This window comes from Nonomuraea sp. NPDC048901, assembly GCF_040649695.1.
In the GTDB taxonomy this organism is placed as follows: domain Bacteria; phylum Actinomycetota; class Actinomycetes; order Streptosporangiales; family Streptosporangiaceae; genus Nonomuraea.
Map to the genome: position 1 here is coordinate 907,422 of NZ_JBEZFW010000002.1, position 54,562 is coordinate 961,983.

Here is a 54,562-nt window from a genome sequence, read left to right on the forward strand (position 1 = left end):
GGTTCGAGGTGCTCAGGCCGTCGGGAACGTACTTCGTGCAGACCGACATCCGGCCCCTGGGCTTCGAGGACGGGCTGGAACTGACGCGGCGGCTGCCGGAGCTGGTGGGGGTGGTGGCCATCCCGACGCAGGTCTTCTACGACCACCCGGACCGGGGCAGGCACTTCGTCCGGTTCGCGTTCTGCAAGAAGGACGAGGTCATCGACGAGGCGGTCACCCGGCTCAAGCGCCTGTCGGCCTGACGACCTCCCGGAAGTGTAGTTATTCGGCTACGGCGAGGAATGAGCGCAGGTGAGCTAGGGTAGGAGCCGCCCCCAAACAGGGATCGCCTCTGGGCCCCGACCCCCCGAAGGAGACGGAATCGTGCTCACCGTCGGTGACCGCTTTCCCGAATACGCGCTCAAGGCGTGCGTCGGCCTCGACCCCGAGCGGGCGTTCGCGGAGATCGACCACAAGACCTACGAGGGCAAGTGGCGCGTCGTGTTCTTCTGGCCGAAGGACTTCACCTTCGTCTGCCCGACCGAGATCGCCGAGTTCGGCCGGCTCAACGGCGAGTTCGCCGACCGCGACACGCGGGTGCTCGGCGTCTCCGTCGACTCCGAGTACGTCCACCACGCCTGGCGCAAGCACCACGACGACCTGCGCGACCTGCCGTTCCCGATGCTGAGCGACGTCAAGCGCGAGCTGAGCGGCGCGTGCGGGGTGCTCGGCGAGGACGGCACGGCCCAGCGGGCCACGTTCATCGTCGACCCGCACAACGAGATCCAGTTCACGATGGTGACCGCCGGATCCGTGGGCCGCAACGTCAAGGAGGTCCTGCGGGTCCTCGACGCCCTGCAGTCCGACGAGCTGTGCCCCTGCAACTGGACCAAGGGCGAGGCCGGTCTCGACGCGCGGATGCTGCTGGCCCAGTGAGCGAGCTGACCTACGGACACGGTGGCGCATGAGCATCGAGGAGCTGAAGGCGGCGCTGCCCGGCTACGCCAAGGACATCAGGCTCAACCTGGGCTCGGTCACGACCACCTCGCCGCTGACCGACCAGCAGCTGTGGGGCACGGTGCTGGCGAGCGCGCTGGCCACCAGGTCCGGGCGGGTCATCGCCGCGGTCTGCGAGGAGGCCGCCGGCAAGCTGTCGGCGGAGGCGTTCACCGCCGCCAAGGCCGCCGCCTCGATCATGGCGATGAACAACGTCTACTACCGGGCCACCCACCTCATCGGCGACGAGACGTACGCGACGCTGCCCGCCCGGCTCAGGATGACCGTGATGGGCGATCCGGGCGTGGACCGGGGCGACTTCGAGCTGTGGTGCCTGGCGGTCTCCGCGATCAACGGCTGCGGCCGGTGCCTGGAGTCGCACGAGCGGGTGCTGCGCGGCTCCGGCCTGCCACGCGAGCACATCCAGGAGGCGCTGCGCGTGGCCGCCGTGATCAACGCCACCGCCGCCACCCTCGAAGCCGAAGCGGCCCTGATCACGATCTGACGGCCGCCGCTCTGACGGTCGCCGGTCGGTTGGCCGCCGGTCGGTTGGTGGCCGGTCGGGCGGTGGCCGGGTCGCGCGGTCAGGGTCGTGCGGTCGCGCGGTCGCGCGGTGGCCGGTCGGGCGGTCGCCGTCCGCGCTTCCGTGGCGGAGGTGGGCTCTCCGGGTGTCCACCTCCGCCACGGTTCAGCCCTTGGCGCTGTTGGTGTCGTTCGCGTCCTCGACCTGCGGCGCGTCCAGTGGGGTCAGCGTCGCCGTCGCCTCCTCGTGGTCCATCCCGGTGGCCTGGAGCAGGTCCACGGCGATGGAGCGCAGTTGCGCGATGATGACGTGCGCCGAGAAGCCCAGCCGTTCGGGACGCTCCCGCGCCGCGACGGCGAGCAGCGCCTGCCGGGCCAGCATGGGCTCGCGGCCGGCCGCCAGTTCGAGCTGGAGCAGCAGCGCCGCCTCCGACACCTCGCGCATCGCCTCGGCCAGCGAGGTCGGCGGCGGGCTCGTCTCGCCCAGTGCCGCCAGCGTCCGGCGGGCCAGCACCCTGGCGTTGCGCAGGGCCAGGTCCACCGGCACGGCCACGGTCTCGTACCTGGCCAGGCGGCCACGGCGGTGCCAGTGCAGCGGCGAGATCAGCGTGATCTCCTTGCTGGTCTCCACCGCCTGCTCGAACTCCGCGACCGCCGCCTGGGTGTTGCGCGCCTCCTCCAGCGCCTCGGCGGCCAGGTCCACGTCGCGTTTCTCGATCGCCTCCGCGGCCCGTTCGAGCACCGTGGACAGCGCGTCGAGCACGCCCGACAGGTGCTTGGCGGCGATCGTGAAGGGGCTGGCCGGAAGCAGCGCCGCCGTGGCGATGCCGATGACGCCGCCGGTGAGCGCGTCGGCCATCCGATCCCAGCCCCCGGCGCCGTCCGCGGGCACCAGGGCGGCGACGAGTACCGCGGACGACCCGGCCTGCGCCACGAAGAGCGCCCCGCTGTTCAGCAGCACCGCGGCGGTCATCGCCAGCGCGACCACCAGCATGATCTGCCAGGCGCCCGAGCCGATCCAGGACACCAGCAGGTCGCCGACGCCGACGCCGAGGCTGACCCCGACCACGAGCTCGGCCACCCGGCGCAACCGCTGCCCGAGGCCCACGCCGACGCAGATCAGCACGGAGATCGGCGCGAAGAACGGGCGAGGGTGGTCGAGCAACTGGATGGCGACGGTCCAGGCGAGCGCCGCGCCGACCGCGCACTGCGCGATGGAGGGCGCCATCAGGCCGAACCCGCTCAGCCGTTCCCGTACATGATCGCTGAGCCTCGTTCGCACCCCTCTACCTTGGCGGATCTTTGTGACATTAAGGTCACATTGCCCGTATTCGGGCGTGTCGGCAGGTTCGCCGACCGGCCGTTCTTCCGCTCCCCCGAAGGCCGGACACCCGTTCTTCCGCTCCCCCGAAGGGGGATCCCTCCAGAAGGACCTCAGCCGGTACGGGCCGTCTGCTTCTTCGCCCCCGGAGGGTGATCCCACCTGAAGGACCCCAGCCGCCACGGACCGTTTTCGTCTTCGCCCCCCGGAGGGGGTATCTCTCCCAAAGGACCCAGCCGCCACGGACCGTCACAGAGACCGAGACGGTCGTGGGACGAATCCCCAGGGGGTCACCGCGCTAGGGGACGTCCTCTTCGCCCGTGTCCAGGGGCGGGAGGGCGGCCATCGCCTGTTCGCGGTCGCCGCCGCTAGCTTGGAGCAGGTCCACCACGATCGACCGGTACTGCGCGACCATCACCCCGGCCGAGAACCCCCATCGCTCATCCGCCACCTGCCGCGACGCCACCGCCAGGATCGCCTCGCGGGCCCGATCCGGCTCGTGCCCCAGGGCCAGCTCCTCCCGGAGCAGCTGGGTCGCGTCGGCCAGGTCGCGCAGCGCGCCCGGCATCCAGGCGGGCGGCGGGCTCTGCCCCTCGAGGGCCACGACGGCCCGCCTGGCCAGGACCCTGGCGTTCCTGACCGCGTGATCGAGCGGTACGGCGGCCCTCTCGTACCCCTCCAGCCGGTGGCGGCTCTGCCAGTGCAGCGGTGAGATGGTGGCGATCTCCCAGCTGGTCCCCAGCGCTTGCCGGAAGGTGTCCACGCTCGTCTGCGTCCCCCGCGCGGCCTCCAGCGCCTCGGCCGCCAGGCCGGGGTCAGACTTCTCGATCGCCTCCGCGATCCGCCGCAGCGCGTCGCCCAGCGCCTCGAACATCCCCGACGCCTGCCTGGCCACCAGGGCGAACGGGCTGGCCGGCAGGAGGGCCATCGCGATGATCCCCATGACACCGCCGACCAGCGCGTCGAGCATCCTGTTGACCCCGCCGACGCCCGTCGGGGGCAGCAGGGTGGCGACGAGTACCGCCGAGGACCCGGCCTGCAGGACGATCAGGGAACCGCTGTCCAGGAGCACGCCCATGGCCATCGCCAGCGCCACCACGAGCGCGATCTGCCAGGCGCCCGAGCCGATCCAGGACACCAGCACGTCGCCGACTCCCACGCCGAGGCTGACCCCGACGACCATCTCGACCATCCGGCGCCGCCGCTGCCCGAGGCCCACGCCGATGCAGATGATCACCGCGATCGGCGCGAAGAACGGGCTGGGGTGCCCAAGTACGTCCTTGGCCACCAACCAGGCCAGCGCCGCGGCCACGGCACACTGCCCGACCGTCGGCGCCATCAGGACCAGCCTGCTCAGCCGGCGTTTCACCTGCACGAACCCTCGCCTACCCAGCTTGCGGCGCTCCATCGGCCAGGAACTCGTCCACGGCCCGCAGGAACGCCGCCCGCGCGGAGACGTGGATGAGATGCCCGACCTCGATCGTGACCAGCTCGGCCCCCGGAATCCGCTCGGCCACCGCCTCGACGTCGAGATGGCTGGCCCCCGACAGGACCAGCGTCGGCGCGGTGATCGAGGCGAGCCCTTCGGCCCACGCCGGATCGGGCGCGAGGAACTGCCGCTCGGTCTCGTGCACCATCCGCCAGTCGAAGCCGGGCGACTCGCCCTCCTCCACGATCGGCGGGCGGTTCTTCATCGCGTACGGCGGCGCCGGATCCTCCAGGACCAGCCGCTCGACGCGATCGGGCCACGTCATGGCCACGAGATAGGCCACCGCTCCGCCCAGCGAGTGCCCCACCAGCGTCGCCCGCTCGAAACCCAGCTCGTCCAGCAGCGCGACGACGTCGCGCGCCATGTCGGCCAGCGCGTACGCGCCCGGGTAGTCGCTGGCGCCGTGCCCCCGCAGGTCGATGGCGAAGACGTGATAGCGGGCGGCGAAGTGCTGGGTGATGCCGTTCCAGTCGTTGTGGTCGGCGGTCCGCCCGTGGATGAGCACCAGCGGGGGAGCGGCCGGGTCGCCCTCCTCGCGATAGACGAGCTTGATCCCGTTTACGTGCGCTTCGCGAATCACACCGGTGACCCTATCCCCGAGGCCGGCCGCCACGTTGGGCAGACATTGCCGGTGAGAGCCCGATCGGCTGGTGGATAGCGTGTTCTGCGTGCCGCCGGGGTAGGTCTGGGAGTCGCGCGTGTTCGCCACCGAACCGCCGAACCGCCGAACTGCTGAACCGCCGAATCGTCGAATAGGGGTTGTGATGCCGGATCCGATAGAAGTGCGCAAGGTGCCGATCGAGAGCGTGACGGACGCCTCCGGCCTGGCCCGGCTGATCGACGACGGGGTGATCGAGGCGCACCGGGTGCTCGCGGTGATCGGCAAGACCGAGGGCAACGGGGGTGTGAACGACTACACCCGGATCCTGGCCGACCGGGCTTTCCGTGAGGTGCTGGCGGCCAAGGGGCATCCGGCGCCGGAGACCGTACCCCTGGTGTGGTCCGGAGGGACGGACGGCGTGCTCAGCCCGCACGCCACCGTGTTCGCCACCACCGACCCGGCCGGCGCGCCGCGATCGGATGAGCCGCGCGTGTCGGTCGGCGTGGCGATGAGCGACGTGATCCTCCCGGAGGACATCGGCCGCCCGGCGATGGTGGAGAAGGTCGCGGCCGGGGTGCGCGAGGCGATGAAGATCGCGGGCATCGACGACCCGCGCGACGTCCACTACGTGCAGACCAAGACGCCCCTGCTCACCCTGGCCACCATCACCGACGCCAAGAGCCGTGGCCAGGACACCGCCATCGAGGAGACCGGCCCCTCCATGGACTTGTCGAACTCCACCACGGCCCTCGGCATCGCCGTCGCCCTCGGCGAGATCGAACCGCCGCGGGCCGACCAGATCCACAAGGACCTGTCCCTGTACTCCTCGGTGGCCTCGTGCTCGTCCGGGGTCGAGCTGGACCGGGCGCAGATCGTGCTGGTGGGCAACGTACGGGGAATCGGCGGGCGCTACCGGATCGGCCACGGCGTGATGCGGGACGCCCTGGACGCCGACGGCATCTGGGACGCGATCCGCGACTCCGGCCTTCCGCTCCCCGAGCGGCCGCACCACACCGACCTCGGCGAGCGCCTGGTGAACGTCTTCATGAAGTGCGAGGCCGACCCCTCGGGCCGGGTCCGGGGGCGGCGCAACATCATGCTCGACGACTCCGACGTGCACTGGCACCGCCAGATCAAGGCCACGGTGGGGGGAGTGGCGGCGGCGGTCACCGGCGATCCGGCGGTGTTCGTCTCGGTCGCCGCGGTTCACCAGGGCCCGTCGGGCGGCGGCCCGGTCGCCGCCATCGCCGACCTGGGACAAGGGTAGTCTCGGGCGTTGTGCCCAGCATTCCGCAGCCACTCGACCCCGGCGACGACGGCACGGCCGCGCCCGCCGTGGCCGCCGCCCTGGCCTCCTACGAGCGAGGCGCGGCGGATGCCACCGAGGTGCTCAACGCCCTGACCGGCGCCCGGCTCCTTGTCCCCGTGGTCGCCCTGCTGACCGAGTCCGAGATGGGGGAGCATGGGCTGCGCCAGGAGAAGGAGAGCGAGATGGCGCTCCCCAAGCTCGTCGGCAAGGACGGCAGGGAGGCGGTGCCGGCGTTCACGGGCGCCGAGTCCCTGGCCAGATGGCGCCCCGACGCCCGGCCGATCCAGGCCACCCTGCTCCAGGTCTGCCGGGCCGCCGCCGGTGAGCGGGTCGCGGCGGTCGTGGTGGACGTGGCGGGGCCGGTGCCGTTCGTGATCGAGGGCGGCGTGCTGGAAGCGCTCGCCGCCGTCGAGTCCGGCACGCTCGACGAGGTCTCCGGCGTGACCGTGGCCCACGTCGAGCCGGTACGCAAGCGCCGCTGGTTCTCCAGGAAGTAGGGTTCGGCGAGTGGTGGCACTCGTCACGCTCCTCGGCCTGATCGTCGGCCGCTACATCAGGACGCTCGCCGGCTGCTTCGTACCGAACCCCCCGGACACCCGCGAGGAGGCCCACGCCGCCCTGGACGCCGTGCTGCGCACGGTGCCCGTGCCGCGCTGGCCGCCCACCGTCGAGGTGGCCACCGCCGCCGTCGCCGCCCTGGTCGCCTGGCGCGCGGGCCTGCCGTACGTCTACTTCGCCCTGGCCGGTACGGCCCTGGCGCTCATCGACTGGCGGACCACGAGGCTGCCCGACGTGATCACGCTGCCGTCGTACCCGATCCTGGCGCTGACCCTGCTGCCCACGGGGGAACTGCCCAGGGCGCTGCTGGGCGCGCTGGCGCTGGCCGCCGCGTACGCCGTGCTCTGGTTCGCCCGCCCGGAGGCGATGGGTCTGGGCGACGTCAAGCTCGCCGGGCTGATCGGCATGGCGGCCGCGGCGATGAGCTGGCAGGCGTGGGTCGTCGCGGCCGTCGCGGGCCAGCTGTCAGGCGCTCTCTACGCCATCGTCCTGCTCGTCACCAGACGCGCCACTCGCGACACACAGTTCCCTTTCGGCCCGTTCATGCTGCTCGGCGCCTTCACGGCGCTCTGTCTCGGCCAGTGAACACCGGACATCCCACTAGGCGGCACGTGGAAGACTTGTACGCATGTTGCGCTGGTTGACCGCCGGAGAGTCCCACGGCCCCGAGCTCGTAGCCGTCATGGAAGGCCTGCCGGCCGGGGTCGAGGTGACCACGGCCGCCATAGACGAGGCCCTGCGCCGCCGCCGGCTCGGCTATGGCCGCGGCGCCCGGATGAAGTTCGAGCAGGACCAGGTGACGATCGCCGGCGGCGTCCGGCACGGCCGCACGATGGGCAGCCCGATCGCCGTCCGCATCGGCAACACCGAGTGGCCCAAGTGGGAGAAGGTCATGTCGGCCGACCCGGTCGACCCGGCCGAGCTCGACGGCCTGGCCAGGAACGCCCCCAGGTCGCGCCCCAGGCCGGGCCACGCCGACCTGGCCGGGATGCAGAAATACGGCTTCGACGACGCCCGCCAGGTCCTCGACCGGGCCAGTGCCCGCGAGACCGCGGCCCGTGTCGCGCTCGGCGAGGTGGCCAGGCGCTTCCTGAAGCAGGCGCTCGGCGTCGACATCGTCAGCCACGTCACCTCCATCGGCGGCGCCCAGACGCCCACCGAAAACCTGCCGGGCCCCAACGACCTGGCGCGCATCGACGCCGACCCCGTCAGGTGCGCCGACCCCGAGGGCAGTGCCGCGATGGTCGCCGTCATCGACCAGGCACACAAGGAGGGCGACACGCTCGGCGGCGTCGTCGAGGTGCTCGCCTACGGCCTGCCGCCCGGCCTGGGCAGCTACACCCACTGGGACCGCCGCCTCGACTCCCGGCTGGCCGGAGCGCTCATGGGCATCCAGGCCATCAAGGGTGTGGCGGTCGGCGACGGCTTCGAGACCGCGCGCCGGCCCGGCTCGCGCGCCCACGACGAGATCGAATACACCGCGGCCGACGGCGTCAAGCGCATCACCAACCGCGCGGGCGGCGTCGAGGGCGGCATGACCAACGGCGAGATCCTGCGGGTCAGCGCCGCGATGAAGCCCATCTCCACCGTCCCGCGGGCGCTGGCCACGATCGACGTCAAGACCGGCGAGGCGGCCAAGGCGCACCACGAGCGTTCCGACGTCTGCGCGGTCCCGGCCGCGGGCATCGTCGCCGAGGCCATGGTCGCGCTGGTGCTGGCCGACGCGGCGCTCGAGAAGTTCGGAGGCGACTCCGTCGAGGAGGTCGCCCGCAACCTGTCCGGCTACCTGTCATCGATGGTGATCAAATGATCAAGGCCGTGCTGATCGGCCCCCCGGGGTCCGGCAAGACCACCCTCGGCCGCCTGCTCGCCGGCCTGCTCGGCGTGTCGTTCCGCGACACCGACGCCGACGTCGAGGCCACCGCGGGCAAGCCCGTCGCCGACATCTTCATCGAGGAGGGCGAGGCCCGCTTCCGCGAGCTCGAGCTGCTGGCCGTACGTAAGGCGCTGGCCGAGCACGACGGCGTGCTGGCCCTGGGCGGCGGCGCGGTGCTCAACGAGGAGGCGCAGCGGCTCCTGGCCGGCCAGCCGGTCGTCTACCTCCAGGTCGGCCTGTCCGACGCGGTCCAGCGGGTGGGCCTGGCCTCCGCCCGGCCGCTGCTCGTGCTCAGCCCGCGCAGCCAGCTGAAGAAGCTCATGGAGGAGCGCCGCCCGATCTACGAGCGGCTCGCCGTCCTGACGGTCGTGACCGACAAGCGCGAGCCCGCCGAGCTGGCCGAAGAGATCATGAAGGGGCTCCCGTCGTGAGCGCGACCAGGATCGCCGTCCGCGGCGACAGCCCCTACGAGGTGGTGATCGGCACCGGCGTGCTGCCGGAGCTGGCCGGGCTGTTCAAGCCGGGCGTACGCACGGTCGCGGTCATCCACCCGGCGGGCCTGCCCGAGATCTCCCGCCCGGTCTGCGAGGCGCTGTCCGGCGCCGGATACGACGTGGTGGAGCTGCCCGTGCCCGACGGCGAGGCGGCCAAGTCGATCGAGGTGGCCGCCGAGCTCTGGTCCGCCCTGGGCCGCTACGGCGTGACCCGCTCCGATGCCGTCGTGGGCGTCGGCGGGGGAGCCACCACCGACCTGGCCGGGTTCATCGCCGCGACCTGGCTGCGCGGCGTCCAGGTGGTGCTGGTGCCGACGACCTTGCTGGCCATGGTCGACGCGGCGGTCGGCGGCAAGAACGGCATCGACACCCCCGAGGGCAAGAACCTCGTCGGCACCTTCCTGCCTCCGGCGGGCGTGCTGTGCGAGCTGAGCACGCTGTCGAGCATGCCGCGCGCCGACTACGCGGCCGGGCTCGCCGAGATCATCAAGGGCGGCTTCATCGCCGACCCCACCATCCTCATGCTGATCGAGGACGACCCCGACGCCGCCGCCACGCCCGAGGGGCCGCACACCCGCGAGCTCATCGAGCGGAAGATCCAGATCAAGGCCGACGTCGTCGGCGCCGACCTGCGCGAGGCCGGGCTGCGCGAGATCCTCAACTACGGTCACACGCTCGGCCACGCGATCGAGCGGGCCGAGCACTACACCATGCGCCACGGTGAGGCCATCGCCATCGGCATGGTGTTCGCCGCCGAGCTGTCCAGGCTCGACGGGCGCATCGGGATCGACCTGGTCGAGCGCACCCGGACGATCCTCACCTCGGTCGGCCTGCCCACGACCTACCGGGCCGACGCGTGGCCGCGACTGCGCGACCACATGCGGCTGGACAAGAAGAACCGGGGCGCCAAGCAGCGCTTCGTCGTGCTCGACGGGCTGGCGAAGCCGGGACGGTTGGAAGGGCCCTCCGAGGAGCTCCTGGAGGCCGCCTACCGGGCGGTCGGCCGGTGACGCTGCGGCAGCCAGCAGTGTCCCGGGCCGCAGAGCCGACGTCTTTTCCCCGATCGTCGTTCCTTAACCGTCTTCCGCTCGATTACTTTGCACGCGTGTGGGGGTGGCGGCGGGCGTGGCGGCGGGGTTCGCACTACAGTCAGATGTCCTGACGCACCACGGCACGGCGGAGATGAACAGCAGGTCATGAGGCAATATCGCTCTTTCGTGGCTCTTGGTGACAGCTTTACCGAAGGTCTCAACGACCCCGGCACCAACGGCCACTACCGTGGCTGGGCCGACCGGGTGGCCGAGCGGCTGGCGGCCGACGATCCGTCCTTCCGCTACGCGAACCTGGCCGTGCGCGGCCGGCTGCTCGAGCAGATCGCCACCGAACAGGTGCCGATCGCCGTCGAGATGGCGCCCGACCTCGTCAGCCTGTGCGCGGGCGGCAACGACCTGCTGCGGCCGGGCAGCGACCCCGACGTGATGGCCAAGCGGCTCGCCCGCGCCGTGCGCGACCTGCGGGCCACCGGCGCCGACGTGCTGCTGTTCACCGGCGTCGACCCGCGCGACACGCCGGTGATGCGGCGGCTGCGCGGTCGCTTCGCGATCTTCTATCTGCACGTACGCTCCATCGCCGACCTGTACGGGTGCCGGCTCGTCGACCAGTGGTCCATGCAGGGGCTGCGGGATTGGCGGGCGTGGAGCGAGGACCGGCTGCACATGAACCAGGACGGGCACCGCCTGGTGGCCGCCCGGGTCCTCGACGTGCTGGGCGTGCCGTTCGACGACTGGCACAAGGTGTGGCCCGAGCGCACCATAGACCCGCGCGCCCGGCGCCGCGAGGACGCGCAGTGGATCCGCGAGCACCTGGTGCCGTGGGTGACCCGCCGCCTGCGCGGCGCCTCCTCGGGCGACGGCCTTGACCCGAAACGCCCCGACCTCGCCCCCTGGGTCCACTGACCAGCCCAGCCCGCTGACCGGCACGGCCCGCTGACCGGCACGGCTCCCTGCCCAGCACGGCTCTCAAAACCCCTGCCGGGCAGGCGGGGGCGGGTCAGTCTTCCGTGGCCAGGCGCTTGAGGGCGGCTCGGGGGATCGCCGGGTCCGTGGTGCGCCAGAACGGTGGCAGGGAGCCCAGCAGGAAGCCGCTGTAGCGGGCGGTGGCCAGACGCGGGTCGAGGACGGCGATGACGCCCTTGTCGTGCTGGGCGCGCAGCAGCCGCCCGGTGCCCTGGGCGAGCAGCAGGGCGGCGTGCGTGGCGGCGACCGTCATGAAGCCGTTGCCGCCCTTGGCCGCCACGTGCCGTTGCCGGGCCGAGGTGAGCGGGTCGTCGGGGCGCGGGAACGGGACCCGGTCGATGATGACCAGCCGCAGCGACGGGCCGGGGACGTCGACGCCCTGCCACAGCGACAGCGTGCCGAACAGGCAGGTCGCCTCGTCCTCGGCGAACTGCTTGACCAGCAGCATCGTGGAGTCGTCGCCCTGGCACAGCAGCGGCACGTCGAGCCGGTCGCGCAGCGCCTCGGTGGCGGCCTTGGCGGCCCGCATCGAGGAGAACAGGCCGAGCGTGCGCCCGCCCGCCGCCTCGATCAGCTCGGCGATCTCGTCGAGGTAGGCCTGTGGCAGCCCGTCACGGCCCGGCTGTGGCAGGTGCTTGGCCACGTACAGGATGCCCGCCCGTGGATGGTCGAACGGCGAGCCGACGTCGATGCCCTGCCAGCCCTTGTCGCCCAGCCCCCACTGGCGGGCGAGGCCGTCGAAGGTGCCGCCGAGCGCCAGCGTGGCCGAGGTGAGGACCACGGTGCGGTCGCCGAAGAGCCGGTCGCGCAGCATGCCGCCCACGTTGAGCGGGGCCACCCGCAGCACGGGCGGGCGCCGGTCGGTGGCGCCCTCCAGCCACACCACCTCGGCCCGGTCCTCCTCCGAGGCGTGGCCGTAGGCCTCGAGCATGCGCACCGCCGTGTCGTGCACCTCGTCGAGCGCGGTGAAGGCGGCCTTGCGCTGGCCGGCTCTGTCCGGATCGTCCTTGTCGCCGCCGCGCGGGCCGAGCGCCGAGACGCACCGCGCCGAGGCGTCGCGCACCAGCGCCAGCGTGAGCCCGAGCACCTCGGGCAGTTCGTCGACGCGTCCGGGGGGAGCGGCGGCCAGCAGCGCCTTGAGGTCTTCGGCCGCCTCCATGAGCTGGTCGGCGATCGGCTGCTCGATGAGCCGGCCGACCCGGCGCACGGCGAGCGCGACCGAGCTCTCCGACAGCTCGGAGGTCACCACCGAGGTGACCCGGTCGACGAGTTCGTGGGCCTCGTCGACGACCACCATGGCGTGCTCGGGCAGCACCGGGATGTCGCCCATCGCGTCGATCGCCAGCAGCGCGTGGTTGGTGACGACCACGTCGACCTCGCCGGCCCGGCTCCTGGCCAGCTCGGCGAAGCACTCGGCGCCGCTGGGGCAGCGAGTGGCGCCCAGGCACTCCTGGGCGCTGACCGAGAACTGCCGCCACGCCTGCTCGTTGACCCCGGGCACCAGCTCGTCGCGATCGCCGGTCTCGGTCTCCTCGGCCCACTCCTGGATGCGCTGGACCATCCGGCCCGTCGCGCCGACCTCGCGGGGGTCGAAGAGCTGGTCCTGCTCGTCGTCCTCGGGCCAGCCCGCCGTCGCCTTGTAGCGGCACAGGTAGTTGCGCCGGCCCTTGAGGATCGCGAACGTCGGCTCGTGCGGCAGCTCCTTGCCGAGCGCCTCGGCCAGCCGTGGCAGGTCGCGGTCCACGAGCTGCCGCTGGAGCGCGATCGTGGCCGTCGAGATGACCACCGGCTTGTCGGCCTCCATGGCGTGCCTGATCGAGGGCACCAGGTAGGCGAGCGACTTTCCGGTGCCGGTGCCGGCCTGGACCGCCAGATGTTCCTCTTCTTCGATGGCCCGTTGTACGGCCTGCACCATCGTGATCTGGCCCCGCCGTTCGCTCCCTCCGAGAGCGCTGACCGCGATGCTGAGCAGTTCTTCGGCTGAGGGAAGATGGGAGTCCGGCACGGCAGTAAACGGTACCTGCAATCGGGGGTCGACGCGCCGAACGCCGTGTGATCGTGCAGACGCATCCCGGCGTTCTGGGACGTCCACAGCGGCTCGCGTGGCACACTGAACGATCGGAACTCCAACTGGCCCAAAAGACCTACCTGGAAGTGGCCAGTGGGGTATGAGGTCAGATGGGGAGAGCCGGTTCAGTAGGGTTTACCGGGGTTGAGTGGACGGATAAAGGCTGGTTAAAGCAGTATGTCTGCCATGTCGGAAGTTGTCCCGTTGCCGTCGTTCGGCGAAGTGTTCTTCGATGCTCGAGGTCAGGAGCGGTGTCTCCGGGTCACGTGGCATGAGGGCACCCTGGTGCTCAGCCTGTGGCGAGGTGAGATGTGCACCGCCAGCTTCCGCATGCCGATGGACGATGTCGGCCGGTTGCTCGACACCCTCGATGACGGGTTCGCCGAGGCCACGGGCGAGCAGCCCGCCGTGCCCGCGCACGACCCGGGCACCGAGGTGATCCCCGGCACCGGCCAATACCAACGGCCGCACCAGAGCTCTCCACCGCCGCCGCACGAGGACCGGCCCACCGCCGCTCTGTCCCCCAACGACGTCCTGGTGGCCAGGGGCGCCCCGCCGCCTCAGGACAAGCTGGTCGCCTCCTACGGCGAGACGACCGCGCCGGCGCCGCGCGAGCCTCTCGGCCAGCAGTACGGCCAGCAGGGCTCCTACGGCGCGCAGCAGTACGGCCAGCCGAATCCCCGCGAGCCGTTCACCGGCCCCCAGTACACCGAACCCGAGCCGCCCGAGCCCTTCACCGGCCCGCAGTACGCGGTCCCCGCCGCCCCGGACCCCTATAGCGGCGCCCCCCAGTACACCGGCGACCCCTTCACCGGCCCCCAGCAGCCCCAGCAGTACGCGCAGCCGGCGCCGGTCCAGGACCCCGGCGAGCCCGTCTACCAGATGCCCGGCAACCGCCGCCGGCAGGCGCCCAACACCGATCCGCTCGGCTTCCCCTCCCAAACGGCCGCGCCGAGCCGGCCGCAGCCCGAGCCCTTCGCCCAGCAGCCGCACGACCCCTATGGCCAGCGCGGATACCAGCAGCAACCGGCGCAGCAGCCGGACCCGGCCGGTCTCGGCACCCCGATGCACGGCATTCCGGGTGCGGGCCGGCCCCGGGAGCCCATCACCTACGCCAAGCGCGACGCGTACCCGCCGACGCAGGTGCCCTACCCCTCCACGGACGGCTTCCCCGCCTACCAGACCCCGCCCAACCCAGTCGACCCGCTGTTCTCGATGGGAAGCAACCAGCAGCAGGGGACGCCGTACCAGACGGACCTGTCCCGGCCGTACGTGGGCGACCCGATGTTCTCCACCGGTGAGCGGCTCCGTCCCGACCAGGAGTACGACGACGACAGGGACCGCCGCAGGGAGTGGTGAGCCCGAGGCGGGCGGCCCATCTCATGAGCGGTACGCTGCCTTCGCGTGCCCGTGCCGAGGTGGAGGAGCGCCGTGAACCCCACGATGGGCCTGCAACTGCTGCTGGTGGCGGCAGGGGCGGTCGCGGTCGCCGCCGTCGCCCGGCGCAAGGGCTGGCCGGCGCCGCTGTTGCTGGTGGCCGCCGGGCTGCTGGTCTCGCCGCTGGTGCCCGCCGTGCCGCTGGACCCGCAGCTGGTGCTGTTCGTGTTCCTGCCGCCGCTGCTCTACTCGGCCGCGCTCGACAGCTCCTACCTGCGCCTGCGTGACGTCAAGCGGGCCGTGGCGCTGCTGTCGGTCGGGCTGGTGCTGTTCACGACGGCCGTCGTCGGGCTGGTCGTCCACCTGCTGCTGCCCGATCTGCCGCTGGCGGCGGCGTTCGCGCTGGGCGCCATCATCGCGCCGCCCGACGCCGTGGCCGCCGTCGCGGTCGGCCGGCGGCTCGGGCTGCCGCGCCGGGCGCTGACGATCCTCATCGGCGAGAGCCTGTTCAACGACGCGACCGCGCTGACCCTCTACCGCGTGGCGATCGGTGCCGCCGTGGGCGGCACGGTGGACCTGCTCGAAGGGGTCGGCGAGTTCCTCTACTCGGCGGCGGCCGGGGTGGCGATCGGGCTGGCGCTGGCGTTCCTGTTCGCCTGGGTGTTCCGGCACACCCGCGACTCCCTGGTCGAGAACACGCTGATGCTGCTGATCCCGTTCGCCGCTTACCTTGCGGCCGAGTCGGTGCACGCCTCGGGCGTCATCGCGGTGGTGATCGTCGGGCTCTATCTCGGCAACCAGATGCACAAGCGGGGGTTCGGCACCCGGCTGGTGTCCGACGCGGTGTGGAAGGTGACCGACTTCTTCCTGGAGGCGATCGTCTTCGCGCTGATCGGCCTGCAGCTGGTCACGGTGATCAAGGGGATCGGCGGCTACGGCGCCTGGGAGGTGGCGCTGTACGCGGTCGTCGTGTTCCTGGTGACCGTACTGTCGAGGTTCGTGTGGATGTTCCCCGTCACGTACCTGACGTGGCTGTTCACCGGGAGGCGCAGGGACGAACCGGCGCCCGCGCCCGCGCCGACCGTGATCATCAGCTGGGCGGGCATGCGCGGGGTCGTCTCGCTGGCCGCCGCCTTCGCCATTCCGGTCGGCATGCCCGACCGCGACATCCTGCTCTTCCTCACCTTCACCACCGTGATAGGCACGCTGCTCGTGCAGGGCACGACGTTCCCCGCGCTGATCAGGCGGCTGCGCGTGTCGAGCGAGCAGGAGCAGTATGAGGACAGGCTGGCCGAGGCCGCGGCGCAGCAGGCCGCGCTCGCCGCGGGCACCGAGGTGCTCGACAGGCTGATCGAGGCAGAAGGCGAGCCCGACGAGATCCAGAAGCAGGTCATCGACCAGCTCAGGGAGAAGTCGTGGCGGCGCTCGCTGACCGCGTGGGAGCGTCTGGGCGGCGGCACCGCTCAAGGAGGCGCCGAGACGCCCAGCACGCTCTATCGCCGGTTGCGCCGGGAGATGCTGCAGGCCGAGCGCGAGACGTTCGTCCGGCTACGCGACGAACGCCGCCTCGACGACGAGGTGCTGCGCGAGGTGATGGCCGAGCTCGACTTCGAGGAGGCCATCCTGGAGCGTTAGGCCGCGTCGGGCCATCGCGTTGTCAGCGTCAGGTCCGCATCAGGCCATCGCGTTGTCGACGAAGCACCACTTCCAGCTCTCGCCCGGCTCGTACGACTGCATCACCGGGTGCGAGGTGGCGTGGAAGTGCTTGGTGGCGTGCTTGTTGGGTGAGGAGTCGCAGCACCCGATATGACCGCACTCCAGGCAGCGGCGCAGGTGCACCCACCGGCCACCCGCCGCCAGGCACTCCTCGCAGCCCTCGGGCGTGCGCGGGGCCGGGTCGTCCGCTTGGGAAATATGCTCACACGTTGCCATAGGTGAAATCCTAGAGCTTCCGCGACACGGCACTTAGCTCGCACCCCTCCGGCTTGGTCCCGCCGGGGCGTGAACCCGTTGGGTAGGTTCGGAGTATGCGTCGCCTCAAAAGTCAGTTCGTGCCCCTTGCCGCCCTCACCATGTTCGTCTTCGCCGCGGGCTGCGGTGAGGTCAACAACACCATCGACAAGGCCCAGTCCTGCCTGGAGGCCCCCAAGATCGTCACCGAGCTGGGCGCCAAGCTCACCGACCTGAAGGACGACCCGAAGGCCATGGAGAAGGCCCTCGACGACAGCGCCGCCAAGCTCAACGAGGTGGCCGACAAGGCCGCCAACACCACGCTCAAGCAGGCCTCCGACGACCTGGCCAAGACACTGAGCGGCATCAACGTCAAGGACGTCAACGACGCCGTCGACGCGGCCCAGAAGGTCGGCTCCGAGACCGCCGCCTACCTGGAGAAGGTCGCCAAGGCCTGCGGCGGCTAACCCGGCTTCTCTAGGGGGAATGTGTGCCAATTAGCGTCGTTCGTATGGAGCCTGACCCGCGTTTCACGCTCGCGAACGAGCGTACTTTCCTCACATGGCTGAGCACCGCGCTGGCACTCAGCGCCGGGGGCGTCGCCATGGCGGCGCTCCCCGACCACTTGTTCGTCCCCTGGGTGCGCACCGCCCTGGCCGTGGTCCTGGTCTCGCTCTCCGCGCTGGCGGCGGGCATGGCCTATCCGCGCTGGCGCAACATCCAGCGCGCGCTGCGCGAGCGCGCGCCGCTGCCGCCGCCCGCCCTGGCCGCCGTCTTCGGCTACGGCGTGGCGGCGGTGGCGGTGATCGCCCTGGTGGTCATCGTGATGGGCGCCTGATCCGCCCATGTCCGAGGAGATCTGGGACCCCGGGCTGCAGAGCGAGCGGACCCGCCTGGCCTGGGTACGCACCGCCGTGGCCCTGTCGTCGGGCGGGCTCGGCGCGATGGGCCTGTCCGCGCGGCACGGGCTGCCCCTCGCCGTCGTCGTCACGTTCGTACCGGCCGCGCTCTGCGGCGCCGCGCTGCTGCTCAGGACCAGGACACGGTTCCGCCGCGTCCAGGAGGCGCTGCACGGCGGCCGGCCCGTCGATGCCGGGCTCGACGCGCTGTTCGCCTGGCTCGGCACGCTCAGCGTGGCGGCCGGAGCGCTCGCGTTCGTCCTGGCTCTCGCCTAGCTGGTACGGGCGGTCACATCCTGACCTGGTCATCCGATGCCGCGCAGCCGGGTCCCGTCCTTCTCCAGCGAGCCCACGACGAGCAGGCCCGGTCCCGCCATGAGCCGGGCCGTGGTGTTGCGGCCGCAGCTCGATCCGCACCCTGAGGGGTCATAGGGTTGCCGGGCGCGTACTTGGCCGGTGGCGACGTCGAGCGCGAGCAGCAGCAGAGCGGGTCGGGCCGGGTCGTCCGCCGCGTCCTCCGCCGGGCCCAGCAGCAGGTACGCGATGCCGTCGCGGCTCACCGCGTCGATCGGCGCCCAGCCCGCAAGCTCGGTCATCCGCTGCCTCCAGCGCACCCGGCCCGTGGCCAGGTCCACGCCGATGGCCGGCTCGCCCGGATAGATGATCGTGTCGTCCGCGACCAGCGGGAACCGGTAGTGCTCCAGCTGCTCGGACGGCAGCGGGTGCTCCGCCGTCATCGCGCCGGTGTCCGCGTTGAGCAGCGCCGCGGACCGCGTCGCCGTCTTCTCGTCGGCCGATGTCCGGGAGTACGCGACCCAGAATCGGTCTCCGGCCGAATGGATCGGCAGTTCCAGTCCCAGGGGCCGCGTTCCCGCGCTGACCGGCGGCCTCCATGTCCAGCGTTGCCGCCCGTCGGTGGTGGACAGCGCGATCACCATGTCCGCCTCGGGCCTGCCGCGGCAGCCGGCCAGCAGCGCGGCGACGGGACCGGCCACCGCCACCGCCGTGGCGACCTCACGGCAGCCGTTCTCGAGCTTCGCCGTGCTCCACCGCCACAGGGGCAGCCCGTCGCGGCGTTTCAGCGCGACGAGCTCGCCGCCCAGGGCGGTGTTGTCGAGCAGCAGCACCTCACCGCCGTCGACCAGGCGGGGCAGCCCGGCGACCGGGCTCATCCGTAGCTCGCGCCGCCAGCGCTCCTGGCCGGTGGCGGTGTCCAGGGCCACCACCAGCGCGCCGGTGAAGAAGTGGTACGACAGGACGGTCATGAGCCCGTCGGAGGTGACCACGACGCCCGCGAGGTCCTCGTCCCTGGTGACGTCGTCACGCTCATAGGACCACAACGGGTGGCCGGTGACGGCGTCCAGCGCACGTACGCCCCCGCCCTCCGGGACGATCACGTGGCGACCGGCGGCGACGGGCTCGACGATCAGCCGGAACGGGTCCGAGGGTGCCTGCCAGCGATAGCGGTCGAGCTGGGATGGCGGGGCACTGGGTAAGGCGGGCAGCGCCGTGCTGGTGGTGTGCCGGACGAAGCGGCCCTCGGTGTACCAGCCGACGGCGGGGACGGCGCCGAGCCCCACGAGCAGCAGGACCGCCGAAGCCGCGGCGATCGGGATCGGTGCCCGGCGCGGCGGCGTGCGGCGGATCGGGAGCTCCAGCGGCGTACGGCGTGCCGGGAGCAGCGGCGATCTACGGCGGATCGGGAGGAGCAGTAGCCAGCCGGCGGCAGCGGCGGCGCAGGCGAGCACGGTCAGCGGCCCGCCCGCTCGGATGCCTTCGTCCGGGGTGATGTCCAGCAGGACCACCGTGGCGATCCCACCGGCCAGGAGGGCGGCCCCCGCGGCCGTCAGCGGCGCGCCGATGGATCTGCCCGCCGTCGGGCTGTTGTCGGCTGTCGTGCGGGCCGACAAGGCTCCGCCGCCGCGCGCGGCTTCGAGCCTCGCACGCAACGTCGCCGTCTCGTCATCCCGGCGCATGGCCAACAGCGCCATTCCGGCGCTGGTCACCGGCACGAGAGCCAGGATCACGACCCACGTCGTCGTGTCCGGGGGATCCTTGGGCAGGCCGGCCCAGGACCACGGAACGAACAACGCCGCCACGACACCGATCCCGCCGAGCGCGACCAGGCCCGCGCCGGTCAGCCGTACCATCGCCCGCCAGTCCATTGATCCTCCCCTGGGGGCGCCGATCACAAGGCCCCGCGAGCCTATTCGTCACGTCGGTCCCAATGGATCACTGCCGCCTGGATCAGTCCGCCACCAAGGTGAGCATGCCGCCGGGCTCGCTGCGGATCCGGCCCCCGAAACCGCGGCCTACCCTGTCGAGGGTCGCGCGAAGCCACTCGGCGTCGTCGGGTGCGGCGTGGCTGAGCCGTATGCGCCGGACCCGCAGCGGCGCCATGCGCAGGGCGGCGAGCCGTCCGGAGTCCGGATCGAGCGAGGCGAGGTAGAGCAACCGCAGGTCGCCGCGGTACTCCTCGTACCCGCCGATCCCCTCGTAGTCGTCGATCATGTCGCCGCAGCCGTACAGCACCAGGTGGCCGCGGTAGATCTCGATCGGGCGCGGATGGTGCGAGGAGTGCCCGTGCACCACGTCGACGCCGCCTTCGATGAGGGCGTGCGCGAATTCGATCTGCTCCCGGGAGACCCAATACCCCCAGTTGGAGCCCCAATGGATGGAGGCCACCGCGATATCGCCGGGCCGCTTGGCCCGCCGTACCCGTTCGGTGATGTCGGCCGCGGCGGCCGGCGACGGCTGCGGCACGTAGTCGACGCCGGAGCGGTCCGGGGCCGCCGCCCAGTCCGGTGGCACACCACTGGACGGCATGCCGAACGAGAACACCAGCACGCGCCGCCCTCCCGGCACAGACACGGCCACCGGACGGCGCGCCTCGTCCTGGTCCCTGCCCGCCCCGGCGGCCGCGAGCCCGGCGGCGGCCAGCGCGTCGAGCGTCTCGGCGAGCCCGTCGCGTCCGAAGTCCAGCAGGTGGTTGTTCGCCAGTACGCAGACGTCCGGCCGCGCCACGGCCAGGCAGGGAAGGTTGGCGGGGTTCATGCGGTAGTGGATGGCCTTGCCCGGAGCGTACGCGCCGCTCGTGGTCACCGTCGTCTCCAGGTTGACCACCCGGACGGCCCGCGCGTGCGCGTCCAAGATCGACAGCGCGTCACCCCAGGGCCAGGAGAAGCCGACGGGGCGCGGAATCGGTCCGTTGACCGCCTCGGCGAGCTCGACGTAGACGCGTGCGTCGTCGATGTGCGGCTCGCGCAGGGCGGGATCACCGGGATGCGGCAGGACCTGGTCCACCCCTCGGCCGAGCATGACGTCGCCGCAGAGACACAGGGTCACCAGGTCAGCGCCCATGCCTCCATGGTATGGCGGCTGTCATAGGGGGCGGTTGCCAGTTCGCGACAAATAGGACGACACTCGAAGGAGGGGGTGACTCATGGAAGAAGAGCTCAAGATCCTGCCATTCGAGTGCCGCGGGTGCTGGCATGTGTGGGAAGAGGAATACCTCGTCAGGCGCTTCGACGATCGTCACGGCAACGAGCGCGAGATCTGGTTGCGCTCCGGTGTGCCGGTCCCACCGCCTTCGTCGGGCGCCATCTGTCCCAACTGCGGCTGCCAGCAGGCGACCATGTTCCCGGAGGGTTATCTCAGCCGGCATCCCGAGCTGAGGCCACCGGCCGAGCCGGTTACGCCCGACGCGACACCGCTCCTCAGTCCGGTTCAGAGGCGGGTTTACCCGCTCTAACCTGACAGTAGGTGAGCATTTCATAGCCCTGAGTGTCATAGTGCCGTCTTGTCGGGTGACGAGGCGGGGTGGACACTCTAATCGGATGGTGGCACGTGACCGGGGGTGGTCCTGGTGCGCGATGGGTTCAACACCCAGGAGACATGGCCTTTCGAGTGCATGCGCTGTTTACATGTCTGGGAAGAGGAGTACGTCGTCAGGCATCTCATGGACGACTACGGCAACGAGGTGACGATCTGGCTGCGGGCCGGCGTGACCGTGCAACCGCCCTGGTCAGGCATGTCCTGTCCGGGCTGCGGGGCGTACCACGTCACGTCGTTCCCGACGGGATATCTGTCACGCCACCCTGAGCTGGTGCCGGTGCCGGTGCCGGAGCCCGTGGTGGAGGCGCCCGTCGTGTCCGCCGGGTCCGCGGCGGCGGCGAGGCGGGTGCCCATGACACGGGCACCCCTCCCCGGCCGGCTTCTGCTGGCGGTCGGCCTGCCCGTGGCGTTGTTCGTCGGCTACGAGCTGTACGAGAACATGACGCGCGTGGTGCACCCGCACTGACGACAAGGACAGTGGGGTGCACTGCACCCCACTGTCCTGTCGTCAGCTGCTGAGGCTGTCCAGCCAGGCCTGGTGCAGGCCGGCGAAGCGGCCGGAGGCGGCGATGAGGCGGTCCGGCGGGCCGTCCTCGACGATCTCGCCACTCTCCATGACCAGCACCCGGTCGGCGATCTCCACGGTCGACAGCCGGTGCGCGATGATCAGCGCCGTGCGGTCGGCCAGGATCGTGCGCAGCGCCCGCTGCACCAGCCGCTCGCTCGGCACGTCGAGGCTGGAGGTCGCCTCGTCGAGGATGAGCACCGCCGGATCGGCCAGGAACGCCCTGGCGAAGGCCACCAGCTGACGCTGACCGGCCGACATGCGCCCGCCCCGCTTGCCCACCTCGGTGTCGTAGCCGTTGGGCAGCGCGGAGATGAACTCGTGCGCGCCGATCGCCTTGGCGGCCTCGCGTACCTCACGGTCGGACGCGCCGGGGCGGCCGAACCTGATGTTGTCGGCGACCGTACCGCTGAACAGGAAGTTCTCCTGCGTCACCATGACCACGGCCTTGCGCAGCGTGGGCTCGTCGAGCGTACGCAGATCGACGCCGTCGAGCAGGACGCGGCCCGCGGTCGGGTCGTAGAAGCGGGAGATCAGCTTGGCCAGCGTCGTCTTGCCCGCGCCCGTCGAGCCGACCAGCGCGACGCTCTGCCCCGCCGGAATCGTCAGGTCCAGCCCCGGCAGGATCGGCCGGTCCTCGACGTAGGCGAACCTGACGCCCTCGAACCTGACCTTGCCGCGGGCCTTGGGCAGCGCCGCCGGCTCGCGCGGCTCCGGTACGGCCGGCTCCTCCTCCAGCACGCCCGACAGCTTCTCCAGCGCGGCGCCCGCCGACTGGAGCGTGTTGTAGAACTGGCTGATCTCCTGCATCGGCTCGTAGAACTGGCGCAGGTAGAGCAGGAACGCCGCCAGCACACCGACCGTGACCTCGCCGTGGAGCGCCAGCCAGCCGCCGTAGACCAGCACGACCGCCACGGTCACGTTGCCGATCAGCTTGATGCCGGGCATGAACACCGCGATGAGGTGCATGCTGCTGGCGTTGGCGCCGCGGTAGTCGTCGTTGAGCTGCTTGAAGATCTCCTGGTTGCGCGGCTCCCGGCGGAACGCCTGCACGGCGCGGATGCCGGTCATCGACTCCACGAAGTGCACGATGACCAGCGCCACCGTCTCCCTGGTACGCCGGTAGACGATCGCCGACTGGCGCCGGAACCACCGGGTGAACAGCAGCAGCAACGGCAGCGGGATCAGTGCCACCAGGCCCAGGTGGACGTCGAGCACCAGCAGCAGCGCGGCCGTGCCGAACATGGTGAGCACGGCGGTGACCAGGCCGTCGAAGCCCGACTGCAGCAGTTCGGCGATGGCGTCGATGTCGGAGGTGAGCCGGGAGATGACGCGGCCGGAGGTGTACTTCTCGTGGAAGCTCAGCGACAGCCGCTGGAAGTGGTCGAAGACCCGCCTGCGCAGCTCCAGCAGGATGTTCTGGCCGATGCGGCCCGCCATCTGCAGGAACACCTGCCGGGTGAGGGCCTGCGTCACCGCCGCCGCCAGGATGACGCCGACGACGGTCAGCAGCGTGCCGGGGCCGGTGCCCTTGAGCATCGGCGGGATGCCCGCGTCGATGCCCACCTTCACCAGGTAGGGGATCGCCAGGCCCGCCAGGTTGGACACGATGATGATCCCGGTGAGCAGCGCGATCGCCTTGCGGTGCGGCGTGAGCAGGTCGCCGAGCAGCCTTCGGGAGCGCTCCCGAAGTAACACCGTCACCGTCTCGGACAGGTCGTCCTGGTTCTCGGAGGCGACACCCCGCCAGTCGGCCGCGCTCGACGTCGTCGTGGTGGTCGTCATCGCAGGGCTCCTTCCGAAGGGTCGAAGTCGGCGTCCTGGGCGAGCAGCTCGCGGTATTCGGGCACCTCGTCCAGCAGGTCGTGATGCCGTCCGACGTGCGTGATCGTGCCGTCTCTGAGCAGCGCCACCTTGTCGGCCAGCAGGACCGTGGAGGCGCGGTGGGCGACCACGATGCCGGTCGCCTCGCGCAGCACGTGGCGCAGCGCCTCCTCCACCAGCGCCTCGGTCTCGACGTCGAGCGCGGACAGCGTGTCGTCGAGGACCAGGATCCGTGGCCTGCTCAGTACGGCCCGCGCCAGAGCGAGGCGCTGCCGCTGGCCGCCGGACAGGGACATGCCCTGCTCGCCGATCCGGGTGTCGAGGCCCCACGGCAGGTCGTACACGAACATGGCCTGGGCGGTGCGGATGGCCTCGTCGAGCTCCTCCTCGGTGGCGTCCTGGCGGCCGAGCGTGAGGTTCTCGCGCACGCTCATCGAGAACAGCGTCGGCTCCTCGAACGCCGTGGCCACCACCTCGCGCAGCGCGGGCAGCGACAGGTCGCGTACGTCGTGGCCGTCGATCGTCACCCGGCCCGCGGTGGGGTCGATGAGCCGGGGTACGAGCGAGGTCATCGTCGTCTTGCCCGAGCCGGTGGCGCCGACGATGGCCACCGTCTCGCCCGGGCGTACCTCGAGCCACACGTCACGCAGCACCGGCTGGTCGGAGTCGGGGAAGCGGAACTCCACCCCCTCGAAGCGCAGGTGGCCGCGCGGCCGCTCGATCGACCCGGAACCGCCCTCGATGGCCGGGACCGTGTCCATGACCTCCATGACCCGGTCGGCGGAGGTCATCGCCTCCTGGGCCATCGCCAGGATGTAGCCGAGGCTGGCGACCGGCCAGACCAGCTGCAGCATCAGCGTGGTGAAGGCGACCAGCGTGCCCAGCGTCAGCGAGCCGCCGCCGACGGCCAGCGCGCCGAGCAGCAGGACCAGGGCGAGGGTGAAGTTGGGGATCACCTCGAGGAAGGTGAAGAAGCGGGCCGACAGCCGCACCTTGTCCATCGAGGTGCCGTAGACCTTGCGCGCCGAGTCGTCGAACTGGTCGAACACGTGGTGACGGCGGCCGAACGCCTTGATCGTCCGGATGCCGATCGCCGACTCCTCGACGACCGTGGCGAGGTCTCCCTGCTCGTCCTGCACCTGGCGGGAGATCCTGATGTACTTCTTCTCGAAGCTCAGCGACACCAGGATGATCGGCACCGCCGAGGCGGCCACCAGCAGTCCGAGCGGCCAGTACATGTTCAGCAGCAGCACCGTCACGGTGGTCAGCTGCAGGATGTTCATGACCAGGAAGAGCATGCCGAAGCCGAGGAAGCGGCGGATCGTCGACAGGTCGGTGGTGGCCCGCGACAGCAGCTGGCCCGACTGCCAGTCGCCGTGGAAGCCCATCGGCAGGCGCTGCAGGTGCGCGTAGAGGTCGTCGCGGATCTGGGTCTCCAGCCCGAGGACCGGGCCGGTCTGCGTCCAGCGCCTGAAGAAGATCAGGAACGCTTCGAGCACGCCCACGCCCAGGGCGACGAGGCCGAGGGGGAGCAGGGCGCCGGAGTCGCCGTGGAGCACGGGACCGTCGACGACCTCTTTGCCGACGAGAGGCAGGGCGATGCTCGCCCCGATGCCGATGATCGCGGCCAGCCAGATGAAGACCAACCTGGTGACATAGGGGCGGAGATAGGGCTTCATCCGCCACAGGGCATTGGAGGAGAGAGAGGTGAAGATGGGCAGGGGGCGGCGAGGAGAACGCGTATCGGGAGGCATCCCATCCAGGCTAATACGTTGGATCAACCGATTTTCTGGCGCCCACCGCCTGCTCCCTGCGGCCAAAGCGGAACAGTTTTGCATCCGCCCAGCCCATTGAGTGCCCTGGTCCGAGACCCATGAGGTGATATATCCGGATGCGGCGCGAGCCGCCGATGGAGTTGACTGCCCCGCATGAAAGCTTCGGTGAGCGACTACGCGGGCGAGGCGGATCTGCGGGCGATGCAGGAGCTGAGCAGCCGCCTGTGGTCGCCGGCCGCCCGCTGGCACGTCGGCGATCTGGCCTGGGGCCGCTTCCAGCACACCGGCAGGGAGCCGGAGTGGCCGACGCGGCTGTGGCGGGTGGGGGAGCGGGTCGTGGCGTGGGGCTGGATCGAGCTGCCCGACCACCTCAACCTGGCGGTCGATCCAGCGTACGACGGGCACGGTCTCGTTGATGAGGTGCTGGACTGGTTCGCCGCGACGCCGACGTGCCCGGCCGCGTCGCCGCGCATCGGGCCGCCTTCCACCCCTCACGGGTGACGGAGGACAGCTACCGGGTCGTATGGGGCGCCTGGCCGTACCGGGCGGACCTGGCGTGGCTGTATCGTGGCCTCGGCTTCCACGACACCACCAGAAGCCGCCTCCTGTACTCCTGGCGACCCACTTGTCCTGCTCAGCCCGTTAACCCGTGGCGGGTCGCGTAGTGGGTGGCCTCGACGCGGTTGCGGGCGCCGATCTTGGTGAACGTGTTGTTGATGTGCGTCTTGACCGTGGCCTCGCCGATGAACAATGCCTCGGCGATCTCCGGGTTGCTCAGGCCCTCCGCGATCAGGCCCAGCACCTCGGCCTCGCGGGCGGTCAGGCCGTCGGGCAGTTGCCGGGTTCTGGGGCGCGGCGCGCAGTGCATCGCCTCCACCAGCCGGTCCGACACCTTGGCGGCGAAAGTCGACTGGCCCGCGACGGCCGAGCGCAGCGCCGCCGCGATCTCGGCGCGGCCCGCGTCCTTGGTCAGGTAGCCGCGCGCGCCCGCCCGGAGCGCGCCGGCGATCGACTCGTCGTCGGTGTAGGTGGTGAGCACGATGACCGCGATGCCGGGATGCTCGCCGACGATCCGGCCGGTCGCCTCGACGCCGTCCATCACGGGCATCCTCAGGTCCATCAGTACGACGTCCGCGGGGTGGGCGCCGTCCGTGCCGTTCGCGATGGCCGCGGCGTTGGCGGCCAGCAGGTCGAGGGCCTGGCGGCCGTCTCCGGCCGTACCCAGGACCTCGATGTCCTCGACCAGGCCGAGCAGGGCGGCCAGGCCCTCGCGCATGACCTGCTGGTCGTCCACCACGACCACTCTGATCACTTCCGCACCTCCACGATCGATCGCTCCACACCCACCGCTCTGCTCACTCCGGCACTTCCGCGGTCACTTGCCAAGTCCCCTCTTCGTAGCCGGAGTCGAGTGTGCCGCCGGCCAGTGCGAGCCGTTCGCGCATGCCCGTCAATCCGAACCCGCCCTTCGCCGGGACTTCGGCGGGCAGCGGGTTGCGTACCCGCAATCGCACCACATCGGCGGTGAAGTCGAGCGTCATCGACACGGGCGCGTCCGGCGCGTGCTTGGCCGCGTTCGTCAGCGCCTCACGCGCGGTCCCGACCAGCGAGACGGTGGCCGCCGACGACAGCCCACGGGGGATCCCGTCCGCGCGGAAGTCCACCGGGGACCGGTGGTCGCGCCGGTGCGCCTCGGCCAGCGTGGCGAGCGCGTCGGCCAGCGAGGGGATGTCCTGGCGCAGCGCGGCCACCGCGGCGCGGGCCTCCGCCAGACCGTCCGCGGCCAGCCCGCGCGAGCGCCGCACCGTCGCCAGCGCGCCGGTCACGTCGTTCTTCTCCGCGAGCAGGGCCTCGGCCAGCTCCAGCTGCACGCCCAGCGCGCCCAGCGAGTGCGCGAGCACGTCGTGGATCTCGCGGGCGATCCTGGTGCGCTCGTCCAGCGCGGCGGCTCGCGCCTGCTCGGCCTGCGCGAGCCGGGTCTGCTCCAGGAGCCGTTCGGCCTGCTCCCGTCGTACGACGTGCTGTCGATGATTGACGCCGACCAGCGTGATCGCCAGCAGTACCAGCGCCTGCCCGAACGCGCCGACGGGTGTTTCCCCGGAGATCGGCCAAGTCAGTATGGCCAGCGCCATCGTCCCCGCGCCGACGCCCACGATGGCGGCCACGGACGGGGTGGCGAGCGCGGCGAACCGGCCGAGGATGATCGCCGTGAGGAGCAGCGCCGTACTGTCCTCGGCGGCTCCGAGCGCCACGGCGGGCAGCAGCGTCGCCGCGGCCAGCAGCCCGGCCGTGAGCCGTGGCCGGGACCGGTCGAGCGCCACGAACAGCAGCCAGCACGCGGCGCTGACCCCGTACAGCGCCCAGATCCACAGCGCGCTCTCCCGCGCGGTGACCAGGGTGATGATGACGAACAGCGTGCCGAACACCTGCACCACCAGCCAGCCCGGTGCGATGGTGTCCGGCAGCGACCGCTTCTGTTCCATGCGCTTGATTCCACCAGGTACGGGCTGGTCAGCGCAGGCGGGTGATGAGCTCGATGAGAAGAAGCCGGTAGGCGATGAACCCCACCAGCACCACACCGGCCACCACCGCGATCCCGACCCACGTCTTGCCGTGCATCTTGCCTCCCTTGAGCGATTCCTGCGCTTTGTCGGCTGCGAACCTGAGCAGTTCGTTTCTGTCCATGACCGCGAAACTACGGATCGGGGCGGGTGGAGCGGCACCGCCAGATGGTGGAGATACGGGTGGAGAAGCGGGGTGGAGCGCCTAGACGGCCGCCGTCAGGGCACTTGGCAGGGTCCTTGCGCAAAGGAGGAGACGGTGACCGCAACGGACAAGGCGGGGCGGCAGGCTCGGGCCGCCGCCAGGAAGGCGACCGCGCATCCGGCGATGAACCGGCTCGCCAGGGTCGGGCTGGCCTGCCGGGGAGTGCTGTACGCGCTGATCGGGGTGGTGGCCGTGCGGATCGCGCTGGGCGAAGGAGGGGGACGGGAGGCGGACAAGGCGGGCGCGATCTCGACCGTGGCGCGGTTGCCGTTCGGGGAGGTGGTGTTGTGGGTGATGGTGGCGGGGTTCGTCGCGCTGACGCTCTGGCAGTTGTCGGAGGCGCTGTTCGGCGGGCTCGGCGTGGCGGACCGGCTGGAAACGGTCGGCCGGACCGGCGTGTACGCGCTGATCTGCGGCACCTTGCTGAGCGTGCTGCGAGCCGGGAAGGCCACCTCTGACGACGAGAAGTCGCGGGACGCGACGGAGGCGTTGCTCGGCCTGCCGGGCGGGCCGTTCATCGTGGGCGCGATCGGGCTGGGCCTCGTCGCGCTCGGCGTCCGCTGGGGGCACCAGGGCGTTACCAAGAGGTTCCGGGACGAGCTGAACCTCGGCCAGATGTCCCTGCGGGCCCGCTCGGCGATGGACAAGCTCGGCCTCGCCGGGTACGTCGCCCGGGGGGTCATCGCCGGCCTGGCCGGGGTCTTCGTCGTCGAGGCGGCGATCACGTACGACCCGGACAAGGCGGGCGGGCTGGACGCGACGCTCAGAGCGTTCGCCGCGACGCCCGTGGGGCCCTGGCTGCTCGTGGTGGTCGCCCTGGGGTTGGTGCTGTTCGCGGGTTACTGCTTCGGCGAGTCACGCTGGCGCCGCGTCCGCTGACGCCCGCGTCCAGCGTTCACGGGCGTCCGGCGTTCATGTGCTCGCGTTCAGCGGGAGCGGGGGTTGAGCAGGCCGGCGTCCCGTTGGATGGCGGCTGTGGCGGCGGCCAGCTTCTCCTCGTCGGGGAGCGTGGTGTTGTCCTCGTACGTGACGCCCGCCGGCACGTCGTCCACCCCGACCGGGTCGGCGTCCCAGAAGTTGCCCCGGTAGATCACGTTGTCCAGCGGCGGCGCCACCTGCAGGACGGCGGTGTTGTCGGCGCGTGTGACCACGTTCTCCTCCACGGTCACCCAGGCGGCGCCGTAGTCGGTGTAGAGAGCGAAGTTGTACGGCGTGCGCGTGTCCTTGATGACGTTGCCCCGGATCACCGCGCCGTTCTCGTGCGAGTCGCCCTGCGGCCCCGAAAGGTAGACGCCGCCGCCGTCGGCCAGTACCCCCATGGTGCCGACGGTGAGGTTACGCAGGATGCGGGTGCCCTCGGCGGGCCCGGCCACGATGCCGCAGTGGGGCACCTCCTCGACCTGGTTGTGGGCGACCGTGCAGCCCTTGGTGCCCAGCACCGCGATGCCTGGGGAGCCGGTGAACTCCAGGCCGGTGTGATGGATCCAGTTGTCCTCGACCAGGGGATTCGCGGCGCCGGTGACGGAGACGGCGCCGGCCGAGAGCGTGTCGAAGTCGCACCCGCGCACGCTGACGTCCGTGCCGCCGGTCAGCTCCAGGCCCGCGGCGCCCATGCGGGTGAAACGGCAGTGCTCGACCGCCACGCGTACACCGTCCTCGATCACCACGCACGCGGGGATCCTGGCCGACTCGCGCGGCACCGTCACCCACGCCTGCCCTTCGACGAGCTCCACCTTGTCGACGGGGCCGCCCTCGTAGTAGCCGCTGCCGTGGTAGTGCAGGAAGCCCTCCGCACGGCCGGGCCGCAGCCAGGTGGCGTCGGCGAAGACCAGGCCGCGGAAGGACACCCCGCTCGTGCCGGTGGCCCGCAGCAGCGTCTCGAGAACCGGGGCGACCACGCGCGTACGGTCCGGCGCCTCACCCGTGAGGGGAAGGTAGCGGAGGACGTGGTGGCCGGGCCGCGAGCGGTCCAGGACGAAGGTGCCGGGCTCGGTGAGGAAGGTGACGTCGTTCTCGACCCGGGTGGGCAGGCCGGGGCCGCGGTTGATGTTGCCTTCCCACGCGGAGTTGTAGAGGTCGAGGGCCCACCCGAAGCCGGGCTGAGCCATGGTGATCACGGTCGCTCCGCCACTGTCCGTCCTGGTGGTGACCGCGGCGACGCCGCAGCGGGCCTCGGTCCATGGGTAGACGCCGCGGTAGACGAACTCGACGTCGGCGGGGTTGTGCCAGGCTCGCGGAGCCGCGCTGTCGCTCTCGTAGCCGGTCTCCGTCATGGTCACGGTGCCCGGCAGGCCGTCTATGGCGGCGCGTTCGACCCGGCGGCCGTCCACGTACAGCTGGCGCGTGTCCAGGTCGCCCACGTCGGCCAGCCACACGCCGTCCTCGATCCGCCAGCCGGTGATCTCGCGACCGCCGCTGACGACGACCTCCTCCTGGCCGGCGGTTCCGTAGCCGTGGGCCTGGTAGACGATCCGGTGACCGTCACGGCCGGAGTCGGCCTCGGTGAGCTCGAACGGCGCGGTGAGCACGTGGGTGCCGGCCCGCAACCGGACGACGACATCTCCGGTCGCGGTCCCGGCGGGATCCCGTATGAGGTCTCGTACGGCGTCGCGGGCGCGGTGCAGGCCGGCGAACGGGCGCTCCGCGGTGCCGGGCCAGGAGTCGTCGCCCGAGGGATCGACGTGGAACTCGGTCATGATGTACCGCCCCTTTGTAGTTTATGGTGTACGCGAGGTACTACACCATAAACAAGGGAGGTGTCCATGGCGAGAGGCGGCGCGGGAGATCCCGACGACGGGGTGGAACTGCTGTGGCGAGAGGGTGACGTCGAGCCGCGACCAGGGCTGAGTCTGAGCCGGATCGTCCGGACGGCGATCGAGCTGGCGGACGCCGAGGGGCTCGAAGGGCTGTCGATGCGCAAGGTCGCGGACCGGCTCGGGTTCACCACGATGTCGCTCTACCGTCACGTGCCCAGCCGCGATCACCTGCTCGACCTCATGCGCGACGCCGTCATGGGCTCACCGGGCGCGGTCCCCTCCGAGAGGGGCGGCCAAGGGCGGCGCGCGGTGGCCGAGAAGGCGGATGGCCAGGTGCGGGGCGCGGGCGCCGAGGAGGCCGGCGGGTGGCGGGCGCGGCTGGAGGCGTGTGCGCGTGAAGGGTGGCGGCTGCGCGAACGGCATCCCTGGCTGGCCGAGGTGCGGGGCACTCGCCGGGTGCCGGGGCCCAACGCGGTCGCCCACTACGAGTACATGCTGAGCGCGGTCTCCGGCACCGGTCTCACGCCGGCCGAGATGATCGCCGTCGTCGGGCTCGTCGCCCGGTTCGTCGACTCCGAGGCCCTGCGGCTGGCGGAGGTGGCGCGTACCGAGCGCCTCAGCGGGGTGAGCGAGGAGGAGTGGTGGGGCTCCCGCGACACGCTCTACGCGCGGCTCGAGCGCTACCCGACCCTCACGCGTCTGTGGGAGGAGGGCGGCTACGACGAGCCGGAGGACCCGTTCGAGTTCGGCCTGCGCCGGGTGCTGGACGGCATCGAGATGCTGGTCCAAGAGCGTGATGAAACGCGTGATGAAACTTGTCAGATTTGTGGTGCGCCGGTTGAGCGGGCCGCGTCGGGACGTCCGCGCGCGTACTGCTCCCGGGCCTGCCAGCAGCGCGCCTACCGCAAGCGCAAATCCGGCTGACCCATCGGCGTCAGGCGCCGCGGCGGATCGCCACGATGGCCACGTCGTCCTCCCGCGAGCCGAACGCGGCCAGCAGCCGGTCGCAGAACTCCTCCAGGTCGTCCTCGACCGTCTCGGCCACCTGCCTGGCCTGCTCCAGGCTGTCGTCGAGCAGGATGCCGCGGTCCTCCACCAGCCCGTCGGTGAACAGCAGCATCGTGGCGCCCGCGGGCAGCTCCAGCCGGTTGACCTTGTACTCCTCGTGCGCCACACCCAGCAGCAGGTTGCCCAGCCCCAGGTAGTGGGCACCGGGTCCGGCCAGCATCGGCGGGATGTGCCCGGCGTTGGCCATCTCGACCTCGCCGCTCTCCGGGTCGATGAGCAGCAGGCAGACCGTGGCCGTCATGCCGGGGTGATAGCGGCGCAGGACCTTGTTGAGCAGGTCCATCGAGGCGCTCAGGTCGACCGAGTCGATCAGCGAGGCGCGCAGCGCGTGCCGCAGCTCGGCCATGATGGTCGCCGCGTGCAGCGAGTGGCCGGCCACGTCGCCGATCGCCACCAGCACCCGGTCGCCGACCCGCAGCACCTCGTAGAAGTCGCCGCCGACCTCGATGTTGTCCACGGCCGGCTGGTAGCGGAAGGTCACCTTCAGCCCCGGCACCTCAGGGATGCGCGTCGGCAGGAGGCTGCGCTGCAGGGTCAGCGAGATCGTGTGTTCCTCGGTGTAGACGCGCAGCGCGTCGACGGCCAGCGCCAGCCCTTGGCCGAGCTGCCGCAGCACGTTCAGCTCGTCGGCGTCCAGCGGAGGGTCGGCCTCCAGCCCCAGGTAGACGGGTGGCTGGCCCCTCTTGGTACGGCACAGCACGCCCGTCACCGGCGCGTTGAGCTGTACGTCGCTCACCAGCGTGAGCCACTCGGCGGCCTCCACAGTGAAGACCTTGGCGCCCGCCGGCTCGCCCAGCGACATCGCGCTGAGCCGGTCCAGCAGCTGGGGAGCGGCGGACCTGCTGCTGGCCGTCTCGCCGGGCCGGGCGCGGAAGCGGCGCATCCGGCCGTCGGGCGGCAGCGCCAGCGCGCCCGCGTGGCGGCCCAGCACGCCGACCGTGCCTTCCACGGCCACGGCCAGCAGCCGGTCGAAGGAGTCGGCGCCGTTCATCCGCAGCGTGACGTCGGCCAGTTTGGCCAGGCGCTCGGCCATCAGCTCCGCCCGCCGCCTGGCGCGGTAGTAGCGCAGCGTCGCCTCAACCGTCGCGGCGAACTCGGCCGGCTCGATCGGCTCCGACAGGTAGGCGTCGGCGCCGCGTTCGAGCCCTTCCGTACGGTCGGCCGAGGTGATGGCGTTGCCCGACACCTGGATGACCGGGATCGAGGTCGTCGCCGGGTTCGCCTTGATCCGCTCGCACACCTCGAAGCCACCGATGTCGGGCAGCCGTACGTCGAGCACGACCAGGTCGGGGCGGTTCGTGGCGAGCATGGCCAGCGCCTCCTCGCCGCCGGCCGCCTCGACCACGATGTGGCCCGCCCTGCGCAGCCAGCTCGACAGGATGTAGCGCTTGGTCGGCGTGTCGTCGACCACCAGCACCGTCGCGGCGCCGCCGGCGGGCTCGATCACCGCCCCGGCCACGTGCTCAGTCATGATCCGTCCCCGCCGCGCCCCGGATGGCCTGGAGCAGCTGGTCGCGGCGCAGCCCCTGCTTGGACAGCACCGGGTGGCCGGACGGCGCGGCGTCGGGCCGGATCGTCACCACCACGACGCCGACCCGCTCCAGGGCCTGGTCCTCGGCCATGCGCTGCAGCAGCGCGGTGCCGTCCAGCCGCGGCATCAGCATGTCCAGCAGGATCACATCCGGCGGGCGCGCGGTCATCATCTCCAGCGCGGCGACGCCGTCCGCCGCCTCCTCCACCTCGACGGCGAAGCCGTACAGCATCCTGCGGGCGGCGGCGCGGAACGCCTCGTCGTCGTCGGCGACCAGCACCCGCGCGATCTCGGGCGTGCCGTCGTGGTGCGGCAGCCGCATCGTCACCGTGGTGCCCCGTCCGACGTCGCTCGCCAGCTCCAGCGTGCCGCCCAGCGCCTCGGTGAGCCGGCGGGCGTACGGCAGGCCGAGCCCGGTGCCCTTGACCTTGACCTGGAGCGCGCTCGGCACCTGGAAGAACTCCTCGAACACGCTCGCCAGGTACTCCTGGGGTATGCCGATGCCCGTGTCGGTGACCGTGATGACCACCTCGTCGGTGGCCGCGTCGGCGTGCGCGCTCAGCCGTACCTCGCCCTTCTGGGTGAACTTCAGGGCATTGGACAGCAGGTTGCGCAGGACGCGGATCAGCATCCCCTCGTCGGTGTAGACGTCGGTGACCTCGGGGGCGATGTCGACGCGCAGCGTGACGTCGCCGGGCTCGCTGGTGGGCTGCATCGTCAGGCGCAGGTGCTCGGCCAGCGTGGGCAGGTGGACGACCGACGACTGGGGGTCGAGCCGCCCGGACTCGGCCTTGGCCATGTCGAGCAGCTCGCCGACCTGCTCCAGCAGCGTCTCCGCCGAGTCGCCGATGAAGCGCACCTGACGTGACTGCTCCTCGCTGAGCGGCTCGCTGCCGGGCCCGACCATCAGCCTGACCAGGCCGATGATGGAGTTGAGCGGGGTGCGCAGCTCGTGGCTGACCGTCGCCCAGAACCGGTTCCTGGCCTCGGCCGCCTCGCGGAGCTGGGAGGACTTCTCGTCCAGCTCCCCGTACAGGGCGACCACGCCGCGGTTGGTCTCCTCCAACTCGGCCGACAGCTGGTTGTACAGGGCCAGCACCCCGGTGTTGGTCTCCTGCAGCTCGGCGTTGAGCTGCAGGACGTCCTCCAGGGTCGCGGCGAGCTCCTTGTTCTGCTGGCGCAGCTCTTCGAGAGCGCTGACCGGCGCCATCCCGGCCAGGCGCTCGCGGATCTCGTCGATCGGGAGCCGTGGGGAGTGGGGTGGCAGCCGCTTGGCTATGGTGACGCGACCGTGTTCGGCGTCAAGGGTGACCACGTCGACCAGGCGGCCGGCCAGTGCCAACCCCTCGGATCGGGCGAAATCCGCGCCCATTGCGTGATCCATGGTGATGAGCAGTTTCCCTTTCTCGAGCGAGAAGACGACGGCCGCCCCGGTGCCGAGGAGTTCCCGGCAGACCTCGCTCAGCGCGGTCGCCACCCTGACCTGGTCCTGTGCCTCCAGACCGGCCAGCTCGGCGACGGCCTTGCCCAGGCGGCGCACCACGAAGACGTCATGGTCGTGTTCGAGCGCAGTCCTGGCCAGCTCAGTCGCGGTCATCGCTGGGCCTCACGGTCACCACGCAGGCGTCGTCCCGGCGGCTGCCCGCCTCCCGCAGCAGCCCGGCGGCGATGACCGCGGGGGAGCGGGCGAACAGGCCCGGCATGGCGGAGGGGTTCCACCGCTCGGTCAGACCGTCGGAGTGCAGCACCACGGTGGCGTGCTCGGGGAGCTCGAACTCGTACTGGCGCAGCTGCCGGGCCTGGTGTCCGGCGATGCCGGGCACCGAGATCATCCCCCGGCGGCCGTCGGCGTCGACGATCCAGCCGGAGATGTTGCCCAGCCCGGCGTAGGAGACCGTGGCGGCCCTGACGCGGGCCACCGCGACCGCGCCTCCCCGGGTATGGACGAGGCCCCGATGCAGGCGTTCGAGTGTCGCCAGCGGCTCTTCGTCCGCCGCCCGCAGGAACAGCTCCACCGCCGCCCTGGACGCCTGGGCGGCCGGCTCGCCGTGGCCCAGGCCGTCGCACAGCAGGATCGTCGTCTCGGGCGTGCCGCCGTCACCTGTGGCGGCGATCGCGAAGGAGTCGCCGCAGACCGCCTCCTCACCGATGGGGCGGCGCAGGCCGCTGGCGTACGGCGCCGAGGTGGGCGCGCCGGTGGCGGCGAAGCGCATGACCAGGACGGTGCCCTTGCCGGGCAGGGAATGGACGTCGTACCAGGAGGAGATGCGGGCCATCGCCCCCATTCCGATGCCGAGGGTGCCGGAGGTGGAGTAGCCGTCGCGCAGGGCGCGGGCGATGTCGGGCATGCCCGGTCCCTTGTCGATGGCGATCAGCTCCACGATGGCCGGGTCCCCGGGCTGGGAACGGACCATGACGACGCCCTCCACCGCGTGCTTGACCAGGTTGGAGACGGCCTCGGTGACCGCGACCGCCGTCTGCCCCGTACGCTCGCCGTCGAACCCGGCGGCCTCGGCGAGCTCGACGGCCATCCGGCGTACGGCGCCCACCGCACTGGAGTTCTCCGCTCGCACCCAGGTGTCGTCACGCGTGTAGCTCACCGGCACCATGTCATCGAGCCCATTTCGTCACTGTCGCCGTCGTGCCCTTGCCGGGAGCCGAGACCAGGTCGAACTCGTCGACCAGCCGTCGTGATCCGCTCAGGCCCAGCCCCAGCCCGGTGCCGGTGGTCCAGCCGTCGGTGAGTGCCTGCTCGATGTCGGGAATCCCCGGCCCCTCGTCGCTGAAGGTGAGTTTAAGGCCGCGGCGGGCCCCGTTCTCGACGATCTCGATACGGGCCAGGCCGCCGCCGCCGTACACCAGGGCGTTGCGGGCCAGCTCGCTGGCCGCGGTCACCACCTTGGTCTGGTCGATGAGGGACAGTCCCACCTCGACCGCGACACTCCGGACCCGCTGGCGGACCAGCACGACGTCGGAGTTGTTGGCGATGGGCAGTTCCCAGCCGCTGGTCACGGTGTCGCGCCTCTCACATGGTCGAGCAGCGCGATTCCCTTCTCCAGGTTGAGTGCGGTGCGTACGCCGCCCAGCGACAGGCCGAGCTCGACCAGGGTGATCGCGACGGCCGGCCGCATGCCGACGACCACGGTCTGGGCGTCGAGCAGCCGCGACGTGGCGGCGATGGTGGCCAGCATCCTGCCGATGAAGGAGTCGACGATCTCCACCGCGGTGATGTCGATGATGACGCCGCGCGCTCCGTGGGTCACCACGGCGTCGGCCAGGTCCTCCTGCAGGGCGAGCACGCTCTGGTCGTCCAGGTCGATCTGGATGGAGATGATCAGGATGTCGCCGAGCTTGAGAATGGGCACCCGGTCCATCAGACGTTCTCCGTCCGCACCGCGAGGCGGGTCGGCTTCGGTGCGATCACCTCGATGCCGCTGCGCCTGAGCGCGTGGGCCAGCGCGTCGGCCAGCGAGGCCTTGGTCACGATGTCGCCGAACTCGATGCCGAGCGTGACGATGGTGTGCGCGATCTGCGGGCGGATGCCGGAGATGACGCACTCGGCGCCCATCAGCCGGGCGGCGACGACGGCCTTCAGCAGGTGCTGGGCGACCTGGGTGTCGACGGCCGGGACGCCGGTGATGTCGATCACCGCGTGCTCGGCGCCCGTGTCGACCAGCGTCTGCAGCAGCTTCTCCATCACGACCTGGGTCCTGGCGGAGTCGAGCGTGCCGACCAGGGGCACCGCGACGATGCCCTCCCACAGCTTGACGACCGGTGTCGACAGCTCCAGCAGTTGCTCGGCCTGGTCGAGGATGATCCGCTCGCGGGCCGTCGTGTACGTCTCGAAGGTGAACAGGCCGAGGTCGTCGACGAGCCTGGAGAACCAGATGAAGCCGCGCAGCGCCTCGGCGCCGCCGTCGCTCTCGACGGCCTCGTACATCGCCTCCTTCAGGCCGAAGACGGCCCTGGCGGTGTCCGCCGGGGTGAAGCCCTGGCGGGCCCGGGAACGTGACAACTCGGCGAGCAGGCCGCGCATGTCGGCGAGGTCGCCGCCCTGTTCGAGGGAGGCGAGCAGCGCCCGGTAGATGTCGTTCAGCTCCTCGCTCGACGCCTTGGAGATCAGCGTCCACCGGTGCAGGATCTGCGTCTCGTTCTCGCGGAGCAGCTCTTCGATACGTCGCCTGGCGACATCGGCATCGACGGTCAAGGTCACCCCTGGGAGGAAATTTCACCGGCATTGCCGGGGATGCTAACGACACTGTTCCGCTTCGGCGGGCGGTTAGCGAGATAGCCCGCTTCATGCGTTGAACGACCTTATCTGACGATATAAAGGGATAAGTCCTGCTTTGCCAGATAGTGATCCCCGGCGGATCAGGCGAATCCGGCGCCCTCCGCCGGGCGGGCACCCAGCCTGGTCAGCAGCCGTACCATGCGCGGGGCGTCGAGCGGATCCACCGGCAGCACGTGGCCGGTCCACCAGCGGGCGATCTCGGGTGTGGGCCCCTGCTGGATCATCGGCAGATAGTCGTCCAGCGGCGGATCGTAGACGAAACCGGGCACCACGCCGAGCCGCTCCAGCCCGGCGACGATCTCGTCGCGGTTCTCGACCAGCAGCGGCACCCGCAGGAGCGGACGTACGGGGGATTCGCGGACGCCCGCCGCCACCCACGGGGTCCTGCGCAGCACCTCGACCCCGGCCAGGCGGAGCTCCCGCTCGCGGTCGATCGCCCGCAGGCGCGCGCGCTGGTAGCGGCAGAGCGCGGGCCCCGGGCGCATCCGCCAGCCGTCGTGGTCGATCCCCAGCCACGGGTCCATGGCCGACAGGTTGCCCCTGACGGCCATGAGGGCGTCCTCATGGGGCGCGGGGCGGTGCCCGCTCCACTTGACGATCCCGAGTTGGCGCGACAGGTGCCACATCAGCCGGACCGCGCCGGTGCGGTGGAGGGTCTCGCGGAGCATCGGCTGCACCACGGCCGCCAGCTGGTCGCGCGGCTCGCCGGGCAGCAGCAACGCGTCTCTCGCCTCGGCCAGCGCCGCCAGCGCGCCGGGGTTGGGCGTGGTCAGGAAGCCGCCGGACGCTCGGCCGTGCTTGGCCAGGCTGTACACACCGGCCTGGCCGAACGTGCCGGCCAGGCGCCCGCCGACCATCGTCTGGAAGGCGTGGGCGGCGTCGTCGATGAGGACGAGGCCGCGCCGCTCGCACTGCGTGATCAGATCCCTTATCCGGTCCGGCTGGCCGTACAGGTGGGTAGTGATGACGCCGGCCAGGCCGCTCCAGTTGACGCGCGGCGCGTCGATGTTGCCGTCGCGCCACGACACCGGCGCCATCACCGGCTCCAGGTCGGCGGCCAGCACCATGAACAGCACGGCCTCTGAGGTGGTCGGCGCGATCAGCACCCGGTCGCCGGGGTCGAACCAGTGGCGTAACGCCAGCAGCAGGCCGAAGCGGGCCGACGGCACATGCAGGCAGTCCTGGCCGACCCGGTGCCGCATGAGGTCTTCCAGCGGGCTCATCGGCGACCTCGCCGGACGCGGCGTTTCAGCATCCGTTCGGCCAGACCGTGCAGGAAGGACCGGTCCAAATGCTCCCCTCCCTGGTCTTGATCACTTTGCAGATTTATAGCAGCAGAGCCTCGATAGGGCTTAACGGGCGTAACGAAGTGATATCCGCTATTCGACGACAGTGGCCGCGCTGCGGCGCGGCCCCGCGTACCGCGCCAAGAAGCTGACCAGGACGCTCAGCCGGTTGCGTCCGCCCAGCAGGTAGGTCAGGTGCAGCCCGATCCAGGCCAGCCAGGCGAGCGGGCCGTGCATGGTCATGCCGTTGGACAGCTGCAGCACGGCCGAGCCCCGGCCGACCGTGGCCATGATGCCGGGATCGCTGTAGGAGAAGGGCGCCGCGGGACGGCCATGGGCCAGCGCCAGGATCTGCTTGCCCACGTGCTCGCCCATCTGGATGGCGGGCTGGGCCAGCTGCGGCAGCGGATTGGGCGGCCCGGCCAGGTCGCCGGCGACGAAGATCTCCGGGTACGCCGCGACGTTGAGCGCCTGGGTGACCTCGATCCGGCCGCCCTTGCCCTGCGGCAGGCCCAGGTTCGACACCTCGGCGGGCGCGGCGACGCCCAGCGCCCACACGGTGACGTCGCTCGGCAGCCGGGTGCCGTCGCTCAGCACGACCGCGTCGGGCTCGACCGAGGCCACCGTGCTGCCGAGCCGCAGGCGCACGCCGCGCCTGCGCAGCGCGTTCGCGGCCGCGTCGCGCAGCCGCGGCTTGTACGGCGAGAGCACGTAATCGAAGCGCTCGACCAGGGTGACACTCGTCTGATCGGGTTTGATCTCCGGATAGGTCACCGGGAGCGTCCGCTGGCGCAGCTCGCCCATCGTGCCCGCCATCTCCACCCCGGTCGCGCCCGCGCCGACCACCACGGCGTGCGCGCTCTCGCGCTTGCCGCCCGCGACCTGCTCCAGGAGGGTCTGCAGCCGTTTGCGCAGCACGATCGAGTCCTGGACCGAATAGATCGGGTAGCCGTTGTCCCGCGCGCCCTCGATGCCGTACCAGTTGGTGGTCACGCCGGTGGTGAGCACGAGGTAGTCGTAGTCGAGCGAGGTGCCGTCGTCGAACTCCACCCGCCGCTCGGCCGGGTGCAGCTTCGTCAGCGCGCCCCGCCGGGCCCGCGCCCGCCGATACTTGGCGGCGAACGCCCGCGTCGGGTAGGTGATGTCCCCGGCGGCGAGCCCGGCCGTCGCCACCTGGTAGAGCAGCGGCTGGAAGGTGGAGTAGGGGTGGCGGTCGACGAGCGTGACGCGCGCGCCGCCGCGGGCCAGCACCCTGGTGGCGTTCAGCCCGGCGAAGCCCGCGCCCACGACGACGACATGCGGCCTGGTGGACCGTGCTGGTTCCTGGACCATGGCGAGATGCCCCCTCCGGCGGATGCTCATAGGGTGCATATGGCACAGGAGGCAACTCTTAAACCACTCGCCGGAGCTCTCTCAGTTGGCGCCCATCTCGATGGTCTCGGCGACCTCGGCGTGCCGCTCGGCCTCCTCCTCGGCGAAGCGGGCCTCGTCGAGCTTGTCGGCGATGTCCTCGTCCTGCCGCATCAGCGCGTCGAGCGACTGGCCGGCCATCTCCAGCACGCCCATGTCGGCGTACGCCTGCTGCAACCGCGGGCTCCACAGCCCGATGTCCTTCACGCACGGCACGATCCGGCTGAACAGCAGCGATCGGAACAGCCGCAGATACTCCGAGTGCTCCGTGGCCACCTCGGCCTCTTCGACCTCCGCCTTCGACAGGCCCAGGTTCTCCCAGGTCTCCCGGCCCCTGAGCCGGTCGCGCATCAGGTAGCAGCCCTCGATGACGAAGTCCTCGCGCTCGCGCCGCTCGGCCTCGGTTAAGTTCCCGTAGAAGTCGCGCAGCGCCATCCGGCCGAACGCCACGTGCCTGGCCTCGTCCTGCATGACGTACGCGAGGATCTGCTTGGGCAGCGGCTTGGTGGTGATGTCGCGCATGACGCCGAACGCCGCCAGCGCCAGGCCCTCGATCAGCACCTGCATCCCCAGGTAGGGCATGTCCCACCGCGAGTCGCTGAGCGTCGAGTCGAGCAGCGACTTGAGGTGCTCGTTGATGGGGTAGGCCAGGCCCACCTTCTCCTGCAGGAATCGGGCGTACGTCTCGGCGTGCCGGGCCTCGTCCATGGTCTGGGTGGCGGCGTAGAACTTGGAGTCGAGATCCGGGACCGACTCCACGATCTTGGCCGAGCAGATCATCGCGCCCTGCTCACCGTGCAGGAACTGCGAGAACTGCCAGGCCGCGCCGTGCAGGCGGACGTCCTGGCGCTGCTTCTCGTCCATCCGGTGCCAGAGCGGCGTGTCGTAGATGGCGATCGTCTGGTCCGGGATGCCGAGCACGTTGTACGGGTCGACCTCGAGATCCCAGTCGATGCGCTTGGTGGAGTCCCACTGCTTGTCCTTGCCCTTTTGGTACAGGGCCAGCATCCGATCCCTGCCGTCGTCGTACTCCCACGTAAACCTGCTGGCACCGGACATCTCCACGTCCCACGTGGAGAGCTCGGCCGGGATGGTGTAGAGATCGTGCGTCGACATGGGGTCCTCCGCAGGGGGGCTACGTACACCGTACGTCCACTGTCGAGGCTTGCACGTACGGCGTACGTACGTCAATAGAATGAGCTATGCCCACCGAGCCTCTCTCGCGGACCCGCATCGTCGCCGCGGCGATCGACCTCATCGAGCGCGAGGGGGCCGACGCGGTGTCCATGCGACGCATCGCCGCGGACCTCGGCGTCGGTGTGATGTCGCTCTACAACCACGTGCCGAACAAGGACGCCCTGCTCAACGGCGTCGCCGAGGCGGTGCTCAGCCAGATCGAGTTCACCGACGACCCCGACGCCCACTGGACCGACCGGGTGCGGATGCAGGCCCGCGCCTTCCGCCAGATCGCGCACGGCCACCCGCGCTGCACGATGCTCGTCGTCAGCCGCCAGCTCCACTCCAACGCCGGGCTGCTGCCGGTCGAGCGGGCCCTGGCCACGCTGCGCAGCGCGGGGTTCGACGGGCCGGACGCGGTGCGGGTGCTGCGGATGTTCATCGCCTACATCGTGGGCTCCCTGCTGCGCGAGGTCGGGGTCACGCCCACGTTCGCCCCGCCGCGCGGGCAGATGGTCAACCCGGACGACGTCGATCCCACCCTGTTCCCCGAGGTGAACGGGCTGGCTCCGCTGCTGTCCAGCTGCGACCACGACGCCGACTTCGACTTCGGCGTCGAGCTGCTGATCCAGGCGATCGCGGTGCTGCCGAAGCGCAAGAGGGAGGGCACCCGGTGATCCCGGATGCCCTCCTGCTCTAGTACCAGTTGTGCGCTCTGAAGTGGCCCCAGGCGCCGCACGGTTTGCCGTATCTGCCCTTGATGTAACCCAGGCCCCAGCGGATCTGCGTCTCAGGGTTGGACTTCCAGTCCTCGCCCGCTCCCCGCATCTTTCCTCCGGGGAGCGCCTGCGGGATGCCATAGGCGCCTGAGGAGCTGTTGTACGCGTGGTGGTTCCAGTTGCTCTCTCTGGTCCAGAGGTTGTCCAGGCACTGGAACTCCTGGTAGGACCAGGCTCGCTGGACGACCTGGTTCAGCGCGATGCCCTTGTTCCGGCTCTTCGGCGCCTTGGCCTTGATCTTGATCTTCGGCCGCGCGGAGGTGGTCCAGGAACGGGTCTTGATCACGGGGGCGTGCCATGAGCCCTCGATGATCCGGGGCTCGGGTATCCGCGGTGCGGTCGCTCGCGGTTGTGCTGCTCTTGGTTGGGCTGTTCGTGGCTGTGCGGTTCGCGGTCCGGCCTCGGCCCAGACGAGGGTTGAACTGCCGGTGACGGCCGTGAGCGTGGTCAGAGTGATGAACGTGTAGCGCAGGGCGCGGTTGCTGTCCATGTCGATCCTTGCTGCCAGGTCGCGTGCGGACAGGCGCTCTTGCTTCCCCGGCGCCCTTGCCGGTCCGCGTCCGTGGCTCGGACGAGGAGGGTCCGCGCGGCCCCCCGGGCTTCCGTTGACGCCCCATGGTGCTGGGCGGCCCGGAGGGCTCCACGACGTTTCTCTAGCCCGGTTTCTATTACGCACAGTCACTGTCAATCACTCTCGGTGATTGGCTTTGGGAAGACGATGGCGTGATCGCTAGAGATATTTAGCCTGCTCGCAGGGCCGCCATGGCGCGGCCCGCTCGCGCGTTGACCTGGCCTTTCGTGAAAACAGGGACAGGCAGGGGGCGGCGGATCAGTACCAGTGGCGGGACTGGAAGTGCGCCCACGCGCGGCACGGGGAGCCGTACCTCTGCTTGATGTAGCCGAGGCCCCACGCGATCTGCGTGCGCGGGTTGGTGCGCCAGTCGCGGCCCTTGGTGGCCATCTTGTGGCCGGGCAGCGCCTGCGGGATGCCGTAGGCGCCCGAGCCGTTGCCGGCCCGGTGGTTCCAGCCGCTTTCTCGCGACCAGAGGCGCACCAGGCAGCGGTACTGGGCCTTGGTCCAGCCGCGCTTGGCGACCATGTGCTTGGCGATGGTCTTGTTCTTGCTGATGGCGCGTTGCGTGCTTGTTTCGGAGCTTGCCTGGGAGCTCTGCGCCTGTGCGGCCGTCGCGCCGCCTGCCACCACGAACGTGGCGGACAGGATCAAGGCGCTCGTACGGCGGAGCATGGGCATGCGGGTTCCCTTTCGATGGGTTCGGGGGACCGCGCCACCCTGCCCTATCCGCCCGATTTACCGCGAATTGACCATGAAAAGGTAGATCGTTGGCAAAGATCACTCTTTAGGGCTGTTCAGGGGAAATGTCGGGAAAATGTGGAGTGCATCACAAACCGGGAGACGGGGCGTTCTGTAGGGTCGGCTCATGAGTCTTCGTGACATTCCTGTCCGCACCCTCGCGGACGCCCCCACCACGCTCGCCGAGCTCGTCGGCGACAAGGCCGTGCTCATCGTGAACGTGGCCTCCAAGTGCGGCCTCACCCCGCAGTACACCGGCCTCGTCGAGCTGCAGCGGCAGTACGGCGAGCGCGGGTTCAGCGTGATCGGCATGCCGTGCAACCAGTTCATGGGCCAGGAGCCCGGCTCGGCCGAGGAGATCCAGGAGTTCTGCGCCACCACGTACGGCGTGGACTTCCCGCTGCTGGAGAAGGCCGAGGTCAACGGGCCCGGCCGGCACCCGCTCTACGAGGCGCTCGTGGAGACGCCCGACGCGGAGGGGACGGGCGGCGACATCCAGTGGAACTTCGAGAAGTTCCTCGTCGACCGCGAGGGGGCTGTGGTCGCTCGCTTCCGTCCGAGGACCACCCCGGACGACCCGGCGGTCATCGCGGCGATCGAGAAGGTGGTCTGAGGGTTCCCCGGATGGCCCGTCACGCGACCGCCTCGCTCCCTGTGACGGTCCGTGGTGGCTGGTGTCCCTTGGGAGAGATACCCCCTTCGGGGGAGGGGAAGGACGGATGGCCGGCGAACGTGCGTGGACACCGTGCCAGGGGGTGGCGGCAGTCGGTCGGCGGGGGTGGCCAGTGGCGTGGCCCCGGCCGCTGCGGACGTTTGGGGGTCAGTGGCGGGGGCCGCAGCTGCCTCGGACGATGAGTTCCGTTGGGAGCAGTACGCTCCGGGGTCGGCGGCTTCCCGCTCGCAGCACCAGCTCCGCCGCTCGGTAGCCGATGTCGCGGCCCGGTTGGGCGATCACGGTCAGTGGTGGGGAGCACAGTTCGGCCCACGGGACGTCGTCGTACATCACCAGCGACACGTCCCGTGGCACCCGCAGGTCCAGCTCCCTGGCCGCCAGGACGGCCGCTTCGCCCAGGACGTTGCCGCCGGTCACCACGGCCGTCAGGTCGGGGCGGCTCTGGAACAGCCCGGACGCGGCCGCGTAGGCCGAGTCGCGGCTGCCCGTGGCGAACACGACCAGGTCCTCGTCCACGGGCGCGCCGACCGCCTCGCGGAAGGCCGCCACCCGCCTGCCGTGCCCCGGGCCGCCGAGGAAGGCGATGCGCCGGTGGCCGAGCCCTCTCAGGTAGCGCACCGCCGTACGGATGCCGGCCCGGTCGTCCGCCAGTACGGCGGGAACGTCCAGCGGCCGGGCCCGCGAGGCGGGCGGCAGGCCGTCCAGCAGCATGAGGTCGGTGACACCACGCGACGCGGAGTCCCTGTCGGACGGCACATCAGACGCCGCGTCGGACGGCAACCGGTCAGCGAAGACGACCGTCATGCCCGCCTTGATCGCCGGGGCCCACGTCTCGGCGCCGCCCGACGGGACCGCGATCACCCGGTCCACGCTCTGCTCCAGCAGCATGCCGACCAGTTCGGCCTCCTGCTCGGGATCGTCGCCCGTCGAGCCGAGCACGACCGGCTCGCCCGCCGAGCGCGCGCAGGCCAGCACGCCCTCGGCCAGCTGGCCGTAGAAGGTGTCCGTGAGGTCGGGTACGAACAGCCCCATGCCGCCCGTGCGCCGCTGGCGGAGGTTGCGGCCGAGCGCGCTCGGCCGGTAGTCGAGGTGGGCGGCGATGGCCAGCACTCGTTCCCTTGTCTCAGGGCTGGCCGAGCCGCCGGACAAGACCCGGGACACGGTCGCGACGCCGACGCCCGCCGCCTCGGCCACATCCTTGATGGTGGCCCGCCTCGATTCCATGGAAACGATTCCATCATGGTTTCCGCCGCGCAGGAAGACCAGGACACTGACATGCGCTGATCTCTTGACACACATGTCCGTTTCGGGTGAGATGCTTGAAAACGTATCCATGCAAATGGATACCCCCCGCACATCATCCGGGTCACCCGCCCGGGAGCGCGAAGGAATGTCATGGCATCCATCGTTCTGACCAATGTCGACAAGATCTACGCCGGTGGCGTTAAGGCTGTGAACGGGCTCAACCTTGAGATCAAGGATGGCGAGTTCATGGTGCTGGTCGGCCCATCCGGTTGCGGTAAGTCGACCGCGCTCCGGATGATCGCCGGTTTGGAGGACATCAGCGGTGGCGAGATCGCGATCGGCGAGAAGGTGGTCAACCACCTGCCGCCGAAGGACCGCGACATCGCCATGGTCTTCCAGAACTACGCGCTGTACCCCCACATGACGGTCGAGGAGAACCTCGCCTTCGGCCTCAAGCTTCGCAAGATGCCCAAGCCGGAGATCCAGAAGCGCGTCAACGAGGCCGCCAAGATGCTCGGCCTGGAGACGTACCTCAAGCGCAAGCCGGCCGCCCTGTCCGGTGGTCAGCGCCAGCGTGTCGCGATGGGCCGCGCCATCGTCCGCGAGCCCCAGGCGTTCCTCATGGACGAGCCGCTGTCGAACCTCGACGCCAAGCTCCGTGTCTCCATGCGCGCCTCCCTCAACCAGATGCACGAGCGCCTCGGCGTCACCACCGTCTACGTCACGCACGACCAGGTCGAGGCCATGACGCTGGGCGACCGCGTCTGCGTCCTGCGCGACGGCATCCTGCAGCAGGTCGACACGCCGCAGAACCTGTTCGACAAGCCGGTCAACCTGTTCGTCGCCGGCTTCATGGGCTCGCCCGCCATGAACTTCGTCACCGCCGAGCTGGTCCGCGACGGCGGCACCGCCGTCACGTTCGCCGACATCAAGCTGGAGATCCCGGAGTCGACGTTCAGCGACAAGCCGGGCCTCGACCAGTACATCGGCAAGCAGGTCATCCTCGGCATCCGCCCGTCCGACTTCGAGGACGCCGCGTCCGCCGGCCAGAACGCCAACGGCTGGGCCACGCTGGCCGTCAAGGCGGAGGTCACCGAGGAGCTCGGCTCCGAGATCAACGTCCTGTTCCTGATCGACGCCCCGCCGGTCGAGCACAAGGACACCGTCGCCGCCGCCGACACGGGCGACGACGAGGAGGCGGCGCTGCCGCTGGTGGGCGACAAGTCGCTGTGGACCGCCCGCGTGAACGCCCGCAGCCACGCCCGTCCGGGCTCGAGCCTCGACCTCGTGCTGGACACGCACAACCTGCACTTCTTCGACCCGACCTCCGGCCTGGCCATCGGCCACGAGGCGAACGTCGGCAAGTGATCTCCACCGAATCTCGGCCGTGAGCCCGCTCACGACCGGACTGGGCGTGAGTCCCCCTCACACCCGCCTGGGTGCGATCATCCCGCACCCGGACAGGGCCCCCACCGCGTCCCCCTCCCGCGGCGGGGGCCCGCTTGCTTGTACGACCTCAGCGGTTGAATTTCGCCGCCGCGCTGCTCACCACCGTACGAGGGACGAATCTGCCGATCGCCGCGACCGCCTTGTACCGCAGGTCCGGAATCGACACCCGCTTGCCCAGGGCCAGGTCGCGCATGGCCGCGTTGACCACGTTGTCGGCCTTGAGCCACAGGAAGCGGGGGATGTGGGAGGTGTCCATGTACGCCCGGTCGTGGAACTCCGTCCGTACGAAGCCGGGACACAAGGCCATCACCTTGATACGCGGATTGCCCACCTCGGCCGCGGTCGCCTCGCTGAAGTTCACCACCCACGCCTTGGACGCGCTGTAGGTGCCGTGGACGAAGAACGCCGCGACGGAGGCCACGTTGATCACGCCGCCCCGGTCACGCTCCCTCATCCCGGGTAGCGCGGCGAGCGTCAGCCTCAGCACGGCCTCACAGTGGACCTTGAGCATGCGTAGCTCGTCCTCCACCGGCACCTCCAGGAACTTCTGGGGGTGGCCGAAGCCGGCGTTGTTCACCAGGAGATCGACTCCGTCGCGCAGCCGCGCCTCGACCCGGGCGAGGCCGTCGTCGGTGGCGAGATCGGCGGGCAGCGACTCGACGCTGACGCCGTACCTGAGCTTGAGCTGGCCCGCGATCTCGCCCAGCCGGGCCTCGTCGCGGGCCACCAGGACCAGGCTGAACCCGTCGGCGGCCAGCCGGCGGGCGAAGGCGGCGCCGATGCCGGCGGTCGCGCCCGTGATCAATGCGGTAGGCATGGCAGCACCTTAACGCCTCTCCCGTCACCGTCCGGTGGGGGCGTATTGCCGTGGTGGGGATTCTCGAGTGGACTGAGACCACAGCCCAGATCACGAGGAGCAGCGGTGAGCAGGCTTCGATTCGGCGTATTCATGGCCCGGAGTTCCAGGGCCAGGCACAGCCGACCCTGGACGCACGGGACCGCGCGAGCGCCGTCCGGGAAGAGCACGCCGAGGCGCAGCTCGCGGCGGTCGCGCACATGGCGGACAAGTATCAGTCCGAGGCGAACATCAAGGATTGAGCGGGGTCGCGCCTGGCTGGGACTGGGCGTCCGCCAGGCGCCGGGCGAGTTCGTCGCGTTCGCGGGTGATCTCGGCGAGTTCGTGCTGTAGCTCGATGATGCGACGGATGGCCGGCAGCGTCATGCCCTGGTCCATCATCGTCACCACTTCTTGGACGCGGCCGATCTCGTGGCGGCTGTAGCGGCGCTGTCCGCCCGCCGAGCGCTGGGGGGAGACGACCTGGTTGTCGTCGATGCGCCGCAGGAACGCCTGCTGTACGTCCAGCATGCTCGCCACCTGGCCGACAGTGAACAGGGCGGCGTGTTCGTCGTCCATGGGTAGTTTCATGACCGTTCCTCCTGTCGGAATGCGGGCGGCCCCGCCCGGTGGCGCACGTAGGGGCCGTACCGGGGCGGGGCCGTAGCCTGTCCAGGTGCAGGGGCGCTGCGTGGGCGGTCAGCTCTTGATCGCCTTGTGCGACTCGGTCGTGGTGCGCTGGATGGCCACCTTGCGTGGCTTGGCCTGCTCCAGGACCGGGATCCGCACCGCCAGCACGCCGTTGTTGTAGGCGGCCTCGATCGCGTTGGCGTCCAGGTGCTCGGACAGGTAGACCCGGCGTGTGAAGGAGCCCATCACTCGCTCCCGTACGAACACACGCTCGTCCTGCTCGTACTCCTCTTCGCGCCGCGCGGTCACCGACAGGACGCCGCGGTCGACGGTGACCTCGATGGAGTCGGGGTCGACGCCGGGCAGGTCGAACCGCAGCACCACATCGTCGGCGCGGCGGATTCCGTCCATCGGCATCGTCGCCCCGTTGCCCTGAGCGCCGGCTTGGCGGGCGAGACGGTCGAACTGACGCTCGAACTCCTGGATGAACGGGTCGATCGACGTGAGCAGCATCGCGCTTCACCTCCGAAGAACGCCCGGGGGCTCCTCGGTCCCCCGGATTACCTATCCTCCGTCCAAGAGGAAACCTACAGCTGGAATTATAAGTTTCCTCCGGGTGAAGTTGTCAACTGGTTGCGGCGGCGCCGATGGTCAGTGGCCCCCGGTCACTTCTCGCCGCGACCCCCACCGCCGCTGTCGTGCTTGCCGCGTCCGACCGCCTGCCTCGGCGACGGACGGCCTTCATGGCGAGCGCCGGGGGGCGACCGGTCGGACGCCCCCCGCGGAAAAGAGCTAGGCCACCTTCGAGGAGGGTGCCGCCCAGGTGTTGCACGAGCCAGGGTCGCCGGTGGCGAAGCCGCGCTTGGTCCAGGCGACGACGTTGGCCCTCTTGCCGTACCAGCGTGCCTCGCCGGGTGCGTCACCCTCCTGAATGCTCTGCAGGTAGGTCCAGTCCTTGGTGGTCCTGCCCTTCAGCGGCCAAACGCTCTTGATGAACGCGCCGGAGAGGCACTCGTTCTGGAGGTTGCCGCGCCGGCCCAGCTCCCGGCCCGCGGCTTTGGTGCGGGCCGGCACCACGTCCAAGGCGTCGGCGATCCCGACGAGCTTCTGGACGTGGTAGCCGTACATGTAGGTGACCGTGCTGAGCAGCCACATGTCGGAAGGGTCGTTGAGCCACGTCTTGCCGACCTGGAAGATCATCGTGTTGGTGCGGTCGCAGTAGTAGGTCAGGGAGTCGCCGCTGTCGATCTTCATGCCGCAGTACGTCTTCGGGAGCTTGTCCACGTGCCGCACCTTGGGCTTGCTGAAGGGCAGGCCGGCGGCGGTGAGGTGCTGTTCCCAGGTGGTGTCGAGGCAGGCGACGATCGCGTCGATATAGGCACGAGCCAGTTTGCGGTTGTTGCGCTTGACCGGCGGCTCGTCACAGGTCGTGGCGGGCAGCGCGCCGGCCTCGTAGAGGGGGTTGGCGATCAGCTTGGGGTGTTTGACGGGGTCGGCCGCGGTCGTCGCGGCGGTGGCCGTACCGGTTAAGGAGAGCATCGACGCGACGGTCAGCGCCATGATCGGAAATTTTCTCACGAGGGGTGACAATAGGGCCGCTGGCGTGTTTTCGCATCATCAATTCCTTTGTATCCGTTCCTTCACTGTGCGTCGTCTCGATGGGGCCTGCCCGGGCGGGGGCCGGGAATGGCTGACCCAGGGGGCGCCGGAGTAACAAACACCGCTATTGACTCGCCAGCCACCAGCACTGTCACAAATACCCTTTATTGTCATGTGAAATGTTAGATATCAAAATCAGCGTCGTCATTCGGACGTCGGCGAAAATTAATTCCCTTACCCCTTCACATTGAAGCGGCGACCTCTCAAGATGAAAAAGTTCGCCAGAATCGCTTCATGGAAGGGAAGATTCATGAGTGCACGCTCAAGGCGCGCCGCAATTGTCGCTTTTGCGACATTGCTGGCAGTCTCGGGGTTGAGCGCGACCGCGACTGCGACGGCAGCACCTTCCCCTGCCGCATCCGCCACGGGGGCGGTGAACAAGTCCGACAGCAAGAGCATCCAGGCCCACTGGACCGCCGAACGCATGCGCGCGGCCACGCCGGAGCCGGTCGTGGCGGTCCCGGACGCGAAAGCGGCGCCGGAGCAGGTCAAGAACGTCCTGCCCAGCCGCTCGGCCGAGGGGTCGCTGCCGACCAGGAAGATCAGCCGGTCCGCCGGCCCGTCGGCCGGTCTGCTCGCCGGCCAGCGGGCCGAGCGCTGGGGGCGTCAGGGGAGCATGCCCGCCCTCACGATCGGCAAGATCTACTACACGCGCAATGACAACAGCTCCGGCTACTGCACCGGCAGCGTGATCAACGCCGCCAACAAGAACACGGTCTGGACCTCCGGCCACTGCGTGCACGCGGGGAGCGGTGGCGCGTCCGGCTGGTTCCGCGACTTCATCTTCGTCCCCGACGCCGACAACGGTCTAGAGCCTCAGGGCCGCTGGACCTGGCGATACGCCAACACGACCAACGGCTGGTTCAACAACCACAACTGGAGTTACGACATCGCGGCCATCGCCTTCAACCCGCAGCCGGCCCACGGCAACCTTCAGGACTGGACCGGCTCGCAGGGCTACAAGTTCAACCAGGGCCAGGCGTGGACCGGCATCAACGCCTTCGGTTTCCCGCAGGACGGCTACCAGCGCACCGACTTCACCGGCAACGACCTGTGGTACTGCTTCGGCAACGTCACCCGCGCCAGCTCCTCCGACGACCGTATGCACATGAACAACGACATGTTCCACGGCTCCAGCGGCGGCCCCTGGCTGCAGGACCTCCAGCTGAGCCGAGGCTGGGGCTACATCATCGGCGCCAACAGCCACCGGGACGTCGACGCCAACCAGAACCCCACCAATATCGTCTACAAGTCGCCCTACCACGGTGACGGGGCTGTCAACGTTTATAACGATGTAACAGCCCACTAATCACGATAAAAGAAGCGAGGGGCTTAACGGCCCCTCGCTTTTCGTCATCCCGGGCTGGCCTCATTCATGCGCTCCTTGGTCCAGTGGGACGCGATGTCCTGCGGAGCGCGCGTATTTTGGACCCCCGTCGCCGCTTCGTCGGGAGCGGGAGAACGGAAAATCACGACCACCGTCGCCGCCGCCACGAGGGCCGCGGCGGCTGCCACAAGTGCGATGGCTTTACGCCTCATACCGCCATCGTACGACCAAGCGCCCCGATCGATGGCGGAGAGGCTTATGCGCGGTGATATGTCCGGTTAGGGATGGACGGGAGCTCTACGCGCTCAGCCACCAAGGTCCCGTCTACCTGATCGACCCCGTCTGACGGCTTCGATCAGATCCTCGACCTGATTGTTCAGCCGCGAGCCACGGGTCCAGCCCGCGTAGTGGGTGAGGAAGACCACGACCTCCCGCAGTTCGCTCTCACTCAGGTCGCCCGCGCGCAACGCGGCGTCGAGTCGCACCTCCAGTTGGTCGTCGATGCCCTGCCCGACGAGCAGGCCGAGCAAGAGCAGGTGGCGCTCCTTGGCCGAGAGGACGCCGCGCGACCAGAGGTCGGCGAACGCCCGCTCCGCCGTCATGCCGAAGCTGTCCACTGTCTCCATGGCCGGTTCTGTCATTGTCCGCTCCGGGTAGCAGGGGATCCCTCTATCTTTCGCTACTTTGCCGGTTGAACCAATGGGGGCACGCCAACGTAGTACGGACGTCCGCTCCGAGCGGATCTGTAACAACTGAAGCCAAGGTACGGCCAAGATTTGGTCAAGATTTATCACCGTACACTCGGCCTCATTCCGCATGAAAGCGGGCACAACAACTCCGTTGGTCCGTAAAGCGGAGGTAAGCCCTGGTGAACAAGACACGGGCTTGGATCGCGCTCATGACCGCGATCGTCATGCTGTCAGCGTGCGGGCAGCCGGATTTCACCTACGTACGTGACAGGGAAGGCACCACCTACTTCAAGGTGCCGTCCTCCTTCAGCCAGCTCAACGCCTATCCGATCGAACTCTCCCTGTCGGGCGACCATCCGAACTCGGAGGCGGCCCGGCTGCGGCGCGAGCGGGTCTGGTCCACGGCCTTCGACCAGTCCGCGCAGCCGTCCGTCGCGCACCTGCTCAGCTCGACGGATCCGTTCATCTACGCCACCGTGCACAAGCTCACCGACGAGCAGCGGGACGGGATGTCGCTGGATCGGCTGCGTGACTTCATCCTGCCGGTGACCGCGCAGATCCGCGCGATGTACCTGTCCAAGGCGACCGAGGCCGGGCGGCAGCCGCTGTTCAACCGGTTCGAGTCGATCAGCGATCAGATCCTCCAGCTGGACCATGGTGCCAGGGGAGTACGGGTTCGCTTCAACTACCAGATCGGCGGCGACGTCCAGACCTTCGACCACACCGCCATCCTCGACGAGCAGGGAGCCACGGTCTCCGTGATGCTCATCGGCTGCCAGGCGATCTGCTTCCGAGCTCGCGCGGCCGAGTTCGACAAGATCGAGCAAACCTTCAAGCTGCTCCGGCTGCCCGGATGAGGGAGCGTCATTGACCACGACCACGCATCACGGCGGGCTGCGCGCGCCCGGTAGCGGCCCATCCGATCCCGAAGCCGTGACCAGGAAGAAGATGCGGTTCTGGGATCGCAGCAAGTTCCTCATCGGGCTGGTCCTCGCCTTCCTCGTCCTCACCTGGAAGGTGATGGCCGACTACGAGGGCATCGTGTCGTTCGGCGAGGCCATGCGGGCCATCGCGTACGCCTATCAGTGGATCTTCTGGTTGCTGAGCGTCGAGGCGCTGCGGCAGCTCCACTTCTTCGTCAGCGAGCGGTGGTCGGCCTACCACCGCTTCTGGAGCCACCGGGTCTTCGGCGGGTTCGAGCGCTGGTCCCACCGGCGCTTCGACGACTGGACCAGGTATCGCTTCTCCCGCGCCGCGAAGATCGTTTTCTGGGTGGTGCTGATCGCGCTGGTGCTCGGGGCGGTGCTCGAAACCAGCCCGTTCCTCGCCCTGTTCAGCGCGCCGGCGCTGATCTGGAAGGCGATGCCGTTCCTGATCCAGATCGTGTTCCTGTTCTTCGTGGTCATCATCCAGTTCGTCGGCCTGTTCTGGTTCCTGTCCAGAGGCGGCGTCGAGACGTACTTCCCCGACGACATCAAGACCCGCTTCTCCGACGTCTGGGGACAGGACCACGTCGTCGAACGCGTCCAGGAGAACATCGTCTTCCTGGAGCGGCCCGACGAGATCGAGAAGCGCGGCGGGTACGTGCCCAGCGGCCTGCTGCTGTGGGGGCCGCCGGGCACCGGCAAGACGCTGATGGCCGAGGCGGTGGCCGGCGAGACCGGCAAGCCGTACGTGTTCGTCGACCCCGGCGCCTTCACGAACATGTTCATGGGCATCGGCATCCTCAAGGTCAAGACGCTCTTCAGGAAGCTGCGCAAGCTCGCGCTCAGGTACGGCGGGGTGATCGTCTTCTTCGACGAGGCCGACTCGCTCGGCAAGCGCGGCCGGCTCGCCCAGCAGGGCCCGCAGGGGCAGGGCGGCGGCGGTTTCTCCGGCTGTCACGGCGCCAACTATCTGTCCGAGGAGACCCGCTCGGTGCTCGCCTTCCGCGCCCGGCGGGAGGTGGAGGAGCCGGAGACCCGCAACCGCTTCTTCATGGGCGGCGGCGGCATGAACAGCGGTGACCCGGGCACCCTGCAGGCCCTGCTCACCGAGCTGTCCGGGCTCAAGAAGCCGCGCGGCTTCTTCAACCGCCTGGTCAGACGGCTGCTCGGGATGCGACCCAAGCCGCCGCCCAAGTTCCGCATCCTCGTCATGATGGCCACCAACCGGCCCGACGCGCTCGACGAGGCGCTGCTGCGTCCCGGCCGCATCGACCGCATCTACAAGGTCGGTTACCCCTCCAA

Annotated in this window: 58 protein-coding genes (2 of these 58 only partly in view); 27 read left to right on the forward strand and 31 right to left on the reverse strand. The window is 70.2% G+C overall.

Annotated features, from left to right (window positions below; genetic code table 11):
- The 3 genes from AB0C30_RS09225 to AB0C30_RS09235 all read left to right on the forward strand — a co-directional run.
- Nucleotides 1-242, forward strand: partial view of a pyridoxal phosphate-dependent aminotransferase gene (locus AB0C30_RS09225; protein ID WP_357941276.1) — the 3' end only. 925 nt of this gene lie to the left of the window's left edge; the window shows 242 of its 1,167 coding nt (coding positions 926-1,167); the start codon falls outside the window, past its left edge; the stop codon is at nt 240-242.
- A gap of 121 nt (nt 243-363) precedes the next feature.
- Entirely contained in the window at nt 364-915 is a 552-nt protein-coding gene (locus AB0C30_RS09230; RefSeq protein WP_357941278.1) for a peroxiredoxin, read from the forward strand.
- A 28-nt stretch (nt 916-943) separates the two neighbouring features.
- On the forward strand, nt 944-1,480 hold the full coding sequence (locus AB0C30_RS09235) for a carboxymuconolactone decarboxylase family protein (RefSeq protein WP_357941280.1): 537 nt from the start codon (nt 944-946) through the stop codon (nt 1,478-1,480).
- Between the two features lie 183 nt (nt 1,481-1,663).
- Here the strand turns inward: AB0C30_RS09235 and AB0C30_RS09240 are convergent, their stop codons facing one another.
- The 3 genes from AB0C30_RS09240 to AB0C30_RS09250 form a co-directional block, all read right to left on the reverse strand.
- Nucleotides 1,664-2,779, reverse strand: coding sequence for an FUSC family protein (locus AB0C30_RS09240; protein WP_357941282.1), 1,116 nt, complete (start codon nt 2,777-2,779; stop codon nt 1,664-1,666).
- Nucleotides 2,780-3,116: 337 nt separating this feature from the next.
- Entirely contained in the window at nt 3,117-4,193 is a 1,077-nt protein-coding gene (locus AB0C30_RS09245) for an FUSC family protein (RefSeq protein ID WP_357941284.1), read from the reverse strand.
- Between the two features lie 10 nt (nt 4,194-4,203).
- Nucleotides 4,204-4,887: an alpha/beta fold hydrolase gene (locus tag AB0C30_RS09250; protein WP_357941286.1), complete on the reverse strand. Its 684-nt coding sequence runs from the start codon at nt 4,885-4,887 to the stop codon at nt 4,204-4,206.
- Nucleotides 4,888-5,071: 184 nt separating this feature from the next.
- Here AB0C30_RS09250 and AB0C30_RS09255 point away from each other — a divergent pair, with 184 nt between their 5' ends.
- The 7 genes from AB0C30_RS09255 (at nt 5,072) to AB0C30_RS09285 (ending at nt 11,100) form a co-directional block, all read left to right on the forward strand.
- Nucleotides 5,072-6,175 carry a ring-opening amidohydrolase gene (locus AB0C30_RS09255; protein ID WP_357941288.1) on the forward strand — a complete coding sequence of 368 codons (1,104 nt, stop codon included), beginning with the start codon at nt 5,072-5,074 and terminating at the stop codon, nt 6,173-6,175.
- 11 nt (nt 6,176-6,186) lie between these two features.
- Nucleotides 6,187-6,714 (forward strand): SseB family protein, encoded by a 528-nt coding sequence (locus tag AB0C30_RS09260; protein ID WP_357941290.1) that lies wholly within the window; start codon nt 6,187-6,189, stop codon nt 6,712-6,714.
- Nucleotides 6,715-6,724: 10 nt separating this feature from the next.
- Nucleotides 6,725-7,360: an A24 family peptidase gene (locus tag AB0C30_RS09265; protein ID WP_357941292.1), complete on the forward strand. Its 636-nt coding sequence runs from the start codon at nt 6,725-6,727 to the stop codon at nt 7,358-7,360.
- Between the two features lie 43 nt (nt 7,361-7,403).
- Nucleotides 7,404-8,585, forward strand: coding sequence for a chorismate synthase (gene aroC, locus AB0C30_RS09270; RefSeq protein ID WP_357941294.1), 1,182 nt, complete (start codon nt 7,404-7,406; stop codon nt 8,583-8,585).
- Nucleotides 8,582-9,082, forward strand: coding sequence for a shikimate kinase (locus AB0C30_RS09275; RefSeq protein WP_357941296.1), 501 nt, complete (start codon nt 8,582-8,584; stop codon nt 9,080-9,082). The genes aroC and AB0C30_RS09275 overlap by 4 nt, the downstream gene beginning before the upstream one ends.
- Nucleotides 9,079-10,155 (forward strand): 3-dehydroquinate synthase, encoded by a 1,077-nt coding sequence (aroB, locus tag AB0C30_RS09280; RefSeq protein WP_357941298.1) that lies wholly within the window; start codon nt 9,079-9,081, stop codon nt 10,153-10,155. Before AB0C30_RS09275 ends, aroB begins: the two co-directional genes overlap by 4 nt.
- Nucleotides 10,156-10,341: 186 nt before the next feature.
- Nucleotides 10,342-11,100: an SGNH/GDSL hydrolase family protein gene (locus AB0C30_RS09285; protein WP_357941300.1), complete on the forward strand. Its 759-nt coding sequence runs from the start codon at nt 10,342-10,344 to the stop codon at nt 11,098-11,100.
- Between the two features lie 94 nt (nt 11,101-11,194).
- Here the strand turns inward: AB0C30_RS09285 and AB0C30_RS09290 are convergent, their stop codons facing one another.
- Nucleotides 11,195-13,165, reverse strand: coding sequence for an ATP-dependent DNA helicase (locus AB0C30_RS09290; RefSeq protein WP_357941302.1), 1,971 nt, complete (start codon nt 13,163-13,165; stop codon nt 11,195-11,197).
- A 249-nt stretch (nt 13,166-13,414) separates the two neighbouring features.
- Here AB0C30_RS09290 and AB0C30_RS09295 point away from each other — a divergent pair, with 249 nt between their 5' ends.
- Both AB0C30_RS09295 and AB0C30_RS09300 read left to right on the forward strand, forming a co-directional pair.
- On the forward strand, nt 13,415-14,587 hold the full coding sequence (locus AB0C30_RS09295) for a hypothetical protein (RefSeq protein ID WP_357941304.1): 1,173 nt from the start codon (nt 13,415-13,417) through the stop codon (nt 14,585-14,587).
- Between the two features lie 72 nt (nt 14,588-14,659).
- Nucleotides 14,660-16,240 (forward strand): Na+/H+ antiporter, encoded by a 1,581-nt coding sequence (locus tag AB0C30_RS09300; protein ID WP_357941306.1) that lies wholly within the window; start codon nt 14,660-14,662, stop codon nt 16,238-16,240.
- A 39-nt stretch (nt 16,241-16,279) separates the two neighbouring features.
- On the opposite strand, the gene AB0C30_RS09305 is transcribed toward AB0C30_RS09300, so the two are convergent.
- On the reverse strand, nt 16,280-16,537 hold the full coding sequence (locus tag AB0C30_RS09305) for a UBP-type zinc finger domain-containing protein (RefSeq protein ID WP_357941308.1): 258 nt from the start codon (nt 16,535-16,537) through the stop codon (nt 16,280-16,282).
- A 95-nt stretch (nt 16,538-16,632) separates the two neighbouring features.
- On the opposite strand from AB0C30_RS09305, the gene AB0C30_RS09310 reads away from it, so the two are divergent.
- Genes AB0C30_RS09310 through AB0C30_RS09320 form a run of 3 tightly spaced genes read left to right on the forward strand, consistent with a single transcriptional unit; the run spans nt 16,633 to nt 17,730 of the window.
- Nucleotides 16,633-17,022, forward strand: coding sequence for a hypothetical protein (locus AB0C30_RS09310; RefSeq protein WP_357941310.1), 390 nt, complete (start codon nt 16,633-16,635; stop codon nt 17,020-17,022).
- A 44-nt stretch (nt 17,023-17,066) separates the two neighbouring features.
- Complete coding sequence (locus AB0C30_RS09315; RefSeq protein WP_225289460.1) at nt 17,067-17,393, forward strand: DUF202 domain-containing protein; 327 nt, start codon at nt 17,067-17,069, stop codon at nt 17,391-17,393.
- 7 nt (nt 17,394-17,400) lie between these two features.
- Nucleotides 17,401-17,730 carry a DUF202 domain-containing protein gene (locus AB0C30_RS09320; RefSeq protein ID WP_357941312.1) on the forward strand — a complete coding sequence of 110 codons (330 nt, stop codon included), beginning with the start codon at nt 17,401-17,403 and terminating at the stop codon, nt 17,728-17,730.
- Nucleotides 17,731-17,759: 29 nt separating this feature from the next.
- Here AB0C30_RS09320 and AB0C30_RS09325 read toward each other — a convergent pair whose 3' ends face one another.
- Nucleotides 17,760-19,619, reverse strand: a complete 1,860-nt coding sequence (locus AB0C30_RS09325) for a PQQ-binding-like beta-propeller repeat protein (protein ID WP_357941314.1) — start codon at nt 19,617-19,619, stop codon at nt 17,760-17,762.
- Between the two features lie 82 nt (nt 19,620-19,701).
- Entirely contained in the window at nt 19,702-20,814 is a 1,113-nt protein-coding gene (locus tag AB0C30_RS09330) for a CapA family protein (protein WP_357941315.1), read from the reverse strand.
- A gap of 82 nt (nt 20,815-20,896) precedes the next feature.
- On the opposite strand from AB0C30_RS09330, the gene AB0C30_RS09335 reads away from it, so the two are divergent.
- Nucleotides 20,897-21,205 carry a hypothetical protein gene (locus tag AB0C30_RS09335; protein ID WP_225289464.1) on the forward strand — a complete coding sequence of 103 codons (309 nt, stop codon included), beginning with the start codon at nt 20,897-20,899 and terminating at the stop codon, nt 21,203-21,205.
- 114 nt (nt 21,206-21,319) lie between these two features.
- A complete protein-coding gene (locus tag AB0C30_RS09340; RefSeq protein ID WP_357941317.1) occupies nt 21,320-21,754 on the forward strand; it encodes a hypothetical protein in 435 nt (144 codons plus the stop codon).
- Nucleotides 21,755-21,796: 42 nt separating this feature from the next.
- Here AB0C30_RS09340 and AB0C30_RS09345 read toward each other — a convergent pair whose 3' ends face one another.
- On the reverse strand, nt 21,797-23,638 hold the full coding sequence (locus AB0C30_RS09345) for an ABC transporter ATP-binding protein (RefSeq protein WP_357941319.1): 1,842 nt from the start codon (nt 23,636-23,638) through the stop codon (nt 21,797-21,799).
- Nucleotides 23,635-25,356, reverse strand: a complete 1,722-nt coding sequence (locus tag AB0C30_RS09350) for an ABC transporter ATP-binding protein (RefSeq protein WP_357941321.1) — start codon at nt 25,354-25,356, stop codon at nt 23,635-23,637. Before AB0C30_RS09350 ends, AB0C30_RS09345 begins: the two co-directional genes overlap by 4 nt.
- A 249-nt stretch (nt 25,357-25,605) precedes the next feature.
- Here AB0C30_RS09350 and AB0C30_RS09355 point away from each other — a divergent pair, with 249 nt between their 5' ends.
- Complete coding sequence (locus tag AB0C30_RS09355; protein WP_357941323.1) at nt 25,606-25,953, forward strand: hypothetical protein; 348 nt, start codon at nt 25,606-25,608, stop codon at nt 25,951-25,953.
- A gap of 133 nt (nt 25,954-26,086) precedes the next feature.
- On the opposite strand, the gene AB0C30_RS09360 is transcribed toward AB0C30_RS09355, so the two are convergent.
- From AB0C30_RS09360 to AB0C30_RS09370, 3 genes are read right to left on the reverse strand one after another with little or no spacing between them, the layout of a single operon-like run.
- Entirely contained in the window at nt 26,087-26,764 is a 678-nt protein-coding gene (locus AB0C30_RS09360; protein ID WP_357941325.1) for a response regulator transcription factor, read from the reverse strand.
- 43 nt (nt 26,765-26,807) lie between these two features.
- On the reverse strand, nt 26,808-27,935 hold the full coding sequence (locus AB0C30_RS09365) for a histidine kinase (RefSeq protein WP_357941327.1): 1,128 nt from the start codon (nt 27,933-27,935) through the stop codon (nt 26,808-26,810).
- A 28-nt stretch (nt 27,936-27,963) separates the two neighbouring features.
- Nucleotides 27,964-28,137, reverse strand: coding sequence for a hypothetical protein (locus AB0C30_RS09370; protein WP_357941329.1), 174 nt, complete (start codon nt 28,135-28,137; stop codon nt 27,964-27,966).
- Nucleotides 28,138-28,272: 135 nt separating this feature from the next.
- Here AB0C30_RS09370 and AB0C30_RS09375 point away from each other — a divergent pair, with 135 nt between their 5' ends.
- Entirely contained in the window at nt 28,273-29,097 is an 825-nt protein-coding gene (locus AB0C30_RS09375; RefSeq protein ID WP_357941331.1) for a DUF1206 domain-containing protein, read from the forward strand.
- A gap of 47 nt (nt 29,098-29,144) precedes the next feature.
- Here the strand turns inward: AB0C30_RS09375 and AB0C30_RS09380 are convergent, their stop codons facing one another.
- The gene (locus AB0C30_RS09380; protein WP_357941333.1) at nt 29,145-30,914 is read right to left on the reverse strand and encodes a right-handed parallel beta-helix repeat-containing protein; all 1,770 of its coding nucleotides are present in this window, start codon (nt 30,912-30,914) and stop codon (nt 29,145-29,147) included.
- A gap of 66 nt (nt 30,915-30,980) precedes the next feature.
- On the opposite strand from AB0C30_RS09380, the gene AB0C30_RS09385 reads away from it, so the two are divergent.
- Nucleotides 30,981-31,898, forward strand: a complete 918-nt coding sequence (locus AB0C30_RS09385) for a TetR/AcrR family transcriptional regulator (RefSeq protein ID WP_357941335.1) — start codon at nt 30,981-30,983, stop codon at nt 31,896-31,898.
- Nucleotides 31,899-31,908: 10 nt separating this feature from the next.
- Here the strand turns inward: AB0C30_RS09385 and AB0C30_RS09390 are convergent, their stop codons facing one another.
- The 9 genes from AB0C30_RS09390 to AB0C30_RS09430 form a co-directional block, all read right to left on the reverse strand.
- Nucleotides 31,909-33,513, reverse strand: coding sequence for a fused response regulator/phosphatase (locus AB0C30_RS09390; RefSeq protein WP_357941337.1), 1,605 nt, complete (start codon nt 33,511-33,513; stop codon nt 31,909-31,911).
- Nucleotides 33,506-35,170, reverse strand: a complete 1,665-nt coding sequence (locus tag AB0C30_RS09395) for an ATP-binding protein (RefSeq protein ID WP_357941339.1) — start codon at nt 35,168-35,170, stop codon at nt 33,506-33,508. The genes AB0C30_RS09390 and AB0C30_RS09395 overlap by 8 nt, the downstream gene beginning before the upstream one ends.
- Nucleotides 35,157-36,173 carry an ATP-binding SpoIIE family protein phosphatase gene (locus AB0C30_RS09400; protein ID WP_357941341.1) on the reverse strand — a complete coding sequence of 339 codons (1,017 nt, stop codon included), beginning with the start codon at nt 36,171-36,173 and terminating at the stop codon, nt 35,157-35,159. Before AB0C30_RS09400 ends, AB0C30_RS09395 begins: the two co-directional genes overlap by 14 nt.
- 10 nt (nt 36,174-36,183) lie before the next feature.
- A complete protein-coding gene (locus tag AB0C30_RS09405; RefSeq protein ID WP_357941343.1) occupies nt 36,184-36,585 on the reverse strand; it encodes an anti-sigma regulatory factor in 402 nt (133 codons plus the stop codon).
- Complete coding sequence (locus AB0C30_RS09410; RefSeq protein WP_357941345.1) at nt 36,582-36,947, reverse strand: STAS domain-containing protein; 366 nt, start codon at nt 36,945-36,947, stop codon at nt 36,582-36,584. The genes AB0C30_RS09405 and AB0C30_RS09410 overlap by 4 nt, the downstream gene beginning before the upstream one ends.
- Nucleotides 36,947-37,780, reverse strand: a complete 834-nt coding sequence (locus AB0C30_RS09415) for an STAS domain-containing protein (protein WP_357941500.1) — start codon at nt 37,778-37,780, stop codon at nt 36,947-36,949. Before AB0C30_RS09415 ends, AB0C30_RS09410 begins: the two co-directional genes overlap by 1 nt.
- A gap of 164 nt (nt 37,781-37,944) precedes the next feature.
- A complete protein-coding gene (locus tag AB0C30_RS09420; RefSeq protein WP_357941347.1) occupies nt 37,945-39,087 on the reverse strand; it encodes a DegT/DnrJ/EryC1/StrS family aminotransferase in 1,143 nt (380 codons plus the stop codon).
- A gap of 156 nt (nt 39,088-39,243) precedes the next feature.
- Nucleotides 39,244-40,512 carry an NAD(P)/FAD-dependent oxidoreductase gene (locus AB0C30_RS09425; RefSeq protein WP_357941349.1) on the reverse strand — a complete coding sequence of 423 codons (1,269 nt, stop codon included), beginning with the start codon at nt 40,510-40,512 and terminating at the stop codon, nt 39,244-39,246.
- A gap of 51 nt (nt 40,513-40,563) precedes the next feature.
- On the reverse strand, nt 40,564-41,676 hold the full coding sequence (locus AB0C30_RS09430; protein WP_357941351.1) for a ferritin-like domain-containing protein: 1,113 nt from the start codon (nt 41,674-41,676) through the stop codon (nt 40,564-40,566).
- Nucleotides 41,677-41,762: 86 nt separating this feature from the next.
- Here AB0C30_RS09430 and AB0C30_RS09435 point away from each other — a divergent pair, with 86 nt between their 5' ends.
- Nucleotides 41,763-42,413, forward strand: coding sequence for a TetR/AcrR family transcriptional regulator C-terminal domain-containing protein (locus AB0C30_RS09435; protein WP_357941353.1), 651 nt, complete (start codon nt 41,763-41,765; stop codon nt 42,411-42,413).
- A gap of 19 nt (nt 42,414-42,432) precedes the next feature.
- Here AB0C30_RS09435 and AB0C30_RS09440 read toward each other — a convergent pair whose 3' ends face one another.
- Complete coding sequence (locus AB0C30_RS09440; RefSeq protein WP_357941355.1) at nt 42,433-43,005, reverse strand: lytic transglycosylase domain-containing protein; 573 nt, start codon at nt 43,003-43,005, stop codon at nt 42,433-42,435.
- 339 nt (nt 43,006-43,344) lie between these two features.
- On the reverse strand, nt 43,345-43,767 hold the full coding sequence (locus AB0C30_RS09445; protein ID WP_357941357.1) for a transglycosylase SLT domain-containing protein: 423 nt from the start codon (nt 43,765-43,767) through the stop codon (nt 43,345-43,347).
- 187 nt (nt 43,768-43,954) lie between these two features.
- On the opposite strand from AB0C30_RS09445, the gene AB0C30_RS09450 reads away from it, so the two are divergent.
- Nucleotides 43,955-44,440: a glutathione peroxidase gene (locus tag AB0C30_RS09450; protein ID WP_357941359.1), complete on the forward strand. Its 486-nt coding sequence runs from the start codon at nt 43,955-43,957 to the stop codon at nt 44,438-44,440.
- Between the two features lie 207 nt (nt 44,441-44,647).
- Here AB0C30_RS09450 and AB0C30_RS09455 read toward each other — a convergent pair whose 3' ends face one another.
- Entirely contained in the window at nt 44,648-45,724 is a 1,077-nt protein-coding gene (locus tag AB0C30_RS09455) for a LacI family DNA-binding transcriptional regulator (RefSeq protein ID WP_357941361.1), read from the reverse strand.
- A gap of 171 nt (nt 45,725-45,895) precedes the next feature.
- On the opposite strand from AB0C30_RS09455, the gene ugpC reads away from it, so the two are divergent.
- On the forward strand, nt 45,896-47,113 hold the full coding sequence (gene ugpC / locus AB0C30_RS09460) for a sn-glycerol-3-phosphate ABC transporter ATP-binding protein UgpC (RefSeq protein ID WP_357941363.1): 1,218 nt from the start codon (nt 45,896-45,898) through the stop codon (nt 47,111-47,113).
- Between the two features lie 148 nt (nt 47,114-47,261).
- On the opposite strand, the gene AB0C30_RS09465 is transcribed toward ugpC, so the two are convergent.
- Nucleotides 47,262-48,011 (reverse strand): SDR family oxidoreductase, encoded by a 750-nt coding sequence (locus tag AB0C30_RS09465; RefSeq protein WP_357941365.1) that lies wholly within the window; start codon nt 48,009-48,011, stop codon nt 47,262-47,264.
- A gap of 53 nt (nt 48,012-48,064) precedes the next feature.
- Between AB0C30_RS09465 and AB0C30_RS09470 the strand changes: the two genes are divergently transcribed.
- Nucleotides 48,065-48,292: a hypothetical protein gene (locus AB0C30_RS09470; protein WP_357941367.1), complete on the forward strand. Its 228-nt coding sequence runs from the start codon at nt 48,065-48,067 to the stop codon at nt 48,290-48,292.
- Here the strand turns inward: AB0C30_RS09470 and AB0C30_RS09475 are convergent.
- From AB0C30_RS09475 to AB0C30_RS09490, 4 genes are all read right to left on the reverse strand, one after another.
- Complete coding sequence (locus AB0C30_RS09475; protein ID WP_357941369.1) at nt 48,282-48,620, reverse strand: MerR family transcriptional regulator; 339 nt, start codon at nt 48,618-48,620, stop codon at nt 48,282-48,284. The two genes, AB0C30_RS09470 and AB0C30_RS09475, sit on opposite strands and share 11 nt — an antisense overlap.
- A gap of 108 nt (nt 48,621-48,728) precedes the next feature.
- The gene (locus AB0C30_RS09480) at nt 48,729-49,172 is read right to left on the reverse strand and encodes an Hsp20/alpha crystallin family protein (protein WP_357941371.1); all 444 of its coding nucleotides are present in this window, start codon (nt 49,170-49,172) and stop codon (nt 48,729-48,731) included.
- Nucleotides 49,173-49,451: 279 nt separating this feature from the next.
- A complete protein-coding gene (locus AB0C30_RS09485; RefSeq protein WP_357941373.1) occupies nt 49,452-50,237 on the reverse strand; it encodes a neutral zinc metallopeptidase in 786 nt (261 codons plus the stop codon).
- A gap of 255 nt (nt 50,238-50,492) precedes the next feature.
- Nucleotides 50,493-50,699 (reverse strand): hypothetical protein, encoded by a 207-nt coding sequence (locus AB0C30_RS09490; protein WP_357941375.1) that lies wholly within the window; start codon nt 50,697-50,699, stop codon nt 50,493-50,495.
- On the opposite strand from AB0C30_RS09490, the gene AB0C30_RS09495 reads away from it, so the two are divergent.
- Nucleotides 50,692-51,627, forward strand: a complete 936-nt coding sequence (locus AB0C30_RS09495; protein ID WP_357941377.1) for a hypothetical protein — start codon at nt 50,692-50,694, stop codon at nt 51,625-51,627. The two genes, AB0C30_RS09490 and AB0C30_RS09495, sit on opposite strands and share 8 nt — an antisense overlap.
- Before the next feature lie 323 nt (nt 51,628-51,950).
- Here the strand turns inward: AB0C30_RS09495 and AB0C30_RS09500 are convergent, their stop codons facing one another.
- On the reverse strand, nt 51,951-52,286 hold the full coding sequence (locus AB0C30_RS09500; RefSeq protein WP_357941379.1) for a carboxymuconolactone decarboxylase family protein: 336 nt from the start codon (nt 52,284-52,286) through the stop codon (nt 51,951-51,953).
- Nucleotides 52,287-52,513: 227 nt separating this feature from the next.
- Here AB0C30_RS09500 and AB0C30_RS09505 point away from each other — a divergent pair, with 227 nt between their 5' ends.
- Together AB0C30_RS09505 and AB0C30_RS09510 are read left to right on the forward strand one after the other, a co-directional pair.
- Nucleotides 52,514-53,191 carry a hypothetical protein gene (locus tag AB0C30_RS09505; RefSeq protein WP_357941381.1) on the forward strand — a complete coding sequence of 226 codons (678 nt, stop codon included), beginning with the start codon at nt 52,514-52,516 and terminating at the stop codon, nt 53,189-53,191.
- Nucleotides 53,192-53,201: 10 nt separating this feature from the next.
- Nucleotides 53,202-54,562, forward strand: partial view of an AAA family ATPase gene (locus tag AB0C30_RS09510; protein WP_357941383.1) — the 5' end (the start) only. 1,537 nt of this gene lie beyond the right edge of the window; only the first 1,361 of its 2,898 coding nucleotides appear in the window; the start codon lies at nt 53,202-53,204; its stop codon lies off the right edge, out of view.

What these genes read in the sequence shown, in the direction of transcription:
- AB0C30_RS09235 (WP_357941280.1), top strand. Translation starts at nt 944, where the DNA reads ATGAGCATCGAGGAGCTGAAGGCGGCGCTGCCCGGCTACGCCAAGGAC.
- AB0C30_RS09255 (WP_357941288.1), top strand. Translation starts at nt 5,072, where the DNA reads ATGCCGGATCCGATAGAAGTGCGCAAGGTGCCGATCGAGAGCGTGACG.
- aroC (WP_357941294.1), top strand. Translation starts at nt 7,404, where the DNA reads ATGTTGCGCTGGTTGACCGCCGGAGAGTCCCACGGCCCCGAGCTCGTA.
- AB0C30_RS09275 (WP_357941296.1), top strand. Translation starts at nt 8,582, where the DNA reads ATGATCAAGGCCGTGCTGATCGGCCCCCCGGGGTCCGGCAAGACCACC.
- AB0C30_RS09285 (WP_357941300.1), top strand. Translation starts at nt 10,342, where the DNA reads ATGAGGCAATATCGCTCTTTCGTGGCTCTTGGTGACAGCTTTACCGAA.
- AB0C30_RS09295 (WP_357941304.1), top strand. Translation starts at nt 13,415, where the DNA reads ATGTCGGAAGTTGTCCCGTTGCCGTCGTTCGGCGAAGTGTTCTTCGAT.
- AB0C30_RS09305 (WP_357941308.1), bottom strand. Translation starts at nt 16,537, where the DNA reads ATGGCAACGTGTGAGCATATTTCCCAAGCGGACGACCCGGCCCCGCGC.
- AB0C30_RS09310 (WP_357941310.1), top strand. Translation starts at nt 16,633, where the DNA reads ATGCGTCGCCTCAAAAGTCAGTTCGTGCCCCTTGCCGCCCTCACCATG.
- AB0C30_RS09315 (WP_225289460.1), top strand. Translation starts at nt 17,067, where the DNA reads ATGGAGCCTGACCCGCGTTTCACGCTCGCGAACGAGCGTACTTTCCTC.
- AB0C30_RS09320 (WP_357941312.1), top strand. Translation starts at nt 17,401, where the DNA reads ATGTCCGAGGAGATCTGGGACCCCGGGCTGCAGAGCGAGCGGACCCGC.
- AB0C30_RS09325 (WP_357941314.1), bottom strand. Translation starts at nt 19,619, where the DNA reads ATGGACTGGCGGGCGATGGTACGGCTGACCGGCGCGGGCCTGGTCGCG.
- AB0C30_RS09330 (WP_357941315.1), bottom strand. Translation starts at nt 20,814, where the DNA reads ATGGGCGCTGACCTGGTGACCCTGTGTCTCTGCGGCGACGTCATGCTC.
- AB0C30_RS09335 (WP_225289464.1), top strand. Translation starts at nt 20,897, where the DNA reads ATGGAAGAAGAGCTCAAGATCCTGCCATTCGAGTGCCGCGGGTGCTGG.
- AB0C30_RS09345 (WP_357941319.1), bottom strand. Translation starts at nt 23,638, where the DNA reads ATGACGACCACCACGACGACGTCGAGCGCGGCCGACTGGCGGGGTGTC.
- AB0C30_RS09350 (WP_357941321.1), bottom strand. Translation starts at nt 25,356, where the DNA reads ATGAAGCCCTATCTCCGCCCCTATGTCACCAGGTTGGTCTTCATCTGG.
- AB0C30_RS09355 (WP_357941323.1), top strand. Translation starts at nt 25,606, where the DNA reads ATGAAAGCTTCGGTGAGCGACTACGCGGGCGAGGCGGATCTGCGGGCG.
- AB0C30_RS09365 (WP_357941327.1), bottom strand. Translation starts at nt 27,935, where the DNA reads ATGGAACAGAAGCGGTCGCTGCCGGACACCATCGCACCGGGCTGGCTG.
- AB0C30_RS09370 (WP_357941329.1), bottom strand. Translation starts at nt 28,137, where the DNA reads ATGGACAGAAACGAACTGCTCAGGTTCGCAGCCGACAAAGCGCAGGAA.
- AB0C30_RS09380 (WP_357941333.1), bottom strand. Translation starts at nt 30,914, where the DNA reads ATGACCGAGTTCCACGTCGATCCCTCGGGCGACGACTCCTGGCCCGGC.
- AB0C30_RS09385 (WP_357941335.1), top strand. Translation starts at nt 30,981, where the DNA reads ATGGCGAGAGGCGGCGCGGGAGATCCCGACGACGGGGTGGAACTGCTG.
- AB0C30_RS09390 (WP_357941337.1), bottom strand. Translation starts at nt 33,513, where the DNA reads ATGACTGAGCACGTGGCCGGGGCGGTGATCGAGCCCGCCGGCGGCGCC.
- AB0C30_RS09395 (WP_357941339.1), bottom strand. Translation starts at nt 35,170, where the DNA reads ATGACCGCGACTGAGCTGGCCAGGACTGCGCTCGAACACGACCATGAC.
- AB0C30_RS09410 (WP_357941345.1), bottom strand. Translation starts at nt 36,947, where the DNA reads ATGGACCGGGTGCCCATTCTCAAGCTCGGCGACATCCTGATCATCTCC.
- AB0C30_RS09420 (WP_357941347.1), bottom strand. Translation starts at nt 39,087, where the DNA reads ATGAGCCCGCTGGAAGACCTCATGCGGCACCGGGTCGGCCAGGACTGC.
- AB0C30_RS09425 (WP_357941349.1), bottom strand. Translation starts at nt 40,512, where the DNA reads ATGAGCATCCGCCGGAGGGGGCATCTCGCCATGGTCCAGGAACCAGCA.
- AB0C30_RS09430 (WP_357941351.1), bottom strand. Translation starts at nt 41,676, where the DNA reads ATGTCGACGCACGATCTCTACACCATCCCGGCCGAGCTCTCCACGTGG.
- AB0C30_RS09435 (WP_357941353.1), top strand. Translation starts at nt 41,763, where the DNA reads ATGCCCACCGAGCCTCTCTCGCGGACCCGCATCGTCGCCGCGGCGATC.
- AB0C30_RS09440 (WP_357941355.1), bottom strand. Translation starts at nt 43,005, where the DNA reads ATGGACAGCAACCGCGCCCTGCGCTACACGTTCATCACTCTGACCACG.
- AB0C30_RS09445 (WP_357941357.1), bottom strand. Translation starts at nt 43,767, where the DNA reads ATGCCCATGCTCCGCCGTACGAGCGCCTTGATCCTGTCCGCCACGTTC.
- AB0C30_RS09450 (WP_357941359.1), top strand. Translation starts at nt 43,955, where the DNA reads ATGAGTCTTCGTGACATTCCTGTCCGCACCCTCGCGGACGCCCCCACC.
- AB0C30_RS09455 (WP_357941361.1), bottom strand. Translation starts at nt 45,724, where the DNA reads ATGGAATCGAGGCGGGCCACCATCAAGGATGTGGCCGAGGCGGCGGGC.
- ugpC (WP_357941363.1), top strand. Translation starts at nt 45,896, where the DNA reads ATGGCATCCATCGTTCTGACCAATGTCGACAAGATCTACGCCGGTGGC.
- AB0C30_RS09465 (WP_357941365.1), bottom strand. Translation starts at nt 48,011, where the DNA reads ATGCCTACCGCATTGATCACGGGCGCGACCGCCGGCATCGGCGCCGCC.
- AB0C30_RS09475 (WP_357941369.1), bottom strand. Translation starts at nt 48,620, where the DNA reads ATGAAACTACCCATGGACGACGAACACGCCGCCCTGTTCACTGTCGGC.
- AB0C30_RS09480 (WP_357941371.1), bottom strand. Translation starts at nt 49,172, where the DNA reads ATGCTGCTCACGTCGATCGACCCGTTCATCCAGGAGTTCGAGCGTCAG.
- AB0C30_RS09500 (WP_357941379.1), bottom strand. Translation starts at nt 52,286, where the DNA reads ATGACAGAACCGGCCATGGAGACAGTGGACAGCTTCGGCATGACGGCG.